General features: G+C 55.3%; 59 protein-coding genes and 2 tRNA genes (2 of these 61 cut by a window edge). 34 read left to right on the top strand and 27 right to left on the bottom strand.

Going from position 1 to position 55,085, the window contains the following annotated elements:
- Positions 1-937: the 5' portion of a 3-oxoadipyl-CoA thiolase gene (pcaF, locus tag JXR15_RS11950; protein ID WP_422053440.1), read on the bottom strand. 269 nt of this gene lie to the left of the window's left edge; the window shows 937 of its 1,206 coding nt (coding positions 1-937); it begins with the start codon at positions 935-937; its stop codon lies off the left edge, out of view.
- Between the two features lie 537 nt (positions 938-1,474).
- On the opposite strand from pcaF, the gene napF reads away from it, so the two are divergent.
- The 9 genes from napF to JXR15_RS11905 all read left to right on the top strand — a co-directional run bounded on the left by napF (position 1,475) and on the right by JXR15_RS11905 (position 10,715).
- Entirely contained in the window at positions 1,475-2,011 is a 537-nt protein-coding gene (gene napF / locus JXR15_RS11945) for a ferredoxin-type protein NapF (protein WP_422053439.1), read from the top strand.
- An 8-nt stretch (positions 2,012-2,019) separates the two neighbouring features.
- On the top strand, positions 2,020-2,250 hold the full coding sequence (locus JXR15_RS11940; protein ID WP_422053438.1) for a chaperone NapD: 231 nt from the start codon (positions 2,020-2,022) through the stop codon (positions 2,248-2,250).
- Positions 2,251-2,262: 12 nt separating this feature from the next.
- Positions 2,263-4,752, top strand: coding sequence for a nitrate reductase catalytic subunit NapA (gene napA / locus JXR15_RS11935; protein ID WP_422053437.1), 2,490 nt, complete (start codon positions 2,263-2,265; stop codon positions 4,750-4,752).
- A gap of 44 nt (positions 4,753-4,796) precedes the next feature.
- The gene (gene napG / locus JXR15_RS11930; protein WP_422053436.1) at positions 4,797-5,618 is read left to right on the top strand and encodes a ferredoxin-type protein NapG; all 822 of its coding nucleotides are present in this window, start codon (positions 4,797-4,799) and stop codon (positions 5,616-5,618) included.
- The gene (gene napH, locus JXR15_RS11925) at positions 5,615-6,535 is read left to right on the top strand and encodes a quinol dehydrogenase ferredoxin subunit NapH (protein ID WP_422053435.1); all 921 of its coding nucleotides are present in this window, start codon (positions 5,615-5,617) and stop codon (positions 6,533-6,535) included. The genes napG and napH overlap by 4 nt, the downstream gene beginning before the upstream one ends.
- A gap of 20 nt (positions 6,536-6,555) precedes the next feature.
- Positions 6,556-6,990: a nitrate reductase cytochrome c-type subunit gene (locus JXR15_RS11920; RefSeq protein WP_422053434.1), complete on the top strand. Its 435-nt coding sequence runs from the start codon at positions 6,556-6,558 to the stop codon at positions 6,988-6,990.
- Between the two features lie 23 nt (positions 6,991-7,013).
- Positions 7,014-7,727 carry a NapC/NirT family cytochrome c gene (locus tag JXR15_RS11915; RefSeq protein WP_422053433.1) on the top strand — a complete coding sequence of 238 codons (714 nt, stop codon included), beginning with the start codon at positions 7,014-7,016 and terminating at the stop codon, positions 7,725-7,727.
- Positions 7,728-8,199: 472 nt separating this feature from the next.
- Positions 8,200-9,036, top strand: a complete 837-nt coding sequence (locus tag JXR15_RS11910) for a YihY/virulence factor BrkB family protein (protein WP_422053432.1) — start codon at positions 8,200-8,202, stop codon at positions 9,034-9,036.
- A 77-nt stretch (positions 9,037-9,113) separates the two neighbouring features.
- A complete protein-coding gene (locus JXR15_RS11905; RefSeq protein ID WP_422053431.1) occupies positions 9,114-10,715 on the top strand; it encodes an AMP-binding protein in 1,602 nt (533 codons plus the stop codon).
- Between the two features lie 3 nt (positions 10,716-10,718).
- Here the strand turns inward: JXR15_RS11905 and JXR15_RS11900 are convergent, their stop codons facing one another.
- The 5 genes from JXR15_RS11900 to JXR15_RS11880 form a co-directional block, all read right to left on the bottom strand.
- A complete protein-coding gene (locus tag JXR15_RS11900; protein ID WP_164642676.1) occupies positions 10,719-10,952 on the bottom strand; it encodes a hypothetical protein in 234 nt (77 codons plus the stop codon).
- A 150-nt stretch (positions 10,953-11,102) separates the two neighbouring features.
- Entirely contained in the window at positions 11,103-11,690 is a 588-nt protein-coding gene (locus JXR15_RS11895; protein ID WP_422053430.1) for a TetR/AcrR family transcriptional regulator, read from the bottom strand.
- 182 nt (positions 11,691-11,872) lie between these two features.
- Positions 11,873-12,949 (bottom strand): methyltetrahydrofolate cobalamin methyltransferase, encoded by a 1,077-nt coding sequence (locus JXR15_RS11890; RefSeq protein WP_422053429.1) that lies wholly within the window; start codon positions 12,947-12,949, stop codon positions 11,873-11,875.
- An 11-nt stretch (positions 12,950-12,960) separates the two neighbouring features.
- Positions 12,961-13,884 carry a methylenetetrahydrofolate reductase gene (locus tag JXR15_RS11885; RefSeq protein WP_422053428.1) on the bottom strand — a complete coding sequence of 308 codons (924 nt, stop codon included), beginning with the start codon at positions 13,882-13,884 and terminating at the stop codon, positions 12,961-12,963.
- Positions 13,885-13,910: 26 nt separating this feature from the next.
- Positions 13,911-14,207, bottom strand: a complete 297-nt coding sequence (locus JXR15_RS11880; protein WP_422053427.1) for a virulence factor — start codon at positions 14,205-14,207, stop codon at positions 13,911-13,913.
- 283 nt (positions 14,208-14,490) lie between these two features.
- Here JXR15_RS11880 and JXR15_RS11875 point away from each other — a divergent pair, with 283 nt between their 5' ends.
- Positions 14,491-15,603: a Ppx/GppA phosphatase family protein gene (locus tag JXR15_RS11875; protein WP_283427493.1), complete on the top strand. Its 1,113-nt coding sequence runs from the start codon at positions 14,491-14,493 to the stop codon at positions 15,601-15,603.
- A gap of 69 nt (positions 15,604-15,672) precedes the next feature.
- Positions 15,673-16,389, top strand: coding sequence for an RlmE family RNA methyltransferase (locus tag JXR15_RS11870; protein WP_299420693.1), 717 nt, complete (start codon positions 15,673-15,675; stop codon positions 16,387-16,389).
- Between the two features lie 3 nt (positions 16,390-16,392).
- Here JXR15_RS11870 and JXR15_RS11865 read toward each other — a convergent pair whose 3' ends face one another.
- Entirely contained in the window at positions 16,393-16,623 is a 231-nt protein-coding gene (locus JXR15_RS11865; RefSeq protein WP_422053426.1) for a hypothetical protein, read from the bottom strand.
- A gap of 119 nt (positions 16,624-16,742) precedes the next feature.
- Positions 16,743-17,648, bottom strand: coding sequence for a lysophospholipid acyltransferase family protein (locus JXR15_RS11860; protein WP_422053425.1), 906 nt, complete (start codon positions 17,646-17,648; stop codon positions 16,743-16,745).
- 180 nt (positions 17,649-17,828) lie between these two features.
- On the opposite strand from JXR15_RS11860, the gene JXR15_RS11855 reads away from it, so the two are divergent.
- Complete coding sequence (locus tag JXR15_RS11855; protein WP_422053424.1) at positions 17,829-18,722, top strand: hypothetical protein; 894 nt, start codon at positions 17,829-17,831, stop codon at positions 18,720-18,722.
- The gene (locus JXR15_RS11850) at positions 18,719-19,423 is read left to right on the top strand and encodes an acylneuraminate cytidylyltransferase family protein (protein WP_422053423.1); all 705 of its coding nucleotides are present in this window, start codon (positions 18,719-18,721) and stop codon (positions 19,421-19,423) included. Before JXR15_RS11855 ends, JXR15_RS11850 begins: the two co-directional genes overlap by 4 nt.
- Here JXR15_RS11850 and JXR15_RS11845 read toward each other — a convergent pair.
- Together JXR15_RS11845 and neuC are read right to left on the bottom strand one after the other, a co-directional pair.
- Positions 19,420-20,748 carry a 3-deoxy-D-manno-octulosonic acid transferase gene (locus tag JXR15_RS11845; RefSeq protein WP_422053422.1) on the bottom strand — a complete coding sequence of 443 codons (1,329 nt, stop codon included), beginning with the start codon at positions 20,746-20,748 and terminating at the stop codon, positions 19,420-19,422. The two genes, JXR15_RS11850 and JXR15_RS11845, sit on opposite strands and share 4 nt — an antisense overlap.
- A gap of 58 nt (positions 20,749-20,806) precedes the next feature.
- Complete coding sequence (gene neuC / locus JXR15_RS11840) at positions 20,807-21,946, bottom strand: UDP-N-acetylglucosamine 2-epimerase (protein WP_422053421.1); 1,140 nt, start codon at positions 21,944-21,946, stop codon at positions 20,807-20,809.
- 209 nt (positions 21,947-22,155) lie between these two features.
- On the opposite strand from neuC, the gene JXR15_RS11835 reads away from it, so the two are divergent.
- Both JXR15_RS11835 and JXR15_RS11830 read left to right on the top strand, forming a co-directional pair.
- The gene (locus JXR15_RS11835; RefSeq protein ID WP_422053420.1) at positions 22,156-22,929 is read left to right on the top strand and encodes a hypothetical protein; all 774 of its coding nucleotides are present in this window, start codon (positions 22,156-22,158) and stop codon (positions 22,927-22,929) included.
- An 8-nt stretch (positions 22,930-22,937) separates the two neighbouring features.
- On the top strand, positions 22,938-23,765 hold the full coding sequence (locus tag JXR15_RS11830) for a glycosyltransferase family 2 protein (protein ID WP_422053419.1): 828 nt from the start codon (positions 22,938-22,940) through the stop codon (positions 23,763-23,765).
- An 8-nt stretch (positions 23,766-23,773) separates the two neighbouring features.
- On the opposite strand, the gene JXR15_RS11825 is transcribed toward JXR15_RS11830, so the two are convergent.
- From JXR15_RS11825 to JXR15_RS11810, 4 genes are all read right to left on the bottom strand, one after another.
- The gene (locus JXR15_RS11825; protein ID WP_422053418.1) at positions 23,774-24,562 is read right to left on the bottom strand and encodes a glycosyltransferase family 25 protein; all 789 of its coding nucleotides are present in this window, start codon (positions 24,560-24,562) and stop codon (positions 23,774-23,776) included.
- On the bottom strand, positions 24,559-25,587 hold the full coding sequence (locus JXR15_RS11820; RefSeq protein ID WP_422053417.1) for an N-acetylneuraminate synthase family protein: 1,029 nt from the start codon (positions 25,585-25,587) through the stop codon (positions 24,559-24,561). The genes JXR15_RS11825 and JXR15_RS11820 overlap by 4 nt, the downstream gene beginning before the upstream one ends.
- 94 nt (positions 25,588-25,681) lie before the next feature.
- Positions 25,682-26,380: a GGDEF domain-containing protein gene (locus JXR15_RS11815; RefSeq protein ID WP_422053416.1), complete on the bottom strand. Its 699-nt coding sequence runs from the start codon at positions 26,378-26,380 to the stop codon at positions 25,682-25,684.
- Positions 26,381-26,440: 60 nt separating this feature from the next.
- The gene (locus JXR15_RS11810; protein WP_422053415.1) at positions 26,441-27,763 is read right to left on the bottom strand and encodes an ATP-binding protein; all 1,323 of its coding nucleotides are present in this window, start codon (positions 27,761-27,763) and stop codon (positions 26,441-26,443) included.
- Between the two features lie 41 nt (positions 27,764-27,804).
- Here JXR15_RS11810 and JXR15_RS11805 point away from each other — a divergent pair, with 41 nt between their 5' ends.
- The 5 genes from JXR15_RS11805 to JXR15_RS11785 all read left to right on the top strand — a co-directional run bounded on the left by JXR15_RS11805 (position 27,805) and on the right by JXR15_RS11785 (position 32,067).
- Positions 27,805-28,719 (top strand): MBL fold metallo-hydrolase, encoded by a 915-nt coding sequence (locus tag JXR15_RS11805; RefSeq protein ID WP_422053414.1) that lies wholly within the window; start codon positions 27,805-27,807, stop codon positions 28,717-28,719.
- Positions 28,720-28,830: 111 nt separating this feature from the next.
- A tRNA-Asn gene (locus JXR15_RS11800) sits at positions 28,831-28,905 on the top strand.
- A gap of 279 nt (positions 28,906-29,184) precedes the next feature.
- On the top strand, positions 29,185-30,021 hold the full coding sequence (locus JXR15_RS11795; RefSeq protein ID WP_422053413.1) for a peptidyl-prolyl cis-trans isomerase: 837 nt from the start codon (positions 29,185-29,187) through the stop codon (positions 30,019-30,021).
- Positions 30,018-31,028: a HupE/UreJ family protein gene (locus JXR15_RS11790; protein ID WP_422053412.1), complete on the top strand. Its 1,011-nt coding sequence runs from the start codon at positions 30,018-30,020 to the stop codon at positions 31,026-31,028. The genes JXR15_RS11795 and JXR15_RS11790 overlap by 4 nt, the downstream gene beginning before the upstream one ends.
- Complete coding sequence (locus JXR15_RS11785) at positions 31,018-32,067, top strand: hypothetical protein (protein ID WP_422053411.1); 1,050 nt, start codon at positions 31,018-31,020, stop codon at positions 32,065-32,067. Before JXR15_RS11790 ends, JXR15_RS11785 begins: the two co-directional genes overlap by 11 nt.
- A gap of 1 nt (position 32,068) precedes the next feature.
- Here the strand turns inward: JXR15_RS11785 and JXR15_RS11780 are convergent.
- A tRNA-Ser gene (locus tag JXR15_RS11780) sits at positions 32,069-32,158 on the bottom strand.
- Between the two features lie 106 nt (positions 32,159-32,264).
- Between JXR15_RS11780 and JXR15_RS11775 the strand changes: the two genes are divergently transcribed.
- From JXR15_RS11775 to JXR15_RS11740, 8 genes are all read left to right on the top strand, one after another.
- Positions 32,265-33,134 carry a DUF2059 domain-containing protein gene (locus JXR15_RS11775; protein WP_422053410.1) on the top strand — a complete coding sequence of 290 codons (870 nt, stop codon included), beginning with the start codon at positions 32,265-32,267 and terminating at the stop codon, positions 33,132-33,134.
- 195 nt (positions 33,135-33,329) lie between these two features.
- Complete coding sequence (locus JXR15_RS11770) at positions 33,330-33,932, top strand: 50S ribosomal protein L21 (protein ID WP_422053409.1); 603 nt, start codon at positions 33,330-33,332, stop codon at positions 33,930-33,932.
- A 23-nt stretch (positions 33,933-33,955) separates the two neighbouring features.
- On the top strand, positions 33,956-34,225 hold the full coding sequence (gene rpmA, locus JXR15_RS11765) for a 50S ribosomal protein L27 (RefSeq protein WP_108890078.1): 270 nt from the start codon (positions 33,956-33,958) through the stop codon (positions 34,223-34,225).
- Positions 34,226-34,308: 83 nt separating this feature from the next.
- Positions 34,309-34,902 carry a LysE family translocator gene (locus tag JXR15_RS11760; RefSeq protein ID WP_422053408.1) on the top strand — a complete coding sequence of 198 codons (594 nt, stop codon included), beginning with the start codon at positions 34,309-34,311 and terminating at the stop codon, positions 34,900-34,902.
- A gap of 13 nt (positions 34,903-34,915) precedes the next feature.
- On the top strand, positions 34,916-35,455 hold the full coding sequence (locus JXR15_RS11755; RefSeq protein ID WP_422053407.1) for a GNAT family N-acetyltransferase: 540 nt from the start codon (positions 34,916-34,918) through the stop codon (positions 35,453-35,455).
- A 55-nt stretch (positions 35,456-35,510) separates the two neighbouring features.
- Positions 35,511-36,563, top strand: a complete 1,053-nt coding sequence (gene obgE / locus JXR15_RS11750; RefSeq protein WP_422053406.1) for a GTPase ObgE — start codon at positions 35,511-35,513, stop codon at positions 36,561-36,563.
- The gene (proB, locus tag JXR15_RS11745; RefSeq protein WP_422053405.1) at positions 36,551-37,657 is read left to right on the top strand and encodes a glutamate 5-kinase; all 1,107 of its coding nucleotides are present in this window, start codon (positions 36,551-36,553) and stop codon (positions 37,655-37,657) included. The genes obgE and proB overlap by 13 nt, the downstream gene beginning before the upstream one ends.
- A 68-nt stretch (positions 37,658-37,725) precedes the next feature.
- On the top strand, positions 37,726-38,994 hold the full coding sequence (locus JXR15_RS11740) for a glutamate-5-semialdehyde dehydrogenase (protein ID WP_422053404.1): 1,269 nt from the start codon (positions 37,726-37,728) through the stop codon (positions 38,992-38,994).
- 48 nt (positions 38,995-39,042) lie between these two features.
- Here JXR15_RS11740 and JXR15_RS11735 read toward each other — a convergent pair whose 3' ends face one another.
- Complete coding sequence (locus tag JXR15_RS11735; RefSeq protein WP_422053403.1) at positions 39,043-39,639, bottom strand: histidine phosphotransferase family protein; 597 nt, start codon at positions 39,637-39,639, stop codon at positions 39,043-39,045.
- 29 nt (positions 39,640-39,668) lie between these two features.
- On the opposite strand from JXR15_RS11735, the gene JXR15_RS11730 reads away from it, so the two are divergent.
- The 5 genes from JXR15_RS11730 to tsf all read left to right on the top strand — a co-directional run bounded on the left by JXR15_RS11730 (position 39,669) and on the right by tsf (position 43,498).
- Positions 39,669-39,863, top strand: coding sequence for a DUF3553 domain-containing protein (locus tag JXR15_RS11730; RefSeq protein WP_299420629.1), 195 nt, complete (start codon positions 39,669-39,671; stop codon positions 39,861-39,863).
- 122 nt (positions 39,864-39,985) lie between these two features.
- The gene (locus JXR15_RS11725) at positions 39,986-40,765 is read left to right on the top strand and encodes a GNAT family N-acetyltransferase (protein WP_422053402.1); all 780 of its coding nucleotides are present in this window, start codon (positions 39,986-39,988) and stop codon (positions 40,763-40,765) included.
- On the top strand, positions 40,762-41,589 hold the full coding sequence (locus tag JXR15_RS11720; protein WP_422053401.1) for a lysophospholipid acyltransferase family protein: 828 nt from the start codon (positions 40,762-40,764) through the stop codon (positions 41,587-41,589). Before JXR15_RS11725 ends, JXR15_RS11720 begins: the two co-directional genes overlap by 4 nt.
- Positions 41,590-41,778: 189 nt before the next feature.
- Complete coding sequence (rpsB, locus tag JXR15_RS11715; RefSeq protein WP_299420619.1) at positions 41,779-42,549, top strand: 30S ribosomal protein S2; 771 nt, start codon at positions 41,779-41,781, stop codon at positions 42,547-42,549.
- Positions 42,550-42,622: 73 nt separating this feature from the next.
- On the top strand, positions 42,623-43,498 hold the full coding sequence (gene tsf, locus JXR15_RS11710) for a translation elongation factor Ts (RefSeq protein ID WP_299420616.1): 876 nt from the start codon (positions 42,623-42,625) through the stop codon (positions 43,496-43,498).
- A 435-nt stretch (positions 43,499-43,933) separates the two neighbouring features.
- On the opposite strand, the gene JXR15_RS11705 is transcribed toward tsf, so the two are convergent.
- The 11 genes from JXR15_RS11705 to JXR15_RS11655 form a co-directional block, all read right to left on the bottom strand.
- Positions 43,934-44,698, bottom strand: a complete 765-nt coding sequence (locus JXR15_RS11705) for a LuxR family transcriptional regulator (RefSeq protein ID WP_422053400.1) — start codon at positions 44,696-44,698, stop codon at positions 43,934-43,936.
- Positions 44,699-45,177: 479 nt separating this feature from the next.
- A complete protein-coding gene (gene phoB, locus JXR15_RS11700) occupies positions 45,178-45,867 on the bottom strand; it encodes a phosphate regulon transcriptional regulator PhoB (RefSeq protein WP_422053399.1) in 690 nt (229 codons plus the stop codon).
- Positions 45,868-45,891: 24 nt separating this feature from the next.
- Positions 45,892-46,587 (bottom strand): phosphate signaling complex protein PhoU, encoded by a 696-nt coding sequence (gene phoU, locus JXR15_RS11695; protein WP_422053398.1) that lies wholly within the window; start codon positions 46,585-46,587, stop codon positions 45,892-45,894.
- A gap of 11 nt (positions 46,588-46,598) precedes the next feature.
- Positions 46,599-47,396 carry a phosphate ABC transporter ATP-binding protein PstB gene (gene pstB, locus JXR15_RS11690; protein ID WP_422053397.1) on the bottom strand — a complete coding sequence of 266 codons (798 nt, stop codon included), beginning with the start codon at positions 47,394-47,396 and terminating at the stop codon, positions 46,599-46,601.
- A 16-nt stretch (positions 47,397-47,412) separates the two neighbouring features.
- Entirely contained in the window at positions 47,413-48,768 is a 1,356-nt protein-coding gene (pstA, locus tag JXR15_RS11685; RefSeq protein WP_422053396.1) for a phosphate ABC transporter permease PstA, read from the bottom strand.
- Positions 48,765-50,237 carry a phosphate ABC transporter permease subunit PstC gene (gene pstC / locus JXR15_RS11680; protein WP_422053395.1) on the bottom strand — a complete coding sequence of 491 codons (1,473 nt, stop codon included), beginning with the start codon at positions 50,235-50,237 and terminating at the stop codon, positions 48,765-48,767. The genes pstA and pstC overlap by 4 nt, the downstream gene beginning before the upstream one ends.
- Before the next feature lie 91 nt (positions 50,238-50,328).
- The gene (locus JXR15_RS11675) at positions 50,329-51,363 is read right to left on the bottom strand and encodes a substrate-binding domain-containing protein (protein ID WP_422053394.1); all 1,035 of its coding nucleotides are present in this window, start codon (positions 51,361-51,363) and stop codon (positions 50,329-50,331) included.
- Between the two features lie 141 nt (positions 51,364-51,504).
- Complete coding sequence (locus tag JXR15_RS11670) at positions 51,505-52,581, bottom strand: ATP-binding protein (RefSeq protein ID WP_422053393.1); 1,077 nt, start codon at positions 52,579-52,581, stop codon at positions 51,505-51,507.
- 122 nt (positions 52,582-52,703) lie between these two features.
- On the bottom strand, positions 52,704-53,225 hold the full coding sequence (locus JXR15_RS11665) for a gamma carbonic anhydrase family protein (RefSeq protein ID WP_422053392.1): 522 nt from the start codon (positions 53,223-53,225) through the stop codon (positions 52,704-52,706).
- Complete coding sequence (gene gmk, locus JXR15_RS11660; protein WP_422053391.1) at positions 53,225-53,866, bottom strand: guanylate kinase; 642 nt, start codon at positions 53,864-53,866, stop codon at positions 53,225-53,227. The genes JXR15_RS11665 and gmk overlap by 1 nt, the downstream gene beginning before the upstream one ends.
- A 4-nt stretch (positions 53,867-53,870) precedes the next feature.
- Positions 53,871-54,761: a YicC/YloC family endoribonuclease gene (locus JXR15_RS11655; RefSeq protein ID WP_422053390.1), complete on the bottom strand. Its 891-nt coding sequence runs from the start codon at positions 54,759-54,761 to the stop codon at positions 53,871-53,873.
- Positions 54,762-55,001: 240 nt separating this feature from the next.
- Between JXR15_RS11655 and JXR15_RS11650 the strand changes: the two genes are divergently transcribed.
- A protein-coding gene (locus tag JXR15_RS11650; RefSeq protein ID WP_422053389.1) for a PAS domain-containing protein crosses the window boundary here: on the top strand, positions 55,002-55,085 show its 5' portion. The gene runs 615 nt beyond the window's last position; only the first 84 of its 699 coding nucleotides appear in the window; the start codon lies at positions 55,002-55,004; the stop codon falls past the right edge of the window.

Raw genomic sequence — 55,085 nt, 5'->3', positions numbered from 1 at the left:
TGAGTCCGGAGCGGGCGAGTACTTTGCGGGTCGCCGGGACCGGGCCGATGCCCATTATGCGAGGCTCCACACCAGCGGCGGCCATGCCTACAATGCGCGCCATCGGGGTCAGCCCGTTTTTCGCGGCTGCGGCTTCGGTGGCCATCAGAATGGCGGCGGCACCGTCGTTTACGCCAGAGGCGTTGCCTGCGGTGACCGAGAGGTCAGGGCCATTTACGCCACGCAGTTTCGCCAGTTTGTCCGCACCGGTACCTGGGCGGGGGTGCTCGTCGGTGTCTACAACAAGATCGTCACCCTTGTGCTGAGGAATGGTCACGGGCGTGATTTCCTCGGCGAAGTGGCCTGCCTCATGTGCGGCCGCCCAGCGCGCTTGGGAACGGGCGGCAAAGGCGTCCTGGTCTGCGCGGCTGATGTTGTAGTCGGCGGCGACGTTGTCTGCGGTCTGCGGCATGCTGTCGATGCCGTATTGCGCCTTCATTTTTTTGTTCACAAAGCGCCAGCCAATGGTGGTGTCGTAAACTTCGTTGGCGCGGGAAAAGGCGATTGTCGCTTTTGGCATCACAAAGGGCGCGCGCGACATGCTTTCGACGCCACCTGCGATGGCGAGGTCATAGTCGCCTGCGCGCAGACCGCGAGAGGCCATGCCAACTGCATCCATGCCGGACGCGCAGAGACGGTTGATGGTGGTGCCGGGCACATCGGTTGGAAGACCTGCGAGCAGGGCGGCCATGCGGGCGACGTTGCGATTGTCTTCCCCAGCTTGGTTGGCAGAGCCGTAGATCACGTCATCCAAAGACGCCCAGTCAACTTGCGGGTTACGTTCCACCAGCGCGGCAATAGGCAGGGCGGCGAGATCGTCAGTACGAACCGGAGAAAGCGCGCCACCGTAGCGGCCAATAGGGGTACGGGTCGCGTCGCAGATGAAAGCTTCGGTCATGGTGTCTCCGTGGCTGTGGTTTCGGTCCTGTTCGCATTAGCCGACCGTATGGTTGGGATATCGTGAAGTGCGATTCGACGCAATTAAAATGTTACTGTTTGTTGAGGTTGTCGATTCGGGCGTAACATGATGGCCTGTTTCTCGAGGATCCTTGGCAATTGAGACATTGTAATTCAGGCATTTAAGAACCGATTGGGTTGTGCTGAAGAAGGGTAGAGGAATGGGGATCATCATGGTGCGCAGGGATGAGGAATGTCGTCCATTAGTTCCAAGTGAGAAAGGCATTTCTGTCAAAAGATGACGTGGGAAAACACATTTTAAAAAATCTATGTGTTTTGAGCGACATCCTCTCTTTTCGAGGCAATTACGCTGCGGCTTCAAAACTCTTGATAAGGGCAAATGGAAGGCTTTGACCAAAATCAAATACGGGTCATGATCTATATCAAAGTCGGTTTGACTATTTCCATCCAAAGTGCCCGAGCAAACGGGAATATTGATAAAAGAGTTGGCGTGTACGTGACTGCAAAAACGACACATATGCCGGAACGACGTGCCTTTTTACGGGGCCGGTTTCAAGACGAAGAGACTTTGCGTCCTCCTGGGGCGCTCGAGCTCGCGTCTTTTCTTGAAACCTGTACCCGTTGCGGCGATTGCGCCGCTGAATGCCCTCAAGCGATCATCACGGCGGATGACGATGGTTTCCCCAAGGTGGACATCAGTTCGCGTGGTTGTACATTCTGTGGCGCCTGCGCCGAAGCCTGTTCGCCAGAAGCCATTCAGCCTACGCATGAATGGATTTATCGCGCGGTTGTCTCTGACAGATGTTTGTCCATGCAGGGCGTGACCTGCCGTGCCTGTGAAGATCATTGTGATGAGAGTGCGATCCGGTTCCGTTTGATGACGGGCGGACTGTCTGCGCCACAAATTGATCCCGAAACATGTAGCGGATGTGGCGCCTGTGTTGCGCCTTGCCCGTCCAATGCCATCACCGTTGAGCGCCCGGCGCTTCAGCAAACCGCCAGCCCATCAACTGCCAGCGAGACCAACGTATGTACAATATCTGCGGATGCCTAGTTCACGCGATGCCTGAAAAAACGCCGGACGTTGTGTCGGCGATCGAAGCGTCTGAGGGGTGCGAGGTGCACGCCCATGAGGACGGGCGCATTGTTGTAACGGTGGAAGATACCGACACCCGGCGCGCGTCCGAAATCATCATGGACATGCACCAGATTCCCGGCGTGATCACCGTCACGCTGACCTATCATCATTTTGAACCGAGCGGCGCAGATGCGACCGCATCCACAGCGCTCTAAGGAGGACCAGCCATGACATTGCCAACGTCCCGTCGCACATTTTTAAAAGCCTCTGCCGCCGCCGCCACGGCGTCTGCAGCGGGCATTACTCTGCCGAAGGAGGCCCAGGCGCAGGTGGGGACACCTGACATTCGTTGGGACAAAGCGCCTTGCCGTTTCTGCGGCACTGGTTGTTCTGTTCTTGTTGGTACTAAAGACGGACGTGTGGTTGCCACACAGGGTGACCCCAAAGCTCCGGTGAACCGGGGTCTGAACTGTATCAAAGGCTACTTCCTGTCCAAGATCATGTACGGCGAAGACCGTCTGACCACGCCGCTGCTGCGTAAGACGGGTGGTGTCTATGACAAAGAGGGCGAATTTACCCCAGTGAGCTGGGAAGAAGCCTTCGACGTCATGGCTGAGAAATTCAAAGGCGCGCTCAAGGAAAAAGGCCCAACTGGCATTGGCATGTTTGGGTCAGGTCAGTGGACCGTGTGGGAAGGCTATGCCGCCGCCAAGCTGATGAAAGCAGGTTTCCTGTCCAACAATATCGATCCAAACGCGCGCCACTGCATGGCGTCTGCGGTTGTGGGCTTTATGCGTGCCTTTGGCATCGACGAGCCAATGGGCTGTTATGACGACTTTGAGCACGCCGATACATTTGTGCTCTGGGGCTCCAACATGGCGGAGATGCACCCGATTCTGTGGTCGCGTTTGACCGACACCCGCCTGACCAAGCCGGGCGCACAGGTGCATGTGCTGTCGACGTTTGAGCACCGTTCGTTTGAGCTGGCGGACAACGGCATGATCTTCACGCCCCAAACCGACCTCGCAATCCTGAACTACATCGCCAACTACATCATCGAAAATGATGCGGTGAACTGGGACTTCGTGAATGAAAACGTTAATTTCACCAAAGCTGTGACCGATATCGGTTATGGCCTGCGCGATGAGCACCCGCTGCAACAGGCGGCGGAGAACCCGAACAACGGCAAACTCGAGAGCATCGATTTTGAGGCCTACAAAGAGTATGTCTCCGAATATACGCTGGAAAAGACCAGTGAGATTTCGGGAGTACCTGAAAACGCTCTGCTGCGTCTGGCGCAACAATACGCAGATCCTGATCGCAAAGTGATGTCGCTTTGGACCATGGGCTTCAACCAGCACACCCGTGGGTCCTGGGTGAATGGTCTGATGTACAATGTGCACCTGCTGACCGGCAAAATCTCTGAGCCAGGCAACTCGCCATTCTCCCTCACGGGTCAACCATCCGCCTGTGGTACCGCACGTGAAGTGGGTACGTTTGCGCACCGCTTGCCCGCGGACATGGTTGTGGCCAATGATGAGCACCGGGCAATCTCTGAGAAGAAGTGGAAGCTGCCAGCTGGCATTTTGAACGCCAAAGTGGGGTCCCACGCTGTTCAGCAGAACCGGGACCTGAAAGACAGCAAGATCAACGCTTATTGGGTGCAGTGTAACAACAACATGCAAGCTGCGCCGAACATCAACGAAGAGGGGTTCCCCGGTTACCGCAACCCGGACAACTTCATTGTTGTGTCTGATCCGTACCCAACTGTGACAACAATGGCTGCCGACTTGATCCTGCCAACGGCGATGTGGGTGGAAAAAGAAGGCGCATACGGCAACGCGGAACGTCGGACACAGTTCTGGCGTCAGCAAGTGGATGCGCCAGGTGATGCCAAATCCGACGTTTGGCAGTTGATGGAGTTCTCCAAACGTTTCACCACCAACGAAGTGTGGCCTGCGGAAATACTGGATGCCAACCCGGAGTACAAAGACAAAACTCTGTTTGAGGTACTGTTTGCCAACGGTCAGGTCGACAAATACGGCCTGGACGAACTTCAGGAAGGCTTTGCCAACGATGAGTCCGAACACTTCGGTTTCTATGTTCAAAAAGGACTGTTCGAAGAGTACGCCTCTTTTGGTCGTGGTAAGGCCCACGATCTTGCGGAGTTTGAAACGTACCACAAGGCGCGTGGTCTGCGCTGGCCTGTGGTCGATGGCAAGGAGACGCTGTATCGCTTCCGTGAGGGCTATGACCCTTATGTGAAAGAAGGGGAAGGCGTAAAGTTCTACGGGCACAAAGATGGCAAAGCCAAGATTATCTTTGCCCCATATGAGCCACCTGCAGAAAGCCCTGACGAGGACTTCAACCTTTGGCTGGTGACCGGGCGTGTGCTGGAGCACTGGCACTCCGGCTCCATGACTCGCCGTGTGCCGGAACTGCACCGCTCCTATCCTTATGCGCAGGTGTTTATGCATCCGGAAGACGCCAAGGAGCGTGGCCTGCGCCGGGGTCAGGAGATAACCATCTCCACCCGCCGTGGTGACATGCAAAGCCGTGTGGAAACCCGCGGGCGCAACAAAATGCCAAAAGGCGTTGTGTTTGTGCCGTGGTTTGACGAAGGCCAGCTGATTAATAAGCTGACTTTGGATGCCACTTGCCCGCTCTCCAAAGAGACCGACTTCAAAAAATGTGCCTGTAAGGTTGAGCGCGCGTAAGCGCTCATACCTTCAGGTGTCTGAAAGCTAGAGCCATGTCCGCTATGTCGACACAGCCAAAAAACCCAGCCCGCCGGCGCTTCCTTCAGGATGCGGCGCGCGGAACGGCGGGTTGTGCGGTGGCGGGCATGACATTGGCCTGGTTTGTGCAGGATGCACGGGCTTTGCCAGATCGGGCCATTCGCCCACCCGGCGCGTTGCCAGAAGATGATTTTTTGGCCGCTTGTATTCGATGTGGCCTGTGTGTGCGGGATTGCCCCTATGACACGCTGGTTCTTGCGGAGCTGGGTGTGGATGGCGCGGCGACGGGCACACCGTTTTTCACCGCGCGAGATATTCCTTGCGAGATGTGTGAGGATATTCCTTGTGTCGCAGCGTGCCCAACAGGTGCGTTGGATAAAGATCTGACCGATATTGACGATAGCCGTATGGGGCTGGCGGTTTTGATTGATCAAGAAAACTGCCTGAACGCTTTGGGCCTGCGTTGCGACGTTTGTTATCGCGTCTGTCCGGTGATTGATGAGGCCATCACTCTGGAGCGGCGACACAATGAACGTTCCGGCCACCATGCGATCTTCATGCCGGTCGTGCATTCGGATCACTGCACCGGCTGCGGCAAGTGTGAGAAGTCCTGCGTTCTGCCTGGAGAGGCGGCGATCAAGGTTCTGCCCATTCGTGTGGCACAGGCAGATCAGGCAGAGCACTACAAACGCAGTTGGGAGCAACGCCCGGACATCGTGGATGAGATCATCGATCTGCCGGACCGACTGCCGGGGGCAGGCATAGATAATCTAGCCACCCCAGGGGGTTTTGAGCCGACCTTCAAGTTGCCGAAAGGCGCGACATCGGGAGGTATTGGTCAATGACTGGATCAACACATCTCCCAGTTGGGGCAGAGGCCATTCGAGACAAAGGCTATTGGCTGGCCTATCGGTTCCTGATCCTACGCCGCCTCAGTCAGGTGTTTTTCCTGAGCCTGTTTCTGCTGGGACCCTGGTTGGGCATCTGGTGGGTGAAAGGCAATCTCAGCGGCTCGCTGACCTTTGACGTCCTGCCACTCACCGATCCGTTCATTGCGTTGCAAGGTATTGTGGCCGGACACTGGCCAGAGATGACTGCGCTTATCGGTGCGCTCATTGTTGGCGCTGTCTATGCGCTCTTCGGCGGGCGGCTGTATTGTAGCTGGGTTTGCCCGATCAACCCGGTCACAGACGCGGCCAACTGGCTGCACCGCAAACTTGATCTGCCCAAAGGGTGGCAGCCCAAGCGTGGAACCAAGTATTTCATGTTGGCGATGGTGCTGGGTGTGAGTGTGCTTACCGGCACCGTTGCTTGGGAGTTTGTGAACCCGATTTCGATGCTGCATCGGGGGCTGATCTTCGGAGCTGGCTTTGCCTGGGCACTGGTGATTGGAGTGTTTGTATTCGACCTCTTGCTGGCGCGTCGAGGCTGGTGCGGTCATCTGTGCCCGGTTGGGGCCTTTTATGGCTTGCTGGGCAGCAAATCCCTGTTGCGGGTCTCGGCCCAGAAGCGCGCGGCCTGTGACGATTGTATGGACTGCTTTGCAGTCTGTCCGGAAATGCAGGTGATTACCCCTGCGCTGCGCGGCAAAGACGCGGATACCCCGCTGATCCTGTCGCCGGACTGCACAAATTGTGGCCGCTGTATCGATGTGTGCGCGGTCGACGTATTCCACTTTACCCATCGTTTTGACGAGACGCCCGCGCCGGGGCGTGTCCGAGACCGAACCAACCCAGCGCCAAAGGTCGGCAAAGCCGCCTGAGAAGCTAAGGAGAAAGAAAGATGAAAAAACATCCCCTCATCAGCGCCCTGACGGCAGCCGCCATTGTTCTTGGCAGCGGGTTTGCCGTCGCGGATCAGGCCGGGAACGTAAAATCTCTGCGCAATGATCCGATTGATGCCACAAACCGTTTGGATGAAGTGCTGCATCAGCAGTCTGGCCGTGTGGCGCGGAACTACCGCCAGCAGCCGCCACTGATCCCGCATACTGTGGATCAATATCAAATCGATTTGAGCGCCAACCAATGTCTGGCCTGTCACGATTGGACCAATGCGGGCGAACGCGGCGCACCAACGCTGTCGATGACCCACTACCAAGGCCGCGAGGGTGAGCAATTGGACGAAGTGGCCGGCACCCGCTGGTTCTGTAACCAGTGCCACGTGCCTCAGGCCAATGCGCCTGCGCTGGTCGAAAACGAATTTGAACCGTCCAACTAACGTCGGAAAAGGGGAAGGTAGCCATGTCTGATCAAGGCAACAACACCGGCAAAAAGCCGGGTTTCATACGCCGCACCTGGTCCACTTTGTGGTCGCCGACGTCGGCCTTTTCGCTGGGCGCTCTGCTGTTTGGTGGGTTTTTGGCCGGTATTCTGTTTTGGGGGGGATTTCACTGGTCGCTGGAGTTGACCAACACAGAAGAGTTCTGTGTGTCCTGCCACGAGATGGAACGGAACTTCGAAGAGTATACCGAGACCATCCACTATAACAACCGCTCCGGTGTACGCGCGACCTGTCCTGATTGCCACGTGCCAAAGCAGTGGCAACACAAAATTAAGGCGAAAATCCTTGCATCGAAAGATCTCTATCACACTGTGATGGGTACCATCGACACCGAGGAAAAATACGAAGAGCACCGCCTGTCGATGGCGTCAGCGTCTTGGGTAAAGATGAAGAAAAGCGACAGTCGGGAATGCCGCAACTGTCATAAGTTCACCTATATGGATTTCACTGTGCAGGAGAACCGCGCGGCGGCACAACACCAGTTGGCGTTGGATGAAGGCAAGACCTGTATCGATTGTCACCAGGGCATAGCACACCGTCTGCCTGCGGACTATCTGAAGGCCTATGAGGACGTGACCGCAGAGCTGGAAGGTGAGATTGTCGTGCCTGAAAACCCAGGCCAAGATGTCGCCACAGCTGGCAGCGAAATCAAAGGGTATCTGGCGTCTAACTAAGACATATCGGTCAAAAAAATTGGAAAGAGCGTCGCTTTTTGGGGGGCGCTCTTTTTTTGTGCAAACGAAAAGCGCCGGCGCTCACTTGAGCAACCGGCGCTGGCCTTGTGTCCGTGAGTGGTCTGACTTGGGTGCAGACCGGCGCGTCACGTCAAGGCATAACGATTGGCGCCGACAACCAACTCCAACAGGGGAAGGAGGAGGGAGAGAGTGAAGTTGGTTGTAGTGGTCACACCGCCCAAGGGAGGGAGGAAAGCGGTGCGGGTCTTCCGGAGGATGTCTGCGGCGTTGTCCCCAGGCCGTGTCGTCCTCTGTGATAGTGATATGGGAAAGGGGTAAACAAATCCTTTTGGAGTTTAGGAAATGTCTTTGTGATTTTGCGCCAATTTCGAGTGGTCTTTCCTGCGCGCCTTATCCTGCTTGACCTTACACAGAGGATTGGTCGACAAAAGCGCAGGAGAGGCGGGCACTTATGAGACATCTGGTTAACTGCTTGCGTGCCACCGTGGTGCGGTTCAACGGCAAAAACGGGTTTATGCGCAGCTCACATTTGACGCTGTCTTTTGTGTTTGCGCTATTTCCCTTCTGTCTGTTTGCGCTGTCACTGGCCGGGGCGCTGAGTCCTCAGGCGCAGGTGGATGACATCATCGACTTTGCCATTGGGGCCTGGCCCGACGCAATTGCCGGCCCCATAGAGCGCGAATTGCGCGCGGTTTTGCAGGCAGGCAGTTCAACGCTGACCCTTGGCGCGGTGTTGGCAATTGTGTTCGCGTCCAACGGCGTTGATGCGATCCGGGTGGTGATCACCGACGCCTATCGCGAAACCGACCCTCGGCCATTCTGGAAAGTGCGCGGTTTGGCGATCCTGTTTGTTGTGGCGGGGAGTGCCTTATTCACCGCGGCAGGTTTGGTCAGCGTGGTGGTGCCGGTTGTGCTGCATTTCTTCGAAGACCTTGTGCCTTGGTTGGACCAATCCATCCTGAGTAATGAGCAGTTTCGCCAAGGTGTGATTTTTGCGGTCACAACCTTCTTTCTGTTTGCCTGCCACAAATGGCTGCCAGGGGTACCGCATAAAACCGGGAGCCTTTGGCCGGGCATCGTGTTGTGCCTGGTGTTGTGGTTTTTCGCCTCCAAGGTGTTCACCATCTACATCAGCAGCTTTTCGACCTATTCGGTGACCTATGCCGGATTGGCCGGCATAATGTCCGCGCTGGTTTATCTGTACCTGATGTCTGCCATTTTTGTATTTGGCGCCGAGTTTAACGGCCAGTTGATGGATGAAACGCGCCGTCGCGGCGCGCCCGTATAACTACGATCTACGGTACGTCACTCTTGTCGCTGCTTTGGCGTTGGATAAGGTCCGCCGCGGGGAAGAGGAGAATTGACATGGTCGAGACCATTGGTGCGTTGTTTGAGACGCGGGCGAAGGCGTTTTCAGAACATAGTTTTTTGCAAGTGCCTGCGAATGACGCCCGAGCGTACCATCCCGATGGCTATTTGTGCACTTATGGCGCGGCAGAACAGGCCGTATCCGCCATGGAATCCCAGCTTGCGGACGCAGGGTACGGTCACGGGCACCGGGTTGCTGTGTTGTTGGAAAACCGGCCGGAGATGTTGCTCATTAAACTGGCGTTGGCGAAACGTGGTATCAGCTGGGTGCCCGTGAATCCGGATTATCGCCCGGCCGAAGTGGCCTATTTGTTGCAAGACAGCGCAGCGGATTTGGCTTTGGTCGCACCAGAGTTGGCGGAGTTGATGGCGGCGGGAATCGCGGAGAGCGGGTTAGACGTGCCCACCGTGGAGGTGACGGAGAGCCTGCCGGGTTTGCCCAAATGCGCACGTCCTGCGCCAACTGACCAACCGGTAAGTGGCCTCACTGAAGCCAGTCTGATCTACACGTCCGGCACCACTGGGCGTCCCAAAGGCTGTATCATGAGCCACGCCTATGAGGTGGAGATGGGGCAGTGGTATGCCTCACGTGGCGGCTTGATTGAGTTTGAGGCAGGGGTGACCAAAGTTTATTGCCCGCTGCCTTTGTTCCATGTGAATGCGGCGATCCTGCTGTTTATGGCGGTGATTGAGACCGGCAGCACTCATATCATTCCGGAGCGCTTTCGCGCACGGGCGTGGTGGCGCGAGTTGGCGGAAACAGGTGCCACGGCGGCGCATTACCTTGGCATTATTATTCCGGCCTTGATGAACCGGGATCCCGAAGAGTGGGAGCAAAAACATCAGGTTAAATGGGCTGTGGGGGCAGGGGTTGAACCGACTTTGCACCGGCCGTTTGAGAAACGCTTTGGCTTTCCGCTGATCGAGGTTTGGGGCATGACAGAAATGTGCCGGATGTTGGCGGACTGTCACGAGCCGCGCCGTATTGACACCCGTGCCATGGGGCGACCGATGCCAGGGCTGGATGTGCGGGTTGTTGATGACAATGACAAGGAAGTACCCCGTGGTACGCCCGGTGAAATGACCCTTCGGTACAGCGCGGACGCACCGAGACGTGGGGCGTTTTCAGGCTATCTGAACTTGCCGGAGGCCACCGAAGAGGCCTGGCGCGGTGGGTGGTTTCACACCGGTGACACGGTGGTCATGGACGAAAGCGACATGGTCACCTTTGTGGATCGCAAGAAAAACATCATTCGGCGGTCAGGCGAGAATATTGCAGCCGCAGAAATCGAGGCCTGCTTGCAAGACCATCCGGCGGTGGATCGTGTCGCTGTTGTGGCCGTTGAAGACGCGATGCGGGACGAAGAAGTTATGGCCTGTGTTCAAGTACTTGGTGATGCGGATGACGGGCTGGCTCAAGAGCTGTTTGACTGGAGCTTTGCGCGGCTGGCCTACTACAAGGCGCCTGGCTGGATCCGGTTTATGGCGGATATTCCGGTGACCGGAACGCAGAAAATCCAGAAACACAGCCTGTTTGGGGACAACGGATCAGAGACGGATGGCGCCTATGATTTCCGGACCAAGAAGAAACGCGGCTAGGTTTTAGCAGATGATCTTAAAGGAGCCGGTTGTGCATAAAATGATATAGTCGCGGTCGGTTTCCAGCAGGTGCCAGCCTCGCTTTCTGACAGCCAATTCCAAAGCCGCGCGGCCGCATTCCGCCTCGACATCCTGAATGCGGCGACGAACGGCGCCAGCTTCTCCGGATTTGAACGAAGAGAAAACCTGATCCAGCCAGTTTTGGCCGGTGGTCGTATGTGACAAAGTGGCCTGCATGTCACCACTCTGGCGGGAAACTGGTGAATCTAGGGTTAACCGTTCCGATAAAGTTGCGCGTTTTTCTTCTGCGTCGATCTTCAATTTGGCACGTGAGGTGCCTTTACGAGTGGTAAGCTGTCGACTTCTTACCGTTTGGTCTGGCGCCCCTTACTCCGAGTCCAGAAAGGCCTTGAGCTGTGTTGCAACCGTTTTTTGGCGGGCAGCCTTGAGGGCCGCGCTATCGTCCGTGCGGAGGAATGCGGACAGTGCGTTTTGTGAAATCAGCAGATATTGTGCGCTGCCAATCACCCCGTAGAGCCCCAACAACAACTCCATGTCAGTGGTGGTTTTCTTGGCGGGAACAGAGCGCGCCAAATCCAACAGTGCTTTGAGGTACGGCTTGAGAGGCGCAACCCCGGTCTCACTTGAGCTGTCCAAAAGGTTGCGCAAAACCAGACGGGCATCTGCCGTAGCGTCGGTTTCGCCACTGAGAAGGTCTTGAAAATGAAGGATTAGGCGCACTTTGGGTGACACGTCCGGTGTGTCATTTAGCGAGGCCAAGAGCCGGTCCGTGAGGGTTTCAAGCACCGTATTATAAAGCGCGTCCTTGGTGCCAAAGTGGTGCAGGAGAGCTTGTTTGGTGACAGCTGCGGTTTTTGCAAGATTGGCCAGGCTCAGACCGTGGTAGCCATGGGTGGCAAATCCCTCAGTTGCGAGCGTGATGTAGCGGGTGCGGGCGGGGGACGGCTGAGACATGGTTTGGTCCTGCGTAGCTCGGATTTTAAAGGTCAGCTTACCAGATGGTAGAAGCTTGCCAATTGGTAAGCCTTGTTTACTGCGAAAGTGCTGACCAAACGGTAAACGACCTGACAGAGCTTGCGGGCAAAGAAAAAGGGCGGGGAAATCCCCGCCCTGTGTGCGTTTGCGATGTGAGAGATTTAGGCGCGACGGCGACGGCTACCACCGCGACGTCCACGGCCACCTTCTCCAGCGGCGGCGGGAGGCTTGTTAAAGCGGATCCACTCAGCACCACCTTCATCGTTGTTGGTGAGGAAGTTGGCGGCGCGAATGGCCTCCATCTCTTTGCCTGCACGGGCTTTGGTGGAGCCAAGGCCAAACATTTGGCAAAAGGCTTCGTCATCCATGCCTTCTGGCAAGTTGATGCCAGCAGCTTCAACTTCAGCCTTTTTCTCGGCCAGCTTCTTAGGGCCAACAGGAAGCGCAATCGGGTTCATGATGGCGCTGGTCATGCCGGTGGCCATTGCCATTGGCAGGAACGCGTTATTGATGCCGTGACGGTTTGGCAGGCCGAAGGAGATGTTGGATGCGCCGCATGTGGTGTTCACACCGAGCTCATTGCGCAGGCGGTTGTTGAGTTCAAACACTTGCAAGCCTGCGGTGCCCATGGCACCGATGGGCATCACCAGCGGGTCGACCACGATGTCGTGCGCCGGGATGCCAAAGTCGGCGGCACGTTCCACAATCTTTTTCGCAACGGCAAAACGGACTTCCGGATCTTCAGAAATGCCGGTGTCATCATTGGAAATCGCCACAACCGGCACGTTGTATTTTTTGACCAGCGGCAGAACAATTTCCAGACGCTCTTCTTCGCCGGTTACGGAGTTCAGCAGGGGCCGCCCTTTGGCCACTTCCAGTCCGGCCTCCAGAGCACCAGGTACGGAGCTGTCGATGCAGAGCGGGCAGTCGGTGACTTCCTGCACTTTTTGAACGAGTTGGCGCATCAGATCCGGCTCAACAAAGTTGTTGTCCGCATAACGTGGGTCTTCGGCCATTTTGTTGGAGAAGACTGCGCCAGAGTTGATGTCGAGAACGGTGGCACCAGCGGCCACCTGCGCCAGAGCGTCGGCCTGAACGCGGGAAAAGTCGCCCGCTTCCAGCTCTGCGTTCAGAATTTTGCGCCCCGTTGGGTTGATGCGTTCGCCAATCACGGTGAACGGCTGATCAAAACCCATGATCGCGGTTTTTGTTTGTGATTCTATAACGGTACGGGTCATGATTAATCCTGTTAGGCTTTGACTGGCTGCGCCGAAGCGCCGCCGTTATTGATGGCCCAGTTGGCGTTAGTTTTGATGCCGCCAAGCGGGAAGAAATGCACCGAGTCAATGTTGAACTCAGGGTTTGCTGCTTTGTGGTTGGCCAGTTGGGTTAGAACCTCTGTCGGCTCATATGGCAGCAGCAATTTGGAGACATCCATAGCGCGTTTTTGCAGTACCTTAAGCGACGGTCCAACACCACAGGCGATGGCAAATTTGATAAGAGTCTGAAGCTTGGCGGGACCTGCGATACCGATGTGGATAGGGATATCGATGCCGGCGGATTTCACGCCATTGGCCCAGTCGATGATCGGCGCGGCTTCAAAGGCAAACTGCGTGGCGATGGCCATTTTTGCATCAGATCTCTGAGAGAAGTCTTGTTTCCACTGTAGTGCGGCGTCGACATTAGCGGAGCCGCCGGAGGGATCGATATCTTTGTTGCCTTCTGGGTGGCCTGCAACGTGCAGGCGTTCAAAGCCCGCTTTGTCGAACAGGCCAGTTTCAAGAAGTTGCATGGAGTCTGCGAAGTCGCCATGTGGATCGGACACTCCACCGGCCAGCATCAGGCCTTGTTTGACATCCGCTTCGCCCTGATACATGGCGATCCAGTTTTCCAGGGTGGCTTTGTCTTTGATGATGCGGGCAGGGAAATGCGGCATCACGTCGTAACCTTCGGCCGCAATGCGACGGGCAGTATCGACCATGTCCTCAATTGGGGTGCCCTCGATATGGGCGATGTAGACACGGGTGCCAGCCGGCAAAAGCGTACGGAAGTCGTCCACCTTGGCCGCGGTGCGCGGCATGACCTCGATGGAATAACCCTGCAAAAAGGCTTCCATCTCTGGCGTGGTGGTTTTGACCTCCTCGGTCTTGCGCTTAAAGTTCAACAAAGCCATTGCGGCCTCCCAAAAAGAGGGGCGTGTCACGCCCAGCCTTCATTGTTGATCATTTCCTTGATGCGGGCCTGATCAAACTCTGCCTCCAGCCGGGCCACCTCATGTTCGAGGATGGCTTGCGGCTCTCCCTCCACCGGATAGGGATCGCCCTTGCGCCATTCCGCCAGATAGGCGTCCGTGTCAGATGCGCCCACTTTCATTGCCGCACGGTCGATGGCCTGTTCAAAGCGTTCAGCCAAAGGTTTTTTTGCGCCGCGACGCCCTTTGCCCACAATCACTTGAGCAGGAATATCGCGCCAGTAGACAATGGTGACATCAGGCATTTGGGTGATTCCTCCGGTATCGGTCCTTCCTTCCTAGGGCAGGGGCTGGGACCGCTTTGGCTCATTTTCGACAATAGGACGACGTAACGCGACCTTGGGGTTTGTTGTGGGGGCTTTGTAGCGAGAGGCCGCCCTGCTTGGCTATGGGGGTGGCTGTGAAATCTTTGCATGAAGAAGATGAGCAGCGGCGGTGCCGACTTGTGCGTGATTGGCTGCGAAACGGGATTGCGCGGGGCAGGGGGACAGACTACGTTGAGGGTAACACGAAATGGAGGGCGTTACGATGGCGCCCAAGCGTCCCAAAGGTGCGGGCGCATTCCCTAAACCGGTTGAGAGCCCCGCGCCGAAACCGCCTGATCCCAGCTCGCTTTATGCGGCGCTGGATCTGGGCACGAACAGTTGTCGCATGTTGATTGCCCAGCCGAAGGGCAGTCAAATTCATGTGGTAGACAGCTTTAGCAAGTCTGTCCAATTGGGTTCCGGGCTGGAAAGCACGGGACGATTGTCGCGTGGATCGATGCGACGCACCATCCAGGCCATGCGCATCTGTCAGCAGAAACTGAAGCGTCACAAAGTCAAAAGCATGCGGCTTGTGGCGACGGAGGCCTGTCGTCGTGCCAAAAACGCACGTGAGTTTGTACGTCAGGTGAAACGGGAGACCGGCCTTCAATTGGAAATCATCCAGCCCGAAGAAGAAGCGCGTTTGGCGGTGATTTCTTGCGCGCCACTGGTGAGCACCAAGACAGAACAGTTGTTGGTGGTGGACATTGGCGGCGGCTCCACAGAGTTGGTGTGGATGGACTTGACCTCTGTGCCGCCAATCGAGCGGGCGCGAGCCATTATGCGCCTGCGCAGTGGGTTTCACTCTGTCGACAGCCCGTTTCCCGCTGCCAAAGTGGTGGATTGGATTTCTGTGCCTTTGGGCGTGGCCACGCTGCGCGATCAGTTTCGCGATGTGGAAGATGACTCCGCGCGGTTTGCCTTGATGAGCTGGTTTTTTGAGGAAAATCTCAGCGAATTTGCACCATACAAAGATGCGCCTCCCAGTGAGGGTTTCCAAATTATCGGGACTAGTGGCACGGTGACAACCGTGGCCGCCAGCCATTTGGGCTTGCGCCGCTATGATCGCACCAAGGTTGATGGGCTGCGCATGACTAGCGAGCAAATCGACAAGGTCATTCGTGGCTATCTGGACCTAGGTCCCAAGGGGCGGCGTGCGGACCCGCGAATTGGGCAAGATCGGCAAGCCTTGATCATGAGTGGATCTGCAATTTTGCAGGCGTTGCTGCGGTGTTGGCCGACTGATCGGCTCTCGGTTGCAGATCGCGGCCTGCGTGAAGGGCTGCTTTATGCGCAGATGAGTGCGGATGGGGTGCTAGAGGATGGGCCGTTCTAAGGCGGTTTCCCTTGTGACTCTGACAAAAATGACTAGAAGGCGTTGTTTCAACGCAATGTGGTGACGGAAATGGCCAAGAAACCTACCGGTAAAAATACTTCGGGACGTGGGCAGCGGGATTTGACCATCAAGGTAAAGTCCGCGCGGGGGCGTAAACTGTCGTCCACTCGGTGGCTGCAACGTCAACTGAACGACCCTTATGTGGCGCGCGCAAAGGCCGAGGGCTATCGAGGGCGCGCGGCTTTCAAAATCATGGAGCTGGACGATAAGTTCCGCTTTTTGGTGCCAGGGGCGCGGGTTGTTGACCTTGGCTGTGCGCCGGGTGGCTGGCTTCAAGTGGCAGTGCCGCGCATCAATGCTTTGGGAGAAAAATCTGGTAAGAAGGTTGGCACTCTTCTGGGTATCGACTTGCAGGAAGTTGAGGCCGTTGCCGGGGCTGATATCCATCAACTTGATTTTATGGATGAAGGCGCGGACGATCAGGTCAAAGAATGGCTCGGCGGCAAAGCAGATGTTGTGATGAGCGATATGGCTGCATCAAGCTCGGGTCACAAGCAGACCGACCACTTGAAAATTATGTCGCTGTGTGAAACCGCAGCCTATTTTGCCTTTGATGTGCTGGAAGAGGGTGGCACCTTTGTGGCCAAGGTTTTAGCGGGTGGTGCCGAAGGCGAACTTCAGAAGCTGTTGAAACAGAAGTTTACCAAAGTTGCCAATGTGAAACCACCGAGCAGTCGCTCTGACAGCTCGGAGAAATTTGTGGTAGCCACAGGGTTTCGTGGCTAAAGCCTAGCTTGCGCGGCGCAGCGAATTTGAGGCGGATTTCAGCATCTGATCCGGGTTGAACTCGAACTCGACTTCCAGCGCTTCGGGACGTTTGGCCTGGACCGGTCGCTTGGGCGCCACACGCACCGCGTCAGCTGGCTTTTTCATGGTTGCCAGGTTTTGCTGGCGGATCAATTCCCACAGACGGGCGTGACGGGATGGCTCTGCGGCCACAGCGTGAGGCGCATGATACATTGGATGTCTCCTAGGCAGCTATTGAGTGGCCGGAAAAGTGCAGATGGCCACAAGATACCTATGCAGGCGGCTTATGGTCAAAGTGGCGCGCAAATGTGGAGATTTTGGGGAAGTGTGTTTCAGTTCCCTCGGGCAAGGTCTTCTGTGGTGTTGTTGCCTGCATCGCGCCATCGGTTATGTGTCCACATCCACTGGCCCGGATGTTTGCGTATCTGGGCCTCCAAACTGTCGTTGAGAGCTTGGGTCATCTCTTGCACATTGGTGTGAGGAATGGGCGCTTCGGTCTCGATGACATAACTTCCGTCAGGCTGCCTGACCCCGTAGCACGGAACCAAATCAACTTTGTACTTGAGTGCCAGATCAGCGGGGGATTCTGCGGTCCGAGCTGGCTTCCCCATAAACTGGTAGAGCGGCGCATCATTGATACGCTGATCATGAACGATGCCAACAAATCCACCATCTCGCAAATGTCGCAACATGTTCGCCATGCCGCGGCGCCCCCGTTCAAACAAAGGCTCGCCAAAATCGGCCATCGCTGCGACGTAGTGTTCGTTAAAATAGGGATTGGACATGCGTTTGTAGAGGCCGCCGATTGGTATGCCGCGCGCCAAAAAGGATCCTCGCACCGCGAGATAATTGCCAAAGTGGCCGGTCACCATCAAAGCACCTTTGCCGTCTTTGTGAGCCTGTTCGAGAATTGCATTGCCAGGGCCCAGAACTGGTGCGTTTGAGATGCGCGCTTGAAATTCGGAGCCCGCATATGTCTCCATCAACATCCGTCCCATCGAATTGGCAACTTGATGCACAATGTCTTCGCGTTGCTGATCGGACAGTTCCGGCAAAACCAGCGACAGGTTTTCGCGAATGCGGCGTCGATTGCCGGACAATGGCGCAACCAGATGATCTGCCATCCAACCGGCGGCATTCATACGCGCGTCATATGGCACTTTGCGCATGATGGAGAGAATTGCGCGGATAATGGTATCGCTAATCTTGTGCCCCAAACTTTTATCGGAAGTATCCATGTGTGTTGTGGTCTCGCGAGTTCGAGGTCTATGCGGTGGGAATTACTTATGTTTTACGAGGATTGTGTGCAAGGGACTAGGTCAGAATGAGATTGAACCAATGAGATGCACGTCGTAACACAGGTTGGCATGACAAGGTCACATACCCTGGGTGTGGGCCGCGATAGCAAAGGTTCGACAATGACGTCAGCGGCGGAATGGCAGTTGGTTCTGATCCTCTGGGGCACAAAATACGGCCCCTCTGAAGTGTGTCAATTGATAGAAACGGTTGAAAAAACTGCCAGTCGACCCTTTCGAACTGTATTGATCACCGACCGCCAAAGAGACGGTTTGCCAACAGGCATCTTACAGCGCACGTTTCCTGAGTTTTTTGTGCAGGAAGAAATGCGCACCAGTGGGTGCCAGGCGAAGCTGGCAATGTTTGAGGATGGTGTTGTCCCGCAAGATTTGCCTGCTGTCTATATCGACATTGACACTGTGGTTTTTGGCGACATGTCTAAGTTTTTGGACGTCGCCCAATCAGAGAAAGCTGTTGTTTTATTTCAAAGCGCTATGCTCCCGATTGGCCCGCTGGGGCGGTGGATTTGGCGCCGCACCAACAAAAAAAGATATGCCCGAGGAAACTCCTCCATTGTCGTTTATCACCCGCGCGAATGCGGCTATATCGCTGAGCAGTTTCGGTCTCTCCATGGCCGACACGGGATGAACGGGTTCCGCCCAATGATTGCTGATGAACGGTTTATGAGCTGGGCTGCGCAAGAAAGTCTGCAGGCCATACCAAAATCGATGGCCGTCAAGTTTCCGACTGAGTTTATGCTGCCCTGGGCCTGGTTGACGCACTTACGTGCGTCCCTTCCATGGGTGAGGAGACGCTGGAATGGTCTTTTGGCTGTCACGCTGCCAGGGGTTGAAGTGAAAGGTCAGGAATTGCTGCAGATGCCCGAGGGTGGTGGATTTGTCGACCGGAAGGGCCGGCGGTTGATCTGGTCGGAAAAGGCCATTGGGCCAATGAAACAAAAACTAACACAATACTACGAAGCGCTGTCTGCGCGTGAGGAAGAGAGCAAGTCATGATCCTTGGACATATCGGAGCCCGCAAAGGCTCCAAAGGCGTACCAGGCAAGAATTTCCGAATGATCCAAGGGAAGCCTTTGATCGACTGGTCCCTGGACATGTTGTTTTCACATCCTCAGGTCGATGCGGTGGTGGTTTCGACCGATGATGAGGAAGTCTACGCTCATGCCGTCGGTAAAGGGGCGTTGGAAATTGGGCTGCGCCCGGCGGAGTTGGCAACAGACACCGCTCCAAAATGGGGTGTTTGGCAACATGCGTTGGCGGCGAGTGAGCAGGCGCTCGAGCAAGATGTGACCGCCTTTCTGGACCTCGATTGTACAAACCCACTGCGCGTGCCAGAGGATGTCACGGGCGCGTTGGCTCTGTTTGAATCTGATGAACCTGATATGGTGATGAGCGTGTGTGAGGCACGTAAAAACCCTTATTTCAATTTGGTAGAGCCGGATGAAAGTGGTGCGCTACAAGTGTCCAAAACCCTGCCGGGGGGCGTTTGGGCACGTCAATCTGCGCCAAGAGTTTTTGAGCATGTCGGATGTGTTTATGTGGTGGCGCCGGACTACTTGCGCAGCGCCAAGACGATCTATGAGGGCCGGGTGCTACCGTTTGAAATCCCGTCCATTCGCGGTTTTGATATTGATGAGCCGCATGATTTTGGTTTGGTGCAGTATTTGCTGGGTGAGTTGAACGCCGGACGGCTTTAAAGATTGTCCTGTGCTGACGCGAGCGCTTCCGGGAGCGCTTGCATCAGTTTTTGCGTACCGCCCGCGTGGGCCTCAAAAAAAACGTCAATATCTTGTTCTGACGGCGAAAAACTTCTGGAAAGCGCCTCCGCCAAGGCTGTGGCATCCGGTTTTGCACAGGCCACTCCAGCCGCTTTGGCTTCTTCAAATGGATACTCGATGGTCCAGGTTTCAGGTCCGGTGATCACTGGTTTTTTCAAAGCCAAAGGCTCAATGATGTTGTGTGCGCCAGCAGGAACAAATCCGCCACCAACGACCGACTTGTCAGCCATCGATAGGTAAAAGTACATTTCGCCTAAACTATCCCCAAAGAAGATGTCAGGCTGTGAGGCAGGCTTTTCAAGCTCTTGGAAAGCTTTGGATGAAATTGCCGAGGGCAGGGTTGCTGAGCGGCGCAGGACATCAAACCCTTCAGTTTTCAACATGTCGTAAATGTCATCAAACCGTTCAGGACGACGCGGCACATAGACAAACAGCGGCTTGGGTCCCGCGCCGGCCAACATCTGCTTCATGGTTTCAACATACAGAGCATCTTCGCCTTCAACGGTAGAGCCAAAAGTCACCACGGGGCGATCGTTGGCGCCAATCCACTTTCGAGCAGCCGGCCCTGCTTCCGTCAAATGTGATGGGACCGGTTGGTCAAAGCGCAGCTCACCAGTGACATGGATATTTGGAACGTTTACGGCGGCAAAGCGTTTGGCTTGTAGGTCGGATTTCACAAAAGCCCCGGCAAACTGCGCCATTACAGCAGGGCGCAGGCCAAAGGACTTCTGATCTTTTTCTATGGATTTAGATGGGTATTGTGCATTGCACATGAAGAGGGGAACACCCGCGCGTTTGCTGGCCATGACCATGCGTGGCCAGATTTCAATCTCCATGACCAGGCCAAACTTCGGGGAAAACGCTTTGAAGAAATTGCGAAAAGCCCAAGTGGTTTCAAATGGAACCCAGACGGTTTGGAGCTGGCCGTTGCCAATGGCATCTGCAAAAACCGCTTGTGTTTCGCGCCGACCGGCTGGAGTAAATTGAGTGACCACCACCTTTTCGCCCTGCTCCAAAAAAGCTTGAATCAGCGGAACAGCACTGCGCAATTCGCCAAGGGACACAGCGTGGATCCAAATCGTCTCCCGCATCGTGGTTTTGTATCGTCCAAAACGCTCAAAAATGTGCTGATGATACAGCGGGTCTTTGCGCCCTCTGCGGTGCAAATAGATCAACACGAGCGGTAAGAAAAGGTGCCAGATCGCCGACCAAAATGCAAGAAAAACACGTAATTTCAGAGGCATGTGGATCGTTCCTGATTTGAAATTTCGGCTGAGGTGCAGTCAGCGGCGAATTGCCAGCTTAGGCAAGATCGTGAAAGGCTTTCTGCAACCCTTGCCCCCAGAAGTTTTCGTTCTTCATGGTCTCGACAAAACGCTCCGCGGCCCGACCTTCGCCAAATCCAGTGTGCGGCTCATGGCGATGGTTCCACTCTTTGGTCAGAAAGGCCTCAATTGTAGCCCGATCGTCCGCGGCGCAGCTAAACACTGAACCGGATTGCGCGCGGTTGGTTTGGCGGGTGCCGATGTCCAGGGAAGGCAGTCCCAAAAACGGCGCTTCGCGCACACCGGCTGAAGAGTTGCCAATCATGCAAGCCGCGTTTTTCATCAACTCGGAGAAATGATTAAAGCGCATGGATGGAAACTGCCGGAAACGCTCGGGCGGCAGATTATCCAAAACCGCAAAAATGTCTTCGGACCCCGGGTCATTATTGGGTGCGATCACAACGAAATTCTTGCCGGACGCGTCCAGTGCATCAAACAAAGCTTCCGCCTGCGCGCCCATGGTCGTCTGTTCTGACGTGACCGGGTGAAAGGTCACCAATCCAAAGTCATCGAAAGCGATATCATAGCGCGTTTTAACGTCGTCCAAGGTCACGCCGGACGGACCCGCGTGGAAATCCAACTCCGGTGAGCCAATCACATGGATGGCGCCTTCGGGTTCGCCCATCGCCATGGCGCGCCGCTTGGCGTCCTCAGAGCTGACAAAATGGTGGCTGGCCAGTTTGGTGTTACAGTGGCGATAGATTTCATCGATGGTGCCAGAGACTTCGCCACCTTCAATGTGGGCGCAAGGGATATAGTTTGTCGCAGCCACAAGCGCACCTGCAAGGGCCTCAATGCGATCGCCATGGACCACAACCAGATCCGGCCGTGTCTCTGTCACGTAATCAGAGAATCCGGTCACCGTTTTGGCAAGGACGATGTCCTGCGGATCACCCGGGCGCTGGTTCAGAAACTCGTGCTTGGTTACGCCGGGCATGCGATGCACTTCGATTTTTGTACGTCCGTAACGCTCCAGCATATGCATGCCGGTGATAAAGAAGGAGACATCAAAACCAGCATCACGAGCGGCTGTGGCCAAGGGTTCCAGCTTGCCGAAGTCAGCGCGTGTGCCGGTGAGGAAGAGGAGGCTCGTGGCTTGGTCGGTAGGGTCGGACATCGGCTGCTCCAAGGACCGTGTGTGTTGAGGGACCCCTCAAATCACATCACTTTTTGATACGTTTCCAAGAATTTAAACGCGCGGTATAGGGAAAACAAGAGACGGCGGAACGCGCCAGTCCGCTGGACTTCCAGCGAGACCAAAGCTAGGTGTGAGCCATACGCTAAAGCTTGTCTTTGTGTGCCAACGTCTATTGGAAAGGCCGAAAAATGGAACGTGTCATTTTGACGATGAAGTGGGGCACGCTGTACTCTGCGGAGTATGTCAATGTGCTCTACAACGCAGCCAAGGCCAATATGGACGGCGACTTTACTTTTGTGTGCTTGACCGAGGACGCGCAAGGTATTGATCCGGGGGTTGTAACACTTCCAATCCCTGAGGTTGGTTTGCCTCAATCTGCGTGGAAGGCGGGAGCTTGGCCAAAATTGACCGTTTTTTCAAGCGACCTGAATGGCCTGAAAGGCCGAGCGCTCTTTATTGATCTGGATACCGTCATTTCAGGTGATTTGTCAGAGATGTTTGATTTTCCTGGCGCGTTTGTATGTTTGGACTCCCGCCCATGGCGCTACAACTCTGGTCCTGCTCGGACCGGTACTGGGATTTTTGCATTTGATATTGGCGAGATTAGCTCGGTTGTTGACCACTTTGTCTCAAAAATGGATGAGATGCTGTCTGGCTATGACAACGAGCAGGATTTCCTACATGGAGAATTTGCGACCCTGGGATTTGGCGATATCCAGTATTGGCCAACTGATTGGCTGCAAAGTTTCAAATATCACCTCCGTCGCCCACTGGTTGTTGACCGCATCTTGCATCCCAAAGCGCCAACAGCCAAAATCTTATGCTTTCACGGACTCCCGCGTCCAATTGATTTGATTGATCCGCCGAGCGGCAACTGGGATAAATTCCCTCATTACGGTCGGGGGCAAGTTCCATGGATGGTAGATTATTGGACCCGCTTTGGTGGGTCACTCAAAGGCTAACAGATACCATGACACGACTTGTGCTATCGCTCACAACTATTCCACCACGGTTTCCAATTGTCGGCGAAAACCTGTCTCATCTACTTGAGCAGACCGCCGAAATTGAAGCCATAAACCTCTACGTTGCGCGAAAATACAAACGGTTTGAATATGAACCGTCAGATCTTCCAGAGATGCCGGAAGGTGTGAACTTGCGGGTTATTGACGAGGATTTGGGACCGGCAACCAAAGTTCTGCCAGCTGCTAAGGAGTACAAAGGCCAAGACGTCCAAATTTTGTTCTGTGACGACGACAAGCTTTACGATGTGAATTGGGCGCAACGATACGTTGACGCGGCAAAACAGCATCCCAATTGCTGTATCTGTGAGGAAGGCGGACATTTGGATGCGCCGCACTATGCCAATGACGGGTGGCAAGGCGCTCAAACCCCTCGAGCTGGGTTTATCAAAAAAAACCTTACGTACCGTTTGAAGCGCGCTGTCAGCTTGGGACAATGGAAACCCTCAAAGGCCAACCGGCCAGGGTATGTGGATGTTCTCGAGGGCTGGGGCGGAGTATTGGTTCGACCGGAGTTTTTTGACGAATCCTGTTATGATATTCCCGACGTTCTCTGGACTGTGGATGATGTTTGGCTGTCCGGATGTCTGGAGCGCAAGGGTATTCCCATTTGGCTGAATACTGAGAAAAAGATTCGCTCATTGGGTCACAAAAATGAGGTGAAAGACGCGGCTCTGCGTAACCTTATTTACAGTGGCCATGATCGGATCGCAGCAAATCGCGCCTGTATTGAGTATTTCAGAGAAACCCACGGTATCTGGGGTGCAAACTCCAAGTAGAAGAACTGCTAACTGTTCTTGTCCAATGGCTTTTTTGATCCGGGAACCATGCCTGCCTTGAGCAGCCAATTGGCGCGTCTAAAGTAGTTTGTGATCTTTAAGCGGTAATAGGGAACCCGTTTGCTCCAATGTGGTTTGCGTACTTGGTCAAATCCGACGCCTGTAATGGTTGAGACACCGCCGTCATCTGGATGGCTGGCAAATGGCTCTAAACCAAGTGCGCGGTAGTCATATTTATCAAAACGGTTCATTTCATGATCCAACGGGCGAGTTTGTGGCCAGATTTGCTCGCAGAACTTTTGAGCGGCATGTCTATTCAGCAGATACGCCGCATTGCCCGTGAAGGGACCAATGTATGCATTTAGTGTGTATTTTCCCAACAAACCTTGAGGTACTGGGAGTTTGGCACGAATGGCGTTGAACCGTAGCAAATCCCAATGTCGGTGCGCGGCAAGTCCGGTTTCAAGAGCCTGACGAAAATCATCGTGGAACACAACGTCATCTTCAAAGATCAGCGCAAACTCCTTGTCGGACGCCAAAAACAGATCCCAAACCGCCTTATGACTCGCATAAACTCCAACGTGTCCAGGAATTATCGGTTGCCCCGTGTTTTTGAGATAGGCCTGTTCATTTACGTTTGAAGCAAGCTCGACGGCACGCTCTTTTCCATTAATTGCTTCAAACACTTGCGCGGTTAGTCCCATTGTTGCCAACTGAGACTGCATATTTGCAAGCCGCTCGGAATCCTTCGGCAGATTGATCAGCCAGATTCCCAGGTTATCGGGGGGCTTGCTCAAGAAAGATCTTCCCACTTCAGTTGTGTGTTGCGTGTTACCGCGCGGGTGAGAGTCCTGCCGACAACTTTGTCAAAGTCATAGCCCGGAATTTCACCGGACCCTGGACGGCGGGCCCAGATGTCTTGCTCGCCAATGACGTGACCCGCTGGCAGATCCTTGTCGGCGACTACAGACGCGCGGGCAAAGGCATAAACCGACTCTTCCGCCTCGGTGCGTTGTTTTGGGTTGTTGGCCGCAATCCAGATCTCGCGAGAACGCTCAATGATATGGCGCAGCTCGGATGGGTCCATCGAGTTGATGATATCCGGACCTTGGCGATAACGTGTATCGGTGTAGTGCCGCTCCAGAATACAAGCCCCCAGCGCTACAGACGCCAACGCCATGTCCGGTCCAATCGAGTGGTCGGAGAAGCCTACAATTGCGTTGGGAAACGCCTCTTTCAAATCAGTGACGCCTCGCAGGGAAACAATCTCAGGCGGCGACGGATAAAGGTTGGTGCATTCCAAAAGCGCGTATTCAATGCCAGCTTCTTCGAGGATCGCCACAGAGCGGCGCATGGTGTCGATGGTCTGCATTCCTGTGGACATGATCACAGGTTTTCCAAAGGACGCGATGTGGCGGATCAGCGGCAAGTTGTCCGCCTCTCCAGAGCCAATCTTGAACGCAGGCACACCTGCATCAGCAAGAAAGTCCGCAGCGCGCCGGGAAAACGGCGTGGAGATGAAAATCATTCCCAGCTCTTCGGTGTAGCGCTTCAACTCCAGCTCGTCTTCGGCGGACAGCGCACATTGCTCCATCACTTCCCAGATCGACACATCGGCATTGGGCGGAAAAATCCCTTTGGCCTCATCCGTCATTTCGTCGTCAACAAAATGGGTCTGGTGCTTGACCATTTCGCAGCCAGACAGCGCCGCGAGGCGTACCATCTCTTTGGCAACTGATAGGTCGCCGCCGTGGTTGATGCCAATTTCGGCGATCACAAGGGGAGGGTGGTTGGGGCCAATTTCGCGGTTGCCAATGCGCATGACTCGTCCTTTTTGTCGGTCGCCTGTTATCGCATGACAGCTATCCTTTCCTGTTCAGGCTGTAAAGTTGCGCACGCAAGGATGTACTGCAGGATCAGGCCGCAGATTTGACCAAGTTGCAGCCTGCAGTTTTGGCGACGTAAAGCGCATCATCTGCTTCCTGCATCGCCGCTTTGCAGTCGCTATCCGGCCCCAAATGACCGATGCCGATGCTGACGGTGACGGGGATTTTGCTGATTGACGTCCGAATTGGGGTACGTGCCACAGTGGCGCGCATACGCTCGGCCACATGCAGCGCGTCTTTTGGCGTGGTGTCTGGTAGCAGCACAATAAATTCCTCACACCCAAAACGCGCCACAAGGTCGTCTCGGCGCGTGTTGTTGATCAAGCGATGTGCTGTTTCTCGCAGCACAATGTCCCCGACATAATGTCCATGGGAGTCATTGATGTCACGAAACTGGTCGATGTCGATCAGCAGAATGGTGGATGATGTTTCGCTGTCAAGGCTTCGTAATTTATCGAAAAAATATTGACGCGTTACAGTCGAGGTCAATGCATCATGGTCCACCGCGTGTTGCAATTTTTGCGACATTCGATGCAATCTCATCATCATCCGCCCGGACAGAAGAGTTACAAAAGGCGTTACAATTGCAGGAACAGTCACGGCGACGACGGCATTGCGCAGGCTTGGAGTGAGGCCAAGTGCCGTGAACGACAGCACTAAGCTCAGCACAACGGCTACCACAGTCCACCCGAAGGCAAAAAAGGCAAGATGGGCGCGGGTGCGGATCATCACAGACTCACGGAAACAGGAAGGTCCTCTCCGGCTTACCTGCCCAGGGCTAAAAATCCTTTAAGAAGAAGGTGAGTAAGAGCGTCCCAGAACCAAGTCCGCGCGCAATCCGCCAAGCCGTTCACTTTGCCCCAATCGAAGGATTCCGCCATGGGCCCGAGCCACATCTGCGGCGATAGACAAGCCAAGCCCAACGCCCATGCCTTTGTTTTGATTGCGCCCCGGTTCCAACCGCGCAAAAGGCTTGAGCGCCTCCACGCGTTGATCTGGTGAAATGCCAGGTCCGTCGTCTTCAATGCGCACACGTAAATAGCGATCGGTAATCTGAACGGACACTTCGGCGCGATTGGCGTAACGCACCGCATTTCCAATCAGATTTTCGATTGCCCGCCGAACGGCCACGGGACGTAATGACACCATGCCGTGGCCATCAAGCTCGTGGATGGTCACATCGTCCCCTGATCGGGTAAAGTCCTGAACCACATTTTCTACAAATCCAACCGCATCCACCTGTTCGCTGTCGTCTTCATAAGCGCCACGGGCAAAGCTCAAGAAGGCATCAAGCATGCGCTGCATATCTTCAATGTCGCGCTCCAAAGGTTCGCGATCCTCGTCGTCCAGCAGCGAAACTCCCAACTTAAAACGGGTCAAGGGGGTGCGCAGGTCGTGGCTGACACCTGATAGGAGTAAAGTGCGCTGCTCAATTTGCCGCTCGATGCGCGCGCGCATGTCCAGAAAGGCGCTGCCAGCTGCGCGCACTTCCACTGCGCCACCTGGCGAATACGGCACACTTTGTCCACGTCCAAAAGCTTCGGAAGCCGCGGCCAAGCGCTTGATCGGTCGCAGCTGGTTGCGCAAATAGAGATAGGCGACAAACGTCAGGAGTGCGCCGAAAAAAACCATATTCACAAAGAGTTGGTGGGAATTTGAAGCGGAAACACGTCGTCGATCGAACCGGACAACAAGGTTGCCTTCGGGGCGTTGCAAATGCAGGTCGACCTGGCCTTTTTCTGCCAGTTCTACTGCTGTCACTCCGGGTAAGAACCTGCGAAACTCGCGAGAAATGATGAACGCGGAAAAATCGTACCAAACGCGTGTGTCTTTGGTTCGGACCTCGTCACTATAGTCGATGTCCATATCAAGCACATTCAACACAACGGGCAAGGCCTCTGGCACCTCGTCCTGGTTGTCGATGCCTTCCAGCACCAACAGCACTTCACGGGTCACCGCATGGGTCATTTGTTCGGTGACGCCTTCAAAATGCCGGGTGATCAAGCCAAAAGACACAACCAGTTGCAGCAGCACAACCGGCACCACAAGGATCAGCGCAGCACGGCCATAAAGGCTGCGTGGCATATAGCGTTTGAGCCACTTAAAAAACATGCGTACACCTTGCCGTAAGACCACTCTCAGAGAGGAAGACCATGGACGCGCAGATGTTGGCTTTCAACCCCGAACCGGGCGTTGCCGTTGAGCTTGAGCCAAAGGTGCGGCGCATTTTGGCACCCAATCCTTCGCCAATGACTTTTCGCGGCACCAATACCTATTTGGTGGGGACGGCTGATCTGGCGGTGATTGATCCCGGCCCGGACAGCGCGCCACATTTGGAGGCGATCTTGGCGGCCATCAAACCGGGGCAGTCGATCACGCATATCTGTGTCACACATGCCCATCTCGATCATTCGCCGCTGGCCGCGGCGCTGTCAGCCAAAACGGGCGCGCCGATTCTGGCCTTTGGTGGGCCGGACGCAGGACGCAGTGCAGTCATGCAGAAACTGGCCGAGACCGGATTGGCAGGAGGCGGGGAGGGCGTGGATGCCAACTTTGCACCAGACATTTTGGTGGCTGACGGTGATCTCATCGAAGGTACGGATTGGGCTCTTGAGGTGATTCACACGCCAGGTCATTTTGGCAACCATATTGCTTTTGGTTTTTGGGATATGTGTTTTGTGGGCGATCATGTGATGGGCTGGGCCAGCTCGCTGGTTTCGCCCCCCGATGGCGATCTGACGGATTTCATGCAGTCTTGTGAGAAACTGCGCGCGCGGCCTTGGCGCGTGTTTCATGCCGGACATGGTGCCCCCATTGAGAACCCAACAAAGCGGGTGGATTGGCTGATGGCACACCGCAAGTCTCGCGAGGTCGAGATTCTGTCGACGCTCAAGCGCGGCCCGGCAACTGCCGAAGTCCTTGCTGCTTTGATTTACAAGGATACGCCAGCGGCACTGCTGCCGGCTGCAACGCGTAACGTCTTTGCGCACCTCGTTGATTTGCAAGGAAAAAGCCAAGTTTCACCAGCTGGAGATCTACGCGCAGAGGCGGTATTCGAACTTCTGTAGAATTTTTTTGCGGAAATTCAAAAAACTTTGAAAAAGCCACTGGACGTCCCCGGAAACCAAAGTTATACCCCGCCACATCCTCAGAGACACACTCTGAAAGATACAAAATGTTCCGGCGTAGCTCAGCGGTAGAGCAGTTGACTGTTAATCAATTGGTCGTAGGTTCGATCCCTACCGCCGGAGCCATAAAAAGCCTCTAACCTTAACGGGTTGGAGGCTTTTTTGCTTTGTGACTATCGGTCAACCTCGTGTTGTTTCTTTCGGGTGGATCAATGTTGGGTTTAAGAGCATTGTGCTGCTTAATGGAGTGTTGTGATCTCTCGCAACGTATCGCCGAAAATTTGAAAATACTTTTCCGGCTTTGATACTGGCGGGCACGACCTTGAAAAGGCTTGATTTTCACATGCAACAGAGGGTCTATTCTATAGGACAATCACCCCGATCGTCGCTATTTAGAGAACCGATATGGCCTTTTACAAAGAACCATTTTTCCACTTTGCTGTTTTGGGAGCTGCCATTTTTGTTTGGTTTTCCGTGCAACAGACTGAACAAATAGACGCCCCTGAAGCGGATGAAATTGTTGTGTCCGAGCAGGTGTTTTCCGCTCTTGCTTCTCGGTTTCACGCGCAGATGCAACGTGGCCCGAGCTCTGATGAGGCGCAGGCATTGATGGATCAGTATGTGCGCAGCGAAGTTTTGGTGCGCGAGGCCCGCGCTCTGGGCCTGGACAATGGTGATGGCGTGGTGCGCAATCGATTGGTGCAAAAAATGGCGTTTCTCATGACCTCGGCAGCGCAATCCGCAGTTCCTGAGGATGCGGTGTTGGAGCAGCACTTGCGGGACCACAGCTCCAAATTTCAAACACCGGCTTTGGTGAGTTTTGAGCAAATTGGTGTGCCAGCAGACTTGCTGGACGTCGCCGCGCTTCTGGACTCTCTGAATGCAGACGAGACGCAGCCACAGGATACGGTGTCGTCTATGTTACAACCTGTGCTGAGCAACGCAGGCATCAATCAGGTGGATGGCAGTTTTGGCCGTGGTGTCTTTGCACAGTTGGAACAAGCACCAATTGGCAAGTGGTCCGGGCCGATACAGTCTGGCTTCGGGCTGCATGTGGTTTTGGTGCATGACTATATTCCCGCTCATACACCGGCCCTAAAAGACGTGCGAGATATTGTGTTGGCCGACTGGCGCAGTGCACTTGCCAATGATCTGCGGGCGGCGCAGGAAGCCACGCTTCTGGAGGCGTACAAAGTGTCTCGACCCAATGCGGATACATTGCAAAGCTGGATCGGCCAATGAATTGGCTCCGCTACCTTCTGTTTTGTGTCAGCCTCCTAGTATTTTCCCAGCAAGGCGATGCGCATGAACTTGACCCCGGATATCTGGATATTCGGGAGACGGAGGCAGGTTCCTTTGCGGTGTTTTGGCGCAAGCCGGATGTGCGCAACATGCCGATGGACATCGATGTGCAGCTGCCGCCCTCATGCACCCCGAATACCGGGCCGGACCCCGCGTCTGACGGTGCTGCCTGGCAATCTCAGTGGACCGCGTTGTGCCCGACGGGGATGCAGGGGGCGGTGTTGCGCATCGTCGGTTTGGATCGGCAGAACACGGATGTTCTAGTCCGGTTTCAACCCTTGGAAGGAGCACCTTCCACATCCCGTTTAACCGCAACCCAAACGCAATTCACAATTCCAAAATCTCAGAGTCACCTGCAAGTTGGCTGGACCTACGCGGTGCTTGGGTTCGAACACATATTGGAAGGCTGGGATCACCTTCTGTTTGTCTTTGCGCTGGTTTTGCTGATCCGAAGCAAAGGCCGATTGGTCGGGGCGATCACGGCGTTCACGGTGGCCCACAGTTTAACATTGGCACTTGCGGCTTTGGGGCATGTGTCCATTCCCGGCCCGCCTGTAGAGGCGATCATTGCGCTCTCGGTGGTGTTTTTGGCGATTGAAATCCTAAAGCGGGACGATGTCCACCTGCGCTTGTCAGAGCGTGCACCTTGGGTGGTGGCCTTTTGTTTTGGTCTGCTCCACGGATTGGGATTTGCCGGCGCCTTGCAGGATATCGGCCTGCCAGAATCTGACATTGCGCTGGCATTGTTGACCTTTAATCTGGGTGTGGAGGCGGGCCAATTGGTATTTGTCGCTGTGATTTTGTCTCTCAGTTTTGGTCTAAAGCTGCTTTTGAGGGCCCTGAACCTTCTATCTTACCAATTGGTCAGCCGCGCCAATGTGGTTGCGGGGTACGCGATTGGCGGCGTCGCGACTTTTTGGCTTGTGGAACGGATTTATGGCTTTTGATCGCGTGGGCAATATACGAGCAATCTCAATTGGTCGGCTGGCGCTGTTTGGGATGTGTTTCGCCACTGCAGCCTTGCCTTGTGCCTTTCATGGGTACGAGCCCAAACCCACCATTGTCGAGCGCCTTATGCGAGCGGACACCGTGGTTCTGGCGCGGCCGTCCGAGTCCACGCCCTTCGCGTTCAGTATCACCGGTCAATTACGTGGTGAGACATCTGCTGGCTCGCTGCCTTTTCTTGTGGACAGCACAACGCGCCGATTGATGCGCCTGAAACCACACGCGACTGTTTTGTTTACACGGGATCCAGAAACGGAGGTGTGGCATCGTCTGGTTACGGTTGATGCGGCGTTTGAACCTTTATTGCAAAGAATTTGGGAGGCATTGTCGTCTTGGCAAAACGATCCTGTAGCACGCGCGACCTTCTTTGGGGAGCTGCTGCATCACCCACACAGGCGCGCACGGGAGCTTGCGCTAAGGGAATTGGACCTGGCGGATTACGCCACCTTGCAAGCGCTGGACTTGCAGGTTGAGGCCGACACATTGCGCGCTCAGCTTGATATCCCGAGCCAGATGGATTTGCGTGCAATCCGGATTCTTCTCTTGGGCTTTTCCCAGCCGACGACGGAGTTAAGCGGGTTTTTAAAAGCAAAGGTCACGCAAGGCATTGCCCATGAGAATGACATGCTCGGTGCATATGCGTTGAGCTTGGTCGAGCTTGACGGCGAGCGCGGCTTGCGTTGGCTGGCAGAGACCCATTTGTCCGGTTCCAACCACACTTATAACACCCACAGCGCCCTAGTGCAGGCATTGGCTATGCATTTTCGGGCCGGAGACGCAGATCTCCGCAAGGCAATTGAAGACGTTCTGACCGCACGTGTTCTGTTTGATCCGGAGTTGGCTTATGTCGTGTCCCTGCAGTTTTCCGCCATCGCCGCAAATGCCGGTCTGGACGTGCCTGAGAGCGACCTTGACGAAGATCCCTCGTTGGAAGCCCTCAAAGCGATAGAAGTCAGTAGATTGATACCATTAAAGAAATAAGTGGCGGAGAGACAGGGATTCGAACCCTGGGTCCCCGTGAAGGGACAACGGTTTTCGAGACCGCCCCGTTCGACCACTCCGGCACCTCTCCGTCCGATAGACCGTGGTCTGTGTGAGGGCGTCGTTTAATCGGGATTGTGATGTGGCGCAAGTGGGATTTGTATTGTTTTGTGCAACAAATGATTTAGCTTGGCGACATGCAAAAGACTTCTGCCCGCGCGGCCCCGTTTGATCCTCTCAAAAATCAGTTGCTCTTGTTGGGATTGTCAGCCTTGACCAGCCTGTTTGTGCTGGTCTCGATGGCGCAAGCCGCAGATCGGGACAATGTGCAAGCGTTTTTGAAAGTCACTGGTTTTGACGTGGCGATTGACTCAATTGCTTTGTCCGCAACGTCCGCACCGGACTTGCTGGGCATGAATCAAGGTGATTTTGGCGCGCAATGGACTGCCGTTGCAGAAGATGTGTTTGACACTGAAATGATGCAGGGCAGGGCACTCGATATATTGGAGGCCACTCTCGACGATGGCTTGTTGGCTCACGCGGCGGCGTTCTATGCCTCCGATCTCGGCCAACGCCTGGTGGAGGTCGAAAATGTCAGCCATATGGCGGATGACGAGGAAAAGGACTTAGTTGGAAACGCCATGTTGGCAGAGCTACAAGCCAAAGACGATCCGCGTATCGATCTCTTTCGCCGCATGAGTGTTGCGATTGACCCAAATGACATTGGCCCGCAGGCAATGACCGAAATTCAGGTCCGTTTCATCCTGGCGGCGTCTTATGCTGGGGTGATTGACCTGCGCACCGACGAGGACGGGCTGCGCGCACTGTTGAACGAGAACGCGGAGGAGATGGCTGACGCGATCGAGACGGCCTCGCTGGCCAATGCAGCTTATACCTACCGCGACTTCACACTTGAGGAATTGGTCGAATACACCGAAGCTCTGGAGCACCCGGACATGATGACCGTGTATGAGTTGATGAACGCGGTGCATTTTGAGGTTATGTCCAACCGCTTTGAAGCTCTGGCGCTGCGTATGGGCGACATCCAGCCGGTTCAGGACCTGTAGCACTGTCAAAAACGCCTTGACTTGAACAGTTTTCCACAGGATAAGCGCCCATCTGGCGTGAAGTATGCACTTTGCGCCTGATTTTTTGTAACACAGCCCATACCTGGGCGCGCTGTTTGAGGTGGCATCTGCCAAAAACGCCAAAGCCTACGGGCCGCGGGACCAAAGGACGCGATAAGATCGAAGGAATAGGACATGTTCGCAGTCCTGAAGACCGGCGGCAAACAGTATAAAGTACAGGCAGGCGACGTCCTGCGTGTCGAAAAACTGGCTGCAGACGCTGGCGAAAAGATTCAATTCAACGACGTGCTGATGGTTGGCGGTGACACCACCGTTGTTGGAGCGCCTTTCGTTGAAGGTGCCGCTGTACAAGCCGACGTGATCGACCAGATCAAAGGCGAAAAGCTGATCAAATTTGTGAAGCGTCGTCGTAAGCACAGCTCCAAGCGCACCGTGGGCCACCGTCAGAAGCTGACTCTGGTTCGCATCACCGACATTCTGGCCTCCGGCGCAGACAAATCCGGCGTGAAAGCTGCTATCGGTTCGGGTTCCGTATCCGCGCCTGCCGCTGCTGCACCGGCCAAGCCTGCCAAAGCTGCCAAGAAAGCAGAAGCACCTGCCGCAGCCGCAGCTGACGATCTGACCGCCATCACTGGTGTTGGTCCGGCCGCAGCCAAGAAACTGGCAGACGCAGGCATCACCTCATACGCCCAGCTGGCAGCAGTTGACGTAGAGAGCTTTGATGCGGTTAAAGTGAAGCCTGAGTGGGTTGCACAAGCAGCCGATCTGGCGAAGTAAGCGAAGTATAGGAGAGCAACGATATGGCACATAAAAAAGCTGGTGGTAGTTCCCGTAACGGTCGCGACTCCGCGGGTCGTCGTCTAGGCGTGAAAAAATACGGTGGCGAAAACGTCATCCCAGGCAACATCATCCTGCGTCAGCGCGGCACAAAGATGTGGCCGGGCGAAGGCGTTGGCATGGGCAAAGATCACACAATCTTTGCGACTGTTGACGGCAACGTTAAGTTCCACAAAGGCCTCAAAGGCCGCACCTTTATTTCGGTTCTCCCGGTGGCGGAGGCCGCTGAATAAGCCGAACCCGTAAAGGTTATGAAACATACAGGGGCCGGCTGACAAAGCCGGCCCTTTTTCTTTTTCGAGTTTTGAGATTCGACATGAGCGTCGCCGTGATCAGTTTTAGCGTTTTTGCTGCAAGTCAGGTGGGCACACCTGGGCCTGCGAATATGGCGCTATTGGCCACAGGTGCGCGGTTTGGCTTTAGGGCGGCGCTGCCGTTTGTCGCGGGCGTAGCATTGGGCAAGCAGTTGATCATCTGGCCAATTGGCTTTGGCTTGATGGAACTGGCCGAAGCTGTGCCAGAGGTCTTTGTCGCGCTGAAGTGGATCAGCGCGGCCTATATTTGCTGGCTTGCGTGGAAAGTCGCCAATTTACGGCTGGCTCCCGGCAGTGGTGAGAGTGATCATCCGCCCGGTTTTTCTGCCGGTCTTCTGGTGCATCCGCTCAATCCAAAGGCTTGGGCGATGATTGTGGCGGGGTTCACAAATTTTGTCACACCCGCGACACCCGCCTTGCAAGCGACGGCAACCATCGCCATCTGCCTTTTGGCGGCACAGGCGGTTTTTCATCCGATCTGGACCTATGCCGGGGATCGGATCGCCCGCACTGTGGCTGGCAAGCCCGAGGAAATTCATTTGATGCGTACTTTGGCTGCTTTGACAGTGGCCTCAGTGCTTTATGTGGTTCTTTGAGGAGGAGACCGCGATGAAATTGGACACCATCGTCAATCAGCCGGTGATTGAAGCGGAGCGGTTTGTGCTGCGCCCATTGCGTCGTTCAGATCAAGGTCTGATCGAGATGCACACTGCGGATCGGGAGTTGGCGCGTTTGACCGCCTCTATTCCGCACCCGTTGCCGCCTGGCTACATCGAGGCCTTTATCAATCGCGCGCAGTCTGACGGGCGTGTGCAGGACGTCTGGGCCTTTGACGGCAGCGCAGACGGCCAACCTGAGGTCATGGGCTTGATCGGTTTGACCCGCGTGGACGACGGGCAGGTCGAGATTGCTTATTGGATAGGCAAGGCCTTCCGCAACACAGGTCTGGCCTCAGAGGCGGTCCGCGCCATGATCGCGGCCAACCCTCTCAACAGCAGCACCTTTTTTGCCTCGGTGTTTCAGGACAATCCGGCCTCGGCCCGTGTGCTGACCAACTGCGGGTTTCAGTACCTTGGCGACGCCGAAAGTTTCTCTCTCGCGCGTGATGCCACGGTGCCAACCTGGACATATAGTTTGAAACTGGATTGAGCCTCGCCGCGTGGCAAGGTAAGAGCGCAACACGCGTCGCAAAAGGACCAATGATATGAAATTCCTAGACCTTGCCAAAGTCTACATCCGTTCCGGCGGCGGCGGCGGGGGCTGTGTGTCCTTCCGGCGCGAGAAATACATCGAATATGGTGGCCCCGATGGTGGCGACGGCGGCAATGGCGGCTATGTCTGGGCCGAAGCGGTTGAAGGACTGAACACTCTGATCGACTTCCGTTATCAGCAGCACTTCTTTGCCAAATCCGGCCAGCCCGGCATGGGCAATCAGCGGACCGGCAAAACCGGCGATGACATCATCCTGCGTGTGCCTGTGGGGACTGAGATTCTGGACGAGGATCAGGAAACCGTGATTGCGGACCTGACCGAAGTGGGACAGCGTGTGCTGCTCGCAAAAGGTGGCAACGGTGGTTTCGGCAACCTGCACTTCAAGTCTTCGACCAACCAGGCCCCACGTCGCGCCAACCCGGGTCAGCCGGGTGTCGAGCGAACCATCTGGCTGCGTCTCAAGCTGATTGCGGATGTGGGCTTGTTGGGGCTGCCAAACGCGGGCAAATCCACCTTCCTTGCGGCCACGTCCAACGCGCGGCCCAAGATTGCGGATTACCCGTTCACAACCTTGCATCCAAATCTGGGTGTGGTTGGTGTCGATGGCGTTGAATTTGTCGTTGCCGATATTCCTGGCCTGATCGAAGGTGCCAGTGAGGGCAGGGGCCTTGGCGACCTCTTCCTTGGTCACGTCGAGCGCTGCGCTGTGCTGCTGCATCTGGTGGACGGCACGTCGGGCACTTTGTTGGAAGACTACAAAACCATCGTTCAGGAAATCACCAACTACGCGGACATTTTGGCAGACAAGCCCCGTGTGACAGTGTTGAACAAAATTGACAGCTTGGACGCGGAAGAGCGCGAATTCCTTAAAGAAGAACTTGAGTCTGTGGTCGGCGGACAAGTGCTCCTGATGTCCGGTGCCAGCCATGAGGGCACCACGGAGGTGTTGCGGGCATTGCGGGCGCAGATCGATGACGACCGTTTGCGTCAGAAAATCGAAGAGGCCGCAGACTCCGATGAGGAAGAGGCGCCGTGGCGACCCTAAGAGACACAAAAAGGGTTGTGATCAAAATCGGGTCGGCGCTTCTTGTTGACCGGACCTCAGGGTTGTTGAAAGCAGACTGGTTAAAAGCACTGGCGGAAGATGTGGCCATGCTGAAGACCCGCGGCACGGATGTGGTGTTGGTGTCTTCTGGTTCGATTGCCTTGGGCCGCCGCGCATTAGATCTACCCAATGCTGACCTGTCGCTGGATCAATCCCAAGCGGCAGCAGCCGTTGGCCAAATCCGTCTGGCTCGCGCCTATGAAGAAGCGCTTGCGCCGTATCAGATCACCACGGCCCAAGTGCTTGTAACATTAGAAGACAGCTCGAACCGGCGGAGATACCTCAACTCCCGCGCCACTTTGGACCAGCTCCTGACCCTGGGCGTGGTGCCCATTGTGAACGAAAATGACACCGTGGCCACGGACGAAATTCGCTATGGTGACAACGACCGCCTGGCCGCCCAAATTGCGCTGACCACTGGTGCGGACAGTTTGGTCCTGCTGTCGGATGTGGACGGGTTTTATTCCGACAATCCTATGACCAACCCCAACGCCCATCGCTTTGAGGTGGTCGAAGAGATCACGCCTGAGATCGAAGGCATGGCTGGTGAAGGTGTCTCCGGCTTGTCCAAAGGCGGCATGATCACCAAGCTTATGGCGGCCAAAACCGCCACTGCGGGCGGCTGCAACATGGCCATCACAGAAGGCTCCACCTTGCGGCCAATTCAGGCGCTTGAAGATGGCGCCAACGCAACATGGTTCCTGGCGCAAGACACGCCACAACTTGCCCGCAAGCGCTGGATCACCTCGATGAAACCGCAAGGCGCGCTTGTGGTGGACGCCGGTGCCGCCACTGCTTTGATGTCCGGTAAAAGCCTCTTGCCCGCAGGTGTCACCACTGTGAATGGGGACTTCAGCCGCGGTGACCCGATTGAAATCCGCGACGGCACCGGCCATCGCTTGGGCCAGGGCTTGGCGGCATATTCTTCTCACGAGGCCGACAAAATCAAAGGCCGCCACAGCCGCGACATCGAAGATGTGCTCGGATACCCGGGCCGCGCCGCTCTCATCCACCGGGATGATCTGGCGCTTTAGACTTCATTTGACCCTAAATATCCTCGCCGAAGGCGACATTTATCACTCCCTAGCAAAGGACTGAACCGATGAAAGACATCGCAGACATCCCCGCCCTGATGGCCCAGATTGGCGACAACGCCAAAGCGGCAAGCGCGGAGCTGGCCTTTGCCCCGCCGGAAACCAAACGCGCTGCGCTGGAGGCGGCTGCCGAAGCCGTTTGGTCTCGCCGTGCCGAGATCATTGAAGCCAATAAAAAAGACCTCGCATTTGGCCGCGACAAAGGCCTGTCGGACGCGATGATGGACCGCCTGATGCTGGACGAAGACCGCATTCAAGGAATTGTCACCGGCCTGCGCGCGGTTGCCGACCAGGATGATCCAGTTGGCGAAGTTCTTACCGAATGGGACATGCCTTCAGGGATCAACATCCGGCGTGTGCGCACGCCTTTGGGGGTCGTTGGCGTTATCTATGAAAGCCGTCCCAATGTGACCGCAGACGCCGGTGCGCTTTGCTTGAAATCCGGAAACGCGGTTATCCTGCGCGGAGGCTCAGAGAGTTTTCACAGTTCCGGCGCGATCCACGCTTGCCTGGTCGACGGTCTCAAATCTGTGGGTCTGCCGGAGGCTGCCATCCAGCTTGTACCCACCCGCGACCGCGCGGCGGTACAGGAATTGCTGACGATGATTGACACCGTGGACGTGATTGTGCCGCGCGGCGGCAAAGGGCTTGTTGGGCTTGTGCAACGTGAAGCCCGTGTGCCGGTTTTCGCGCATCTGGAAGGCATTGTGCACATCTATATCGACAAGGATGCAGACCCACAGAAAACCCTCGACGTGGTGCTCAACGCTAAAACCCGCCGCACCGGAATTTGTGGCGCGGCGGAGTGTCTTTTGATTCATCAGGATATCGTCGACGGCCTGGGCACGGAGGTTCTCACTCTTCTGGCGCAGGCTGGTGTGATGCTGCACACCGATGCTGTGCTTCCGGTTATTGAAGGTCGCACGACCGCGGCCACGGAAGAGGATTGGGGCAAAGAATACCTCGACATGGATATCGCAGCCAAAGTGGTCGCGGATGTGGACTCGGCCATCGCGCACATTCGCCAATATGGCTCCAATCACACGGACTGCATTTTAACCGAAGATGACGCCACAGCCGCGCGCTTCTTTGAGCGGCTCGACAGCGCCATTTTGATGCGCAATGCCTCCACCCAGTTTGCGGACGGTGGTGAATTTGGCATGGGCGCGGAGATCGGCATTGCCACCGGTAAAATGCACGCTCGTGGACCCGTAGGAGCCGCGCAGTTGACCAGCTTCAAGTATCTGGTCGAAGGCGACGGCACAACGCGCGCCTAAGCCAGGCTTTCCGATTAAAAAGGGCGCCTCATTGGGCGCCCTTTTTGTTTAGAATGTCACTTCCACGCTGACATCGGTGATCTGCACCGCCAAGGTCCGATCCAGCAACGCAGCGCCTTGAGGCAATAGGCCAAATTGCACTTTTGCTGGCACAAGGTCAGCCGGGATTTCACCTTTGGCAACAGGGTCCCAAAGTTCAGTATCTGCGCGCAATTTTTCGCTTTCTGCCAGCAACAGCCATTTGTCGCTGTCTTTGGTCACAGTTACGGTGCCGCCAAAAGGCATCGAAGTGTCAAAACACATCATTGCCAGAAACGCGAGACGCAGCTCTGAACGGGACACCGCGCCTTCGACTTCCCAATAGGTCGTCACACGAGAGCTGGGAGCAAGCCCTTGTATAATGGATTGAATTTCAGCCTCACCAACCATCTGCGCATCACTTGGCTGGCCGAAGGCCACGCGAAACAGGCGGATGCGTGCGTTGGCATTGTTCACACTGTCAGAGATCATCTCCATTTCGGGGCCCTTGGCATCGCCGGTCAGCCCGATCAATTCCAACCCGTTGCCAATGGCGCCAACCGGGCTGATCAAATCGTGGCAGATCCGCGACCCTACCAATGCTGCGAAATCCGTATTATGTGACATGCAACTTTCCTTTACTGCATGAGCGCCTGATGAGCGATCCAAATTCTGACCTTAACGCCTTCCTCGAACCAGGTATGTTGGTAACCCACCCCGCGCAACCCGATTGGGGGCTTGGGCAGGTGCAATCCAACATCCACGGAAAAATAACCGTGAATTTTCGAGAGGCCGGCAAGGTTGTGATCGATGGATCACGTGTTTTGTTGATGCCTGCCACAGAGACGTAATTAGGTTAACAAATAGTGCACGAGTGTCGGAAATCGTCAACAGATCAGTTGCTTGGCAATTGGTTGATTTTCGCCGATTAGCCACCTAAAACGCCTGCAAACAAAGAGGTCCTCGGTTTCGCATGAGCGCGCATAGCCCGAAATTTAAGGTTAAGCTTGCTGCAAATGCAGAAGAGCTTCAGGCGGCCCAACGCCTAAGGTATCGTGTGTTTGTCGAAGAATTGGGCGGTTCCGGGCCACTGGTGGATCACGAAGCGCGGCTGGAAATCGATCAGTTCGATCCACATTTCGACCATCTCCTTTTGATCGATTCCGCTTTGGACGTTCCCGCCATGGATAAGGTTGTGGGTGTCTACCGCGTGCTGCGTGATGATGCGGCGGCAAAAATCGGCCGGTTTTATTCAGAAGATGAGTACGACCTAACAGTGTTGAAGAAGTCCGGTCGCAAGCTTTTGGAACTGGGCCGGTCATGTCTGCACGAAGACTATCGCGGCGGTGCTGCGATGTTTCATCTTTGGAATGCCCTCGCCACCTATGTGGCGGAACATGAGATTGAAATCCTGTTCGGTGTTGCAAGTTTCCATGGCACTGATGTGAACGCTCTGGGCCAGTCTTTATCGCTCTTGCACAATCGCCATCTTGCTCCGGCAGACATTCGTCCTTCCGCGCAACCCGGCGTGTTTCAAACCATGGATCTGATCCCTGAGGATCAAATTGATCGCCGCGCCGCCATGTTGGCGGTGCCGCCGTTGATCAAAGCCTATTTGCGGTTGGGTGGTTTTGTGGGCGCGGGCGCCTATCTTGACCATGCCTTTAACACCACCGACGTCTGTCTGATCCTCGACACCGGTCGCATGAATGACAAAAACCGGGCGCTCTATACCAAGGAGCGCAATCTGTGAGCGTTTGGGAAAGTGAAGAAGGCTATCCTGAGCCTGTAAAGTTGGGCTTTGGCGGCGTCTTGCGCTTGATTTTGCGCGGCCTTCCATTGGCTATATTGGTGTTTGGGTGTCTTCTACTGTTGCTTTTCATCCGCCTGCTCGAAAAACCACTGTTTGGGCTGCGCCGCCCTTGGACGCCTTACATCACGCAATTTGTTTGCCGAAATGCCTTCCGACTGATGGGCATTCATTTTGCAGTGCAAGGTACGCCTATTCAGGACCGGGGGGCCGTAGTCGCGAACCACTCCTCTTGGCTGGACATCTTTTCGCTGAATGCGGCGCAGCAGGTTTACTTTGTCTCCAAAGCTGAGGTGGCCAAGTGGCCAGGTATCGGGTGGCTTGCAAAAGCCACGGGCACTGTGTTCATTCGCCGCGACCGACGAGATGCCCGTGCACAAAAGCAGGTCTTCGAAGACCGCCTTCTGGCAGGTCACCAATTGCTGTTCTTCCCGGAAGGCACCAGCAGCGATAGTTTGCGGGTTTTGCCATTTAAAACAACGCTCTTTGAGGCGTTCTTTGATCCGCGCCTTAAGGACTTTATGTTGATCCAACCGGTTACCGTGCACTATCAGGCGCCCAAAGGCGAAGAGGCACGGTTTTATGGTTGGTGGGGCGATATGGACTTTGCACCGCATCTTCTGTCCACTCTGGCTGCACCGCGCCAAGGGCGCATTGATGTGATTTACCATCCGCCATTGAAAGTGGCCGATTTTACAAATCGCAAGGCACTGGCCAGGACGGCGGAAGATCAAATCCGCACAACGTTGAAAGAACGCTTTGAATAAATGGTGCTGCCCAGCATTTTATGGGCAATACCCCCTTGCGCACGGCCAAATCCTGCGGTAAACGCGCGCCATTCAAACCCGCAGGCGGGGTTTGGGTCGGGCAGGGGAGACATCCCTGTCAATCCGCCGGTTGGAGCATCCGCTCTCACTTCTCCCCGCCAAGGCGTAAACCGGAAAAGGAAATACAACATGGCTCTTCCTGAGTTCTCCATGCGTCAGCTGCTTGAAGCTGGTGTTCACTTTGGTCACCAAACACAGCGCTGGAACCCACGCATGGGCCCGTTCATCTACGGCTCCCGCAACGGTATCCACATCATGGACCTGACCCAGACTGTTCCAATGCTGGACGCAGCTCTGAACGCTGTTCGTGACACCGTTGCAAAAGGTGGCCGCGTTCTTTTCGTTGGCACCAAGCGTCAGGCCGCAGCGCCGATCGCAGACGCCGCTGAGAAATCCGCACAGTACTACATGAACCACCGCTGGCTCGGCGGCACGTTGACCAACTGGAAAACCGTGTCCCAGTCCATCAACCGTCTGAAAGAGATTGATGAAAAGCTGGCAACCGGTGCCGAAGGCCTGACCAAGAAAGAGCGTCTGGGCATCGAGCGCGACCAGGAGAAGCTGCAAGCCTCTCTCGGCGGTATCCGCGACATGGGTGGCGTTCCTGACCTGCTGTTCGTCATCGACGTGAAAAAAGAAGCTCTGGCCATCGCCGAAGCCAACAAGCTGGGTATCCCAGTTGTGGCGATCGTTGACACCAACTGCTCCCCAGATGGCGTTGACTACATCATCCCAGGCAACGACGACGCATCCCGCGCGATCTCCCTGTACTGTGATCTGGCCTCCCGCGCTGCGCTGGACGGCATGACCGCACAGCTGGGCGCCGCTGGCGTAGATCTGGGCGAATTCGAAGCACCGGTTGAAGAAGCCGTTGCTGAAGAAGCTGCCGCAGACGCCTAAGCGTTACACATTTGACATGGGGGCAGGGTAAACCCGCCCCCGACATTCCCAATTCTGACGAGGAGAGCCAAAGATGGCGATCACAGCAGCAATGGTTAAAGAACTGCGCGAGATGACCGGCGCAGGCATGATGGACGCGAAAAAAGCGTTGACCGAAACCAACGGCGATCAGGAAGCAGCAATCGATTGGCTGCGCACCAAAGGTCTGGCGAAAGCGGCAAAGAAATCTGGCCGTACCGCAGCCGAAGGTCTGGTGGCCGTAAAAGTTGAAGGTGGCAAAGGTGTTGCCGTTGAGGTGAACTCCGAAACCGACTTTGTTGGCAAAAACGCTGACTTCCAGGCGATGGTATCTTCCATTGCTGGTGCCGCGGTGAACGTTTCTGACGTAGACGCGCTGAAAGCTGCGGATCTGGGCGGCAAGTCCGTTGAAGAAACCGTGACTGAAGCCGTTGCCACCATCGGTGAAAACATGTCCGTACGTCGCATGGCGTCCGTTGAAGGTGACGTTGTGACCTCCTACGTGCACAACCCAGCAACCGACGGCATGGGCAAAATCGGTGTTCTCGTGGCGCTGAAAGGCGGCGACGAAGCATTTGGCAAGCAGGTTGCCATGCACATCGCAGCGGCTAACCCACAGGCTCTGGGCGAAGATGACCTGGACCCAGCGGTTGTTGAAAAAGAGAAAAACGTTCAGATCGAAATCGCACGTGAATCCGGCAAGCCGGAGCAGGTGATCGAGAAGATGATCGTTGGTCGCATGAAGAAATTCATGGCCGAAGTCACCTTGCTGGGCCAGAACTTCGTGATCAACCCAGACCTGACCGTAGCCGCGGCTGCCAAAGAAGCTGGTGCCGAAATCGTTGGCTACGTCCGCATGGAAGTGGGCGAAGGCATCGAGAAGAAAGAAGAAGACTTCGCAGCAGAAGTGGCCAAAGCCGCTCAGGGTTAAGCCCACCTGCACAAGTTCTTAAGAAGGTCGCTCCAGTTTGGGGCGGCCTTTTTTGTTGCGCTTGGGTAGGGGGTCACTAGGCAGTCGCAAAAAGTTAGGGACGCGACAGGACGATCATATAATCTCTTTTTTCAACCAACTAGGCGATTGATAATGCAAAAGAAAACGGCGTCATCAGGAGATGACGCCGTTCCTTTTCTCCGGTCTCCAAAACATGGGGATGGGGAGACCACCGAAAATGTCAGATCCCGGCCGAAATAAACCGATCACCGACACCGGGTTGATTACCGGTCGACCTTGAGAGCTTCGATATTGCGAAGGTCACAGTCGATATGTTCCAAAGGCCAAAGCCACCACTCACGGAACGATGTCATTTTGACATTCTGACACTTAACCAACAAGTCAGGATTACCATACTAGTGACGCTATTATGCGTCAGTTGTGCGCTTCGAGCAAGTAAATTTGCTTGAGGAAGGACGCCTTGAGCAGCGCTTGCGCCGTTGTCTCAACATCCATCGCGTCCCGTGCCAGACGCAAATGTTTTTCAACTGTGGCTGGGGTTCGGCCAATCAGTAGCGCAATATCCTGGATGGTTTTTCCGTCTCCGACCCATTCCAAGACCTCTCTCTGGCGTCTGGTCAGCTCCCGCTCAGGGTTTTTGTAGGGCAGGGACTGGATCTTCAAATGTGCAACATTGTTGATCAATGTAAGTTCGCGTCCCCGTTTTTCCCAAAGCGCATCAAGGGCTTCCTGTGTCACGCCTGTCCGAGCACCTAACGAGATTGCACCCTTGGTGCGCGAGGACACTGTGGGGAAGCTGACCGTGTAGCCGGCCTCCAATCCATAGTCTTGGTTGAACTCAAAAACCTCACGCTGCTTTTCTGTCAGCTGGTCCGCATCATAAGCTTCCCGCGCCAATCGCCAGCTTTGAGCTCCAGTATTTTCCAAAGTCCACTTCATCATAGGGCCGTTGAAATAGAGACCGCCGCCAATAAACTGATCTAGGTACGCGCGCTCGTAGGTCGACAGAATGAAGAAATCCGCCACATCGCCAAGAGACATGCCACTGCGGTAGTTTGTGTATCCGTAAATGATCTTATCAAAGCCAAAGGTTTCGAGCTTGGCACAGTGCAATTCCCAAAGCGCCTCAAGACTTGTTTGGTTCATCACTTCTTCGATGTAGTCGATCGTGTCGTTCATTTTGACCTTCTTATACACATAACACAGAGCTGCTCAGCAAGCGGAGACAGATCTAGAACAATACTCGTTTTGGGGTTTCCTAACGCACAGCTCATCCCCATGAACTTGACCAAGAGGTTAGCTTAAACACGTGTGAGATGTCTATAGTCGTAAGCGTTGTCTTTATCCGGTAGGAATTTGGCAAACACACCTGATTTGAAGGGTCCAAATAGTCTAAATTACTATGTTTTTTGGAATTTTAAGCGGACGTTCAGAGTGGCTTCCTGTATCTCGTCCTGGCTGTTCTGTATGCGACTAAAGTCGATGATCAGACAATAAAAAGCAACATAATACATATTATGCGTCTTATTGATATCCGCATTGAGGCGTGCAAAAGGTAAATCGCACGCCCAAAGTTTTGAACGGGTTACATGACCACCGTCGTGCAAATAGAGCTGCTTTCTTAAGGGGTTGCACAGCAACTTTCACATAAGGAACAATCACCCCAGCGCATAGCCTGCGCCGCGCACTGTCCGCAATGGATCTTCGCCACCATGCACACACAATGCTTTGCGCAAACGCCCAATGTGAACATCAACGGTTCGGCTATCGACGTAGATGTCCCGACCCCACACCCGATCCAGCAGTTGCTCCCGGCTCCAAACACGGCCTGGCTTCTCCATGAAGGTCGCCAGCAAACGGAACTCTGTTGGGCCCAACCGCAACGCCTCTTCGTTGCGGGTCACGCGATGGGTTTCAGCGTCGAGGATAATGTCCTCATATGAGAGAGTTTGCCCAACGGAGGATGGCCGCACACGACGCAGTTGGTTTCGTACCCGTGCCATCAGCTCCATCACGGAATATGGCTTGACCACATAATCGTCCGCGCCGGTTTCCAGGCCACGCACACGGTCCACTTCCTCGGACCTTGCCGATAACATGATTACCGGAATGCTGCGGGTTTCAGTTCGGGTTTTTAGGCGTCGACAGATCTCGATGCCGGATGTTCCGGGTAGCATCCAGTCCAGCACAATGATGTCCGGTTGGACCTCCTGAATCATCATCAGAGCGGTGTCGCCGTCTGCGGCGGATTCCACATCAAAGCCTTCGGCCTGTAAATTGTAGCTGAGAACCTCGCGCTGTGCAGGTTCGTCTTCAACGACGAGAACGGTGGGATGATCTTTTGCCATCGTCTTTATCCTCTAAAGGGTGTGTTAGGCATCGAGCCGTGTGGCTTTTGGACGGGCGTCTTCCGGCATGCTGCCGGTCACCAGATAGACCACCTGCTCGGCAATCGCAGTGACATGGTCGCCCATGCGCTCGGTGTTTTTCGCCATAAAATGCAAGTGCATACAGGGCGTTATGTAGCGTGGATCTTCCATCATGAAGGTCAGGAATTCGCGAAACAAGGCGTTGTACATCTGATCCACGCTTTCATCCCGTTCCAGCACATCCCGCGCCAAATCCACGTCGCGCTGAATAAAGGCGTCTAGCACATCTTTCAGCATCAGCTGAACTTCATGGGCCATGCGTTTGAGCGACGCATGCGCGCCTTCAACCTGCTCCATATGCACCAAAACAGAGGTCCGCTTGGCCATGTTTTTTGCATAGTCGCCAATGCGTTCCAGGTTGCCGGCAATCTTCATCACCGACAGCACCACCCGCAAATCCACTGCTGCAGGTGCCCGCAACGCAATCAAATTGGCGCAACGTTCGTTGATCAATTCTTCCAGCCCATCGATGGCTTTGTCAGCCGCCCTCACCTGCTCCGCAAGTTCTTGATCCCGAGCCACCATTGCGTTGGCTGCCTCGCCAATCGCGGCTTCGACAAGCCCACCCATTTTCATCACATGGGCCTGAATGCCTTCCAGATCGCGGTCAAAGGCGGACACAATATGTTGGTCGTTCATGGTCTCTCTCCTTAGCCGATCCGGCCAGTGATGTAGCTTTCAGTGCGTTCATCTTTGGGGGTTGTGAAAATCTGGGAAGTGTCGCCGTATTCCACCAAATTGCCGAGGTGGAAGAAGGCTGTCTTTTGGCTTACACGGGCCGCCTGCTGCATTGAGTGGGTCACAATCACCACAGAAAACTGGTCGCGCAGCTCGTCGATGAGTTCTTCGACTTGAGCTGTGGCAATTGGGTCCAGTGCGGAACAAGGCTCATCCATCAACAGCACTTCCGGCTCGGTTGCCACGGCGCGCGCGATGCACAGACGCTGCTGTTGACCTCCAGACAGGCCGGTTCCTGGCGCGTGCAAACGGTCTTTCACTTCGTTCCAGATCGCCCCACGGCGCAGGGATTTCTCAACGATTTCGTCGAGCTCGGCTTTGTTCTTTGCCAAACCATGGATACGTGGCCCGTAGGCGATGTTGTCGTAAATCGACTTCGGAAATGGGTTTGGCTTCTGAAACACCATGCCCACTTTGGCGCGGAGTTGTACCGGATCGACGCGTTTGTCGTAGATATCCTCGCCATCGATTTTGATATCACCTTCGACGCGACACACATCAATTGTGTCGTTCATCCGGTTGATACAACGCAGGAAAGTTGACTTTCCGCAACCGGACGGGCCAATGAAGGCGGTTACGGATTTGGCTTCGATATTCACGTTCACATCTTTGATCGCGTGGGTGTCGCCATAATAAACCTGCACATTGCGGGCGGAGATTTTGGTGTCGTTCTGGTTCACGTCGGTCCCCAGTTTTTCAGTGTCATACATGAGAGAGTTCCTTCGCTTACCAACGGCGTTCAAACCGGCGGCGCAGGAGTACTGCAAGAGTGTTCATTGTGATGAGGAAGATCAAGAGAATGATGATCCCGCCCCAGGCGCGTTCGTAGTAGGCTGGGTCGGCCCGTTTGGCCCATTCGTAAATCTGGGCTGGCATCGCGGAGTTCGGCGACATCAGGCCTTCGACCACGCCACCGGGCGGGTTTGAGGCGATATAGCCCACCATGCCGATCAACAAGAGCGGCGCAGTTTCACCCAGCGCTTGCGCCAATCCAATGATGGTACCGGTCAGAATGCCTGGCGCGGCCAGCGGCAGCACGTGGTGGAACACGGACTGCATTTTGGAGGCCCCTACCCCCAGCGCCGCATCGCGAATACTCGGCGGTACGGCTTTGAGCGACGCGCGGGTCGAGATGATGATCGTTGGCAAGGTCATCAGTGTCAGCACCAGCCCGCCCACTAGAGGCGCAGATTGCGGCAAGTGCATGAATTGGATGAACACCGCCAAACCGAGGATACCGAACACGATTGATGGCACTGCAGCGAGATTGGAGATGTTCACCTCAATCAAGTCGGTCCAACGGTTCTTCGGTGCAAATTCCTCGAGGTAGATCGAAGCAGCCACACCAATCGGCAAGGCCAAGAAAAGCACCACCAGCATCATGAAAAGCGAGCCAATCATCGACACACCGATCCCGGCCTGTTCTGCGCGGCTCTCAGAGGCATCCGCACCAAAGATAAACGCCGGGTTGAAGCTTTTCTTCACCACGCCGATCTCTTTAAGCCCGTCGACAATATCCAGATGCTCCGCATCGATATTCTTGTCACGCGCCAGATGCTCACGGTGCACACGTCCTTTCAGGTAGCCATCCACCCGGCTGGACGCGAGGAAGCGGAATTCCACAGTCTGCCCAATCAGCGCCGGATTATCGATCACGGCCTGACGCACTTGCGCCGCGGCAGAGGCCGAAATCAGCGCCTTCATTTCTTTGGACTTCTTCAGTGGCGTTTCAATGCCCGCACCCTCAACCGCTTTCAAAACCGCTTTTTGGATCAGCGGGTTGTAGCCAAAGGTCGAGACCTTCTTGATGTCATCAATGTTGCGGTTGCCCTTTTTGTCGAGCTTCGCTTCGTCCAAGTAAACCGGCACGTTGATAAACGTCTGCTGAAACGCGCCCAGACCGTTGGTCAGGATCGCAAACAACAGCACGATCAAGAAAATGATGCCCGTGGCAATCGCTGCCACACCATACATGCGGAAGCGTTTCTCAGCAGCGTTGCGCTTCTTGGTGCGCGCGTCGATTTCATGCAGCGAGCCAGACTTGGGCGCGCCACCTGCGTTGGGAAGACTTGCGTCGGTCATTCGTACTGCTCCCGATATTTGCGCACAATGAAGAGCGCGAGCACGTTAAGGGCTAGGGTCAAAACAAAAAGGGTGATGCCCAGGGCAAAGGCAACCAGCGCCTCTGGTGAGGCAAAGTCACTGTCGCCGGTCAACTGCGAGACGATTTTGGCGGTCACGGTGGTCATGGCTTCAAACGGGTTGAGCGACAACCGCGCCGCGGCCCCTGCCCCCATGACCACAATCATGGTTTCCCCAATCGCGCGGGATGCCGCCAAGAGCACCGCACCCACGATGCCCGGCAGGGCCGCTGGGATCACCACCTGTTTGATGGTTTCAGACTGCGTCGCGCCAAGGCCATAAGAACCATCTCGCATCGCCTGTGGCACCGCGTTGATGATGTCATCAGACAGCGAGCTCACAAAGGGGATCAACATGATGCCCATCGCGATCCCGGCGGTCATCACCGCCCGGCCACCGCTCATCCAGCCCAGACCGTCCTGCCCAAACACCGATACCAGCATCGGCCCGATCGTTAGCAGAGCAAACAGACCGTAGACGATGGTCGGAATACCCGCGAGGATCTCCAGCATCGGCTTGGCAATGCTGCGAATGCGCGGCGTGGCGTATTCCGACAGATAGATCGCCGCAAACAAGCCAATTGGCACGGCCACCAGCAGCGCGATGATCGAAATATAAAGCGTACCCCACAGCAGCGGCAGAATGCCCAGCTTGGAAGATCCGCCACGTCCAGAAAAGCTGGGCGCCCATTCCGGCGAGAAGAAGAAGTCCAGCGCTGGGTAAAGCCGGAAAAACTCGATGGTGTTGAACACCAGAGACAGCACAATTCCGATGGTGGTCAGGATCGCCACCGAGGCCGCCGCAATCAGCAGCATCAGAATGCCACGCTCCACCGCGTTTCGCGCCTTAAAGTCTGGCTTGCTCTGCATCGCGGCCACACCTGCCGCCGCAAGGGCGACGCCAAGTGCCACAATGCTCATCAGCAAGGCGCCGGTGGCATGCATCGATCGGAAGGCCTGCGCCGCGTTCAGCAGCGATTGGGAAACCTCGCTGGTCACTACTTGGCCTGCGTCTTTCAACAGTTGGGTCACAGCGGCACTGTCGGCATTGGTATCCCGCGCCATCGCGTCGCTCATCACACCTGCCGCCACGGCATTCTCAATGCCATTGGCGGTACGCCGCACCTCTGCCATCACCAGCCCCATGTTGGAGCCTTCTTTGATCTCGCTCTCAGGGATCATGCCCGCAATGCTGCTCTGCAACACCATCGGCTGCGCAATCAGCCACAAGGCCACCACACCAAAAACCGGAACCGTGACTTTCATGAACACGTTCCAGCCATAATAATTCGGCAGGGAATGCAGTGATCGGATGTCACCACCAGCACTGCTCAACGCGCGCTGTCTCCCAAAAACAAAGCCGACGACCGCAATCGCCAGCACAGATACACAGAGCCAAAGAAGAGGCATTGGTCCCCCAAAAGTCTTGTTTCAAGACTTGCTAAGTTGAGAAGAGGCGACGACACGCGCCGCCTCTTCGAAGTTTCAAAGCCTGACTGGCTTACATGCCGCCCATGACGGCTTCAGCTGCAACAGCTTCCTGCGTGTCAACCAGCGCTGGGTCGGACACGAGACCGTACTCTGCCAGAGGGCCGTCACCACCTGCGATTTCGTCAGAGATGAAGAACTCCGCGTATTCTTTCAGGCCTGGGATCACGCCGATGTGCGCTTTCTTCACGTAGAAGAACAGTGGGCGGGACACAGGGTATTCACCGGTGGAGATGGTCTCGGTGGAAGGCTCAACGCCTGCCATGGTCGCCACTTTCAGCTTGTCGGTGTTGTTTTCGTAGAACGCCAGACCAAACACGCCGATGCCATTTGCGTTGGCGTCGATGGAGGCCAGGGTTTCGGTGTAGTCACCATCGATGTCCACGGCGCGGCCGTCAGACATCACTGCTAGACATGCATCTTCTGCGTCGTCTTCAGACATGCCAGCAGCCATCATCGCTTCGAAGGCGCCAGTGGCTTCACAGCCTGCGGCCACAACTTTTTCTTCAAACACTTCACGGGTGCCGTGCTTGGTGCCTGGGATGAAAGCCAAGATGTCTTCAGAAGGCAGGTCAGGGTTGAAGTCAGACCACTGCTTGTGTGGGTTATCAACCAGTTTGCCGTCTACCATCACCTTTGGGGCCAGCGCGTTGAAGATGTCGGACTGAGTGAACTGGGTGTAAGCAGGGCCGTTCAGCTGGGAAGCAAACACGATGCCATCATAACCGATGCGGACTTCGATGATGTCGGTCACGCCGTTTTCGGCGCAGGCCTTGATCTCTTTTTCACGGATCTTGCGGGACGCGTTTGCCACGTCGGTGTGCTCGGTGCCAACACCCTGGCAGAAGCGCTTCAGACCTGCGGACGACCCACCGGATTCAACAACCGGGGTTGGGAAGTCAAAGTTTTCACCGAAAGCTTCCGCCACGATGGAGGCGTAAGGCAAAACGGTGGAAGAACCGGCGACCTGTACTTGGTCACGCGCGGCGGCAGAAGTGGCGGCAACGGCCGCGATGGCCAGAGCAGAGGCAGTCAGTTTGACGGACATAAGTGTAACTCCATTTGATCCAGACTGTTCGTCGACAGTCTCGAGCGACGATCTAAAGTGCCTGGTCAAAGCTTTTGTGACGCATATGTAACAGCTGTGTGACAAATCGCGTTTTTTGTGACGCCCAAGTAAAATGTCGACTTAGGCGGCAGGGAGTACCACACTGAAAACACTGCCTTTTCCTAAAGTGCTTTCAATCTTCAATCGGCCGCGATGGCGATTAATGATATGTTTCACAATTGCCAGTCCCAAGCCGGTGCCGCCCATTTCCCGCGATCTGTGAGAATCGATTCTGTAAAACCGCTCTGTTAGACGTGCGATATGAATGGTGTCGATACCGGGGCCATTGTCTTTCACCGACACCATCCAGCCCTCGCCGCGTAGGCCAGCCTGCGATTGCACCTGCGTAAGGCTCACCTCCACATGCGTGCCCTGCCCGCCATATTTCAGCGCGTTCTCTACAAGATTGGTGATCACTTGCAAAAGCTGGTCCGGATCGCCCGGCACAACAACAGGCGCCACCGCATCTTTGTAGGTCACTTTGCTTTGGTTGCTCTCCGCCAAAGGTGACAGGTTGCGGATCACTGCACGAATAATCTGATCGAGATTGACCGGATCAGTGGGCCGCATGCGGGAGACTTCCTCAACTCGGCTCAAAGACAGTAAATCTCCAACCAGCCGGTTCATACGGCTGGCCTCCTCGGACATAATGCTGAGAAACCGTTCTGTGGCAGCGCTGTCGCCCCGTGCTGGCCCCTGAAGTGTCTCTACAAACCCTAGGATCGCGGTCAGTGGCGTACGCAGCTCATGGCTGACATTCGCCACAAAATCTCGCCGCATCTGGTCAAGCTGTTGTACCTCAGTGACATCCTGAAAACAGATCATCACCCCTTTGGTGCGCATGCTTGGCGCAACGAGTCGCCCGCCGGAAGCCGCCACCAAATCCACCGGTGACACTTTAACGTCAAAGCGATGTTCTTGCGGGCCATCGTTGTGTGCATAGATCGCCCTATGGCTTTTGCCATCTTTCAAGCAGGCATCCACCGCGCTGTTTAGGCTGGGTTGGCGGAACACCACAATCAACGGCCGATCATCATCCGCATGTGGATTGAGCTTCACCGCGGCTTCATTGCCCGCCAATATGCGCGCTTGTGCATCAACCAGCACCGCTGGAAGCGGTACGGCCTCTAGATAGCTCTTGTAAAAATCATGCGGCATCGCCCCGCTCCCGTCCGTTCCGTCCTGCATTGCCCGACACGGGGCACATTAACCCCACGGCTCAAACCGTTTTACTGTAACAGTTTTATGACAGAACGTCTTTGGCAGGAGAAAACCTGCCGTCAAGCCTCGCGCAGCCCCGCTTTGAAGCGTCTTGCGTTTGCTTGGTAATGCTTCGCCGACATTGTCAGACCGGTAATCGCAACCTCATCCAACTGGCGCACGACCTTGCCCGGCGCGCCCATTACCAGGCTGCCATCCGGGATTTCCTTGCCTTCCGTGATCAACGCCCCTGCCCCGATCAGGCAGTTTTTCCCAATCTTCGCACCATTGAGCACGGTCGCACCCATGCCAATCAAGCTGTTGTCGCCAATGGTACAGCCATGCAGCATGGCTTTGTGGCCAATTGTGCAGTTCTTACCGATCGTCAAGGGGTAGCCGGGATCGGTGTGCATCACCGTGTTTTCCTGTACGTTGGATCCGGCGCCAACTGTGATGGTCTCATTGTCGCCTCGCAGCGTGCTACCAAACCAGACCGAGGTGTCCGCTTCAAGCACCACATTGCCGATCACATTGGCATCCGGTGCAACCCAGCTGCTGTCGTCCTGCTTAGGCGCAACACCATCCAACTCATACATCGGCATTAGGACATCTCCTGAAATTCGTTTTGCAACCCATTCACGTGGCCTTGCAGCGCAGGTTGCTGTTCACGGCGCATGCGCTCAGCCGCAATAATGGTCTTCAGCTGTGCCTCTGTCGCGTCCAAATCATCATTCACCAGCACATAATCATAAGAATGCCAGTGGCTGATCTCATCCCAGCTTTTCTGCATCCGCTTATCAATCACATCTTCACTGTCCTGCGCACGGCTCACCAAACGGCGGTGCAGCTCTTTGATCGATGGCGGCAGAATAAAGATCGACAGCGCGTGTTTGCCCAAATCGGAATTGCGGATCTGCGCCTCACCTTGCCAGTCCACGTCAAACAGCACGTCATTGCCGCTTTCAATGGTCTCACGTACTGGGCCCGCTGGCGAACCGTAGAAGTTACCAAAAACGTGGGCGTGCTCCAGCATTTCACCCTCCGCCACCTGCCCTTTAAAATCATCTTCAGACAGGAAGTAATACTCGCGGCCGTGCTCCTCTCCGGGACGTGGCGACCGCGTGGTGGCGGATATCGAGAAACTCAAACCAGTGTCCCATTCCATCAACCGCCGTGCGAGCGTTGATTTCCCCGCGCCAGAGGGAGAAGATAGAATGATAAGCAGGCCACGTCGCTGGGTCATGTGATTATTCCACGTTTTGAACTTGTTCTCTCATCTGGTCGATCACGGCCTTGAGGTCCAGCCCAATCCGCGTCAAATCCACCGACTGAGCCTTGGAACACAGCGTATTGGCCTCACGGTTGAATTCTTGCATCAGGAAGTCGAGCTTCCGGCCAACCGGGCTGCCTTTTGCAATCAATTCGCGCGCGGCCGTGACATGGGCCCGCAACCGGTCCAACTCCTCCATCACATCCGCTTTGACCGCCAGCATGGCCAATTCTTGCGCCACGCGCCCTTCGTCAACACCGTCAGCATTCTCCAAAACCCGTGCGAGATTGGACTTCAGCGTGTCAGCCACCTCTTCGCGACGCGCTTCGGCCGCCTCCGCGGCTTGTTGAGTCAGGTCAGACACCTGCTCCAACTGATCGCTCATGACCGCTTCCAAGGCCGCGCCTTCTGTGACGCGCATCTCTTTGAAACTGGCCAACAGCTCGGGCAATTGCGCAGTGATTGCTGCCAAGAGCGCTTTGCTGTCGGTTTCATCCACCGCTTGCTCCATCACTCCGCGTTGCGACAACAGATCGCTCGCTTTGGACGGTGCGAGCGAGATACCCTTGTCCATGGCCCGCTCTTCGACGGCCTGAAGTGCCGCCAGCACCGCTTCCACCTGTGCCACATTGACCGCCAGCGCGCCGGTCTCGTCATCGCGATTGACCCGCAGAGACAGGTTCACAGATCCCCGCGCCATACCTTTGGACAAGGCGCCACGCACCGCCGGCTCCAGCCCTTCAATCCAATCTGGCACACGCAGGCGCAGATCAAGCCCTTTGGCATTTACGCTCCGCAAATCCCAGGTCCAGCTGTGTCCCTGCCCCTCACCCTTAAGGCTTGCGTATCCGGTCATAGACTCCAGCACGGGACGTCCTCCTGCAATTTCAGTTGCGTAACAGCTAAATCTATTCCTGCGTGAAGAGCAACGTTAACGGCGCAAACGGTTAACCATTGAAATCATTTTTTATCGCAAATCCGCTAAAATGTGAGATAACTGATTTACAAGTTGTTTACGACTTTGAGCAAACGGCAACAGAAACCGGCTCAAAGACGCGAGTGAGAGTTCAAAGTTCAGACGTAGAGTTTTTTCCTTGGGGGGAAGAGCATGAGAATTTTTGGTGACGGAAAATCCAGCGCGGCAAAGGTGCACAGCATCGCCGTGATGCAGGATGTAAAAGCTTACTGGGAC

This window comes from Shimia sp., assembly GCF_049116215.1.
In the GTDB taxonomy this organism is placed as follows: domain Bacteria; phylum Pseudomonadota; class Alphaproteobacteria; order Rhodobacterales; family Rhodobacteraceae; genus Shimia.
Note: the sequence above shows the minus strand (reverse complement) of the source record. Positions and strands in the feature narration are given on the sequence as shown.

What these genes read in the sequence shown, in the direction of transcription:
- napF (WP_422053439.1), top strand. Translation starts at nt 1,475, where the DNA reads ATGCCGGAACGACGTGCCTTTTTACGGGGCCGGTTTCAAGACGAAGAG.
- JXR15_RS11940 (WP_422053438.1), top strand. Translation starts at nt 2,020, where the DNA reads ATGCCTGAAAAAACGCCGGACGTTGTGTCGGCGATCGAAGCGTCTGAG.
- napA (WP_422053437.1), top strand. Translation starts at nt 2,263, where the DNA reads ATGACATTGCCAACGTCCCGTCGCACATTTTTAAAAGCCTCTGCCGCC.
- napG (WP_422053436.1), top strand. Translation starts at nt 4,797, where the DNA reads ATGTCGACACAGCCAAAAAACCCAGCCCGCCGGCGCTTCCTTCAGGAT.
- napH (WP_422053435.1), top strand. Translation starts at nt 5,615, where the DNA reads ATGACTGGATCAACACATCTCCCAGTTGGGGCAGAGGCCATTCGAGAC.
- JXR15_RS11920 (WP_422053434.1), top strand. Translation starts at nt 6,556, where the DNA reads ATGAAAAAACATCCCCTCATCAGCGCCCTGACGGCAGCCGCCATTGTT.
- JXR15_RS11915 (WP_422053433.1), top strand. Translation starts at nt 7,014, where the DNA reads ATGTCTGATCAAGGCAACAACACCGGCAAAAAGCCGGGTTTCATACGC.
- JXR15_RS11910 (WP_422053432.1), top strand. Translation starts at nt 8,200, where the DNA reads ATGAGACATCTGGTTAACTGCTTGCGTGCCACCGTGGTGCGGTTCAAC.
- JXR15_RS11905 (WP_422053431.1), top strand. Translation starts at nt 9,114, where the DNA reads ATGGTCGAGACCATTGGTGCGTTGTTTGAGACGCGGGCGAAGGCGTTT.
- JXR15_RS11900 (WP_164642676.1), bottom strand. Translation starts at nt 10,952, where the DNA reads ATGCAGGCCACTTTGTCACATACGACCACCGGCCAAAACTGGCTGGAT.
- JXR15_RS11895 (WP_422053430.1), bottom strand. Translation starts at nt 11,690, where the DNA reads ATGTCTCAGCCGTCCCCCGCCCGCACCCGCTACATCACGCTCGCAACT.
- JXR15_RS11890 (WP_422053429.1), bottom strand. Translation starts at nt 12,949, where the DNA reads ATGACCCGTACCGTTATAGAATCACAAACAAAAACCGCGATCATGGGT.
- JXR15_RS11885 (WP_422053428.1), bottom strand. Translation starts at nt 13,884, where the DNA reads ATGGCTTTGTTGAACTTTAAGCGCAAGACCGAGGAGGTCAAAACCACC.
- JXR15_RS11880 (WP_422053427.1), bottom strand. Translation starts at nt 14,207, where the DNA reads ATGCCTGATGTCACCATTGTCTACTGGCGCGATATTCCTGCTCAAGTG.
- JXR15_RS11875 (WP_283427493.1), top strand. Translation starts at nt 14,491, where the DNA reads ATGGCGCCCAAGCGTCCCAAAGGTGCGGGCGCATTCCCTAAACCGGTT.
- JXR15_RS11870 (WP_299420693.1), top strand. Translation starts at nt 15,673, where the DNA reads ATGGCCAAGAAACCTACCGGTAAAAATACTTCGGGACGTGGGCAGCGG.
- JXR15_RS11865 (WP_422053426.1), bottom strand. Translation starts at nt 16,623, where the DNA reads ATGTATCATGCGCCTCACGCTGTGGCCGCAGAGCCATCCCGTCACGCC.
- JXR15_RS11860 (WP_422053425.1), bottom strand. Translation starts at nt 17,648, where the DNA reads ATGGATACTTCCGATAAAAGTTTGGGGCACAAGATTAGCGATACCATT.
- JXR15_RS11855 (WP_422053424.1), top strand. Translation starts at nt 17,829, where the DNA reads ATGACGTCAGCGGCGGAATGGCAGTTGGTTCTGATCCTCTGGGGCACA.
- JXR15_RS11850 (WP_422053423.1), top strand. Translation starts at nt 18,719, where the DNA reads ATGATCCTTGGACATATCGGAGCCCGCAAAGGCTCCAAAGGCGTACCA.
- JXR15_RS11845 (WP_422053422.1), bottom strand. Translation starts at nt 20,748, where the DNA reads ATGCCTCTGAAATTACGTGTTTTTCTTGCATTTTGGTCGGCGATCTGG.
- neuC (WP_422053421.1), bottom strand. Translation starts at nt 21,946, where the DNA reads ATGTCCGACCCTACCGACCAAGCCACGAGCCTCCTCTTCCTCACCGGC.
- JXR15_RS11835 (WP_422053420.1), top strand. Translation starts at nt 22,156, where the DNA reads ATGGAACGTGTCATTTTGACGATGAAGTGGGGCACGCTGTACTCTGCG.
- JXR15_RS11830 (WP_422053419.1), top strand. Translation starts at nt 22,938, where the DNA reads ATGACACGACTTGTGCTATCGCTCACAACTATTCCACCACGGTTTCCA.
- JXR15_RS11820 (WP_422053417.1), bottom strand. Translation starts at nt 25,587, where the DNA reads ATGCGCATTGGCAACCGCGAAATTGGCCCCAACCACCCTCCCCTTGTG.
- JXR15_RS11815 (WP_422053416.1), bottom strand. Translation starts at nt 26,380, where the DNA reads ATGATCCGCACCCGCGCCCATCTTGCCTTTTTTGCCTTCGGGTGGACT.
- JXR15_RS11810 (WP_422053415.1), bottom strand. Translation starts at nt 27,763, where the DNA reads ATGTTTTTTAAGTGGCTCAAACGCTATATGCCACGCAGCCTTTATGGC.
- JXR15_RS11805 (WP_422053414.1), top strand. Translation starts at nt 27,805, where the DNA reads ATGGACGCGCAGATGTTGGCTTTCAACCCCGAACCGGGCGTTGCCGTT.
- JXR15_RS11795 (WP_422053413.1), top strand. Translation starts at nt 29,185, where the DNA reads ATGGCCTTTTACAAAGAACCATTTTTCCACTTTGCTGTTTTGGGAGCT.
- JXR15_RS11790 (WP_422053412.1), top strand. Translation starts at nt 30,018, where the DNA reads ATGAATTGGCTCCGCTACCTTCTGTTTTGTGTCAGCCTCCTAGTATTT.
- JXR15_RS11785 (WP_422053411.1), top strand. Translation starts at nt 31,018, where the DNA reads ATGGCTTTTGATCGCGTGGGCAATATACGAGCAATCTCAATTGGTCGG.
- JXR15_RS11775 (WP_422053410.1), top strand. Translation starts at nt 32,265, where the DNA reads ATGCAAAAGACTTCTGCCCGCGCGGCCCCGTTTGATCCTCTCAAAAAT.
- JXR15_RS11770 (WP_422053409.1), top strand. Translation starts at nt 33,330, where the DNA reads ATGTTCGCAGTCCTGAAGACCGGCGGCAAACAGTATAAAGTACAGGCA.
- rpmA (WP_108890078.1), top strand. Translation starts at nt 33,956, where the DNA reads ATGGCACATAAAAAAGCTGGTGGTAGTTCCCGTAACGGTCGCGACTCC.
- JXR15_RS11760 (WP_422053408.1), top strand. Translation starts at nt 34,309, where the DNA reads ATGAGCGTCGCCGTGATCAGTTTTAGCGTTTTTGCTGCAAGTCAGGTG.
- JXR15_RS11755 (WP_422053407.1), top strand. Translation starts at nt 34,916, where the DNA reads ATGAAATTGGACACCATCGTCAATCAGCCGGTGATTGAAGCGGAGCGG.
- obgE (WP_422053406.1), top strand. Translation starts at nt 35,511, where the DNA reads ATGAAATTCCTAGACCTTGCCAAAGTCTACATCCGTTCCGGCGGCGGC.
- JXR15_RS11740 (WP_422053404.1), top strand. Translation starts at nt 37,726, where the DNA reads ATGAAAGACATCGCAGACATCCCCGCCCTGATGGCCCAGATTGGCGAC.
- JXR15_RS11735 (WP_422053403.1), bottom strand. Translation starts at nt 39,639, where the DNA reads ATGTCACATAATACGGATTTCGCAGCATTGGTAGGGTCGCGGATCTGC.
- JXR15_RS11730 (WP_299420629.1), top strand. Translation starts at nt 39,669, where the DNA reads ATGAGCGATCCAAATTCTGACCTTAACGCCTTCCTCGAACCAGGTATG.
- JXR15_RS11725 (WP_422053402.1), top strand. Translation starts at nt 39,986, where the DNA reads ATGAGCGCGCATAGCCCGAAATTTAAGGTTAAGCTTGCTGCAAATGCA.
- rpsB (WP_299420619.1), top strand. Translation starts at nt 41,779, where the DNA reads ATGGCTCTTCCTGAGTTCTCCATGCGTCAGCTGCTTGAAGCTGGTGTT.
- tsf (WP_299420616.1), top strand. Translation starts at nt 42,623, where the DNA reads ATGGCGATCACAGCAGCAATGGTTAAAGAACTGCGCGAGATGACCGGC.
- JXR15_RS11705 (WP_422053400.1), bottom strand. Translation starts at nt 44,698, where the DNA reads ATGAACGACACGATCGACTACATCGAAGAAGTGATGAACCAAACAAGT.
- phoB (WP_422053399.1), bottom strand. Translation starts at nt 45,867, where the DNA reads ATGGCAAAAGATCATCCCACCGTTCTCGTCGTTGAAGACGAACCTGCA.
- phoU (WP_422053398.1), bottom strand. Translation starts at nt 46,587, where the DNA reads ATGAACGACCAACATATTGTGTCCGCCTTTGACCGCGATCTGGAAGGC.
- pstB (WP_422053397.1), bottom strand. Translation starts at nt 47,396, where the DNA reads ATGTATGACACTGAAAAACTGGGGACCGACGTGAACCAGAACGACACC.
- pstA (WP_422053396.1), bottom strand. Translation starts at nt 48,768, where the DNA reads ATGACCGACGCAAGTCTTCCCAACGCAGGTGGCGCGCCCAAGTCTGGC.
- pstC (WP_422053395.1), bottom strand. Translation starts at nt 50,237, where the DNA reads ATGCCTCTTCTTTGGCTCTGTGTATCTGTGCTGGCGATTGCGGTCGTC.
- JXR15_RS11675 (WP_422053394.1), bottom strand. Translation starts at nt 51,363, where the DNA reads ATGTCCGTCAAACTGACTGCCTCTGCTCTGGCCATCGCGGCCGTTGCC.
- JXR15_RS11670 (WP_422053393.1), bottom strand. Translation starts at nt 52,581, where the DNA reads ATGCCGCATGATTTTTACAAGAGCTATCTAGAGGCCGTACCGCTTCCA.
- JXR15_RS11665 (WP_422053392.1), bottom strand. Translation starts at nt 53,225, where the DNA reads ATGCCGATGTATGAGTTGGATGGTGTTGCGCCTAAGCAGGACGACAGC.
- gmk (WP_422053391.1), bottom strand. Translation starts at nt 53,866, where the DNA reads ATGACCCAGCGACGTGGCCTGCTTATCATTCTATCTTCTCCCTCTGGC.